Genomic DNA, 43,567 nt, shown 5'->3' with positions numbered 1-43,567 from the left:
GGCGCCGCCGCCCCGTCCGCCCCGTCCGCCCCGCCGCCCACCGCTGGCGCGGCGCCGCCGCCCCGCCGCCGCCGCGCCGATCAAGGCCAAACGCACGTGGTTTGATCTCTTTTCCACGTGCGTTTGCCCTTGATCGATGGAGATCTCCTTGATCGCCGCGTGGGCCTGGCTGCGGGGTGGGGCCTGGGCCGCAACGCTCCGGCATGCATCGGCGGCCATGCCGCCGCCACTTTCTCCCGTACCAGGCCAAGCCGCGCAACCGGCCGTACGCTCCCCGGGCCGAGTGCAACCGCGGCGCGCTGCCCCGCCGGGCGCCGTGCGGCGGGTGGGTGGCGGGCCGTGCTTGCAGCGCGGGCGTGTGGGGTGTGTGGGAAGGCGCGGAGCCGCGCTTGTTGGGCGGGTGTGGGCCGTGGCGCGGAGCCACGCTTGTGGCGCCGCGTGTGCGGCGGGTGTGGGTGGCGCGGAGCCGCACCTGTGGCGCGGGCGTGTGGGGCGGGTATGGGTGGCGCGAGGCCGCGCTTGTGGTGCGGGCGTGTGGGGCGGGTACGGGTGGCGCGAGGCCGCGCTTGTGGTGCGGGCGTGCGGGGCGGGTATGGGTGGCGCGAGGCCGCGCTTGTGGTGCGGGCGTGCGGGGCGGGTATGGGTGGCGCGAGGCCGCGCTTGTGGTGCGGGCGTGCGGGGCGGGTATGGGTGGCGCGAGGCCGCGCTTGTGGTGCGTGTGTGCGGGCGGGGTGGGTGGGGTTATGGGCCGGCGGCTAGGGCGGCGGCCAGGAGGAGGATCAGGGCGATCGGCAGGTACGCGACGGGTGGGCGTAGCCAGACCTGGGCGCCGCCGCCGGCCTCGGGGGCGAGGCGGGTGGCGCCCGTCGCCAGGGCATACAGGCCTAGTGCGAACAGCGGCAGGCCGATGACCAGGAACAGTCCGGAGACCAGCGCGGCCGCGGACACTGGGCCTCCGATCGCGGCGTCGAGGAAGAGCCGGAGAGCGGGCACCTCGAAGATCACCGTGAGTGCCAGCAGCGCGAGGCCCACGGCGGGGCGCCGGGTCCGGTAGACGCCGTCGCCCACGGGGGCGATGGGTGCGGACGGGCGGCGCAGCGAGGCGCGGTCGATGGGTTCGGCGTGGAAGCGCACCGGCTCCGGCTGCGGAGGTGCTGCCTGCGGCGGCATCGGCGGGGCCACCGGCGGCGCCTGGAGACCATGTTCCTGCACCGCTGGTCCGGGCGGCGCGCTCGGCCCGCCCTGCCCTCCACCAAAGGAACTCCCGCCGGTCGCGGCGGGCGCGCCGACCAGCGACGGCCCGGGCGCTGCCATGGAAGGGTTGGCCACCGTCAGGCCGAGTTCGACGGCGTAGCCGCCTTGACCGGACGCGCCGGCACCGGATGACGGGAACGCTGTCGTGTCGGCCGGGCGGGGCGAGACCGGCGCCACCGCACCGGTCGGCTCCTCCAGCAGCGGCCAGACCGATTCTCTCGACGCCGCAGCCGCGAGCGGGTTGCCGGAATCGTTCGAGCCGTATGGGAGGGCGGCGGTCAGCGGATCGGCCTCGAAGCCGTCGCGCTGCCCGCGAGGACCGGGAATCCGGTAGCCGTCCCACTCCTGCGGAGCGCCGTTCCAGCGTTCACCTTCCACCGCGGCACCGTATGCGACCAGCGGCGATCCGCGCTACCCGCCTCCTGTGACGGTGGTCGCTGCGGCCAGCCCGCACGGGCGACAGGATCAGATGATGACGTCGGCGGAGTCCCGCGCGCTGAGCCGAATGTTCCGGCATTTCGCCCTAAGAGAGTTCCACGGGCATTCCACGCGTTACGAGTATCTTTCCGGCGTCGTCGCCGACCGCCCGGACCTCGCTGAGCCACTGCTCGCCGCCCCGCCGGACCAGCGCCGCGCGATCCTGTACTTCGCCGCCGTCCAGTACCTCTTGCGTACCATCGCTCGCGATCATCCACTGTCGGCGTACCTGCCCGTCCTCGGAGGATCGCGCGGCGTGGACGGTGAGCTGCCCGCGGCGCTGACGAGCTTCGTGTCCAAACACCGCGACGCGCTCACCGCGTTGTGCGCGACCAGGACGACCCAGACGAACGAGGCGCGCCGCGCGGCGCTGCTGCGACCCGGCTTCGGCCGGGCCGCTGCGCTCGCCGGTGGGCGCCCGCTCAGCCTGGTCGAGCTCGGCACCAGCGCCGGCTTGCTGCTGATGAGCGACCGGTACGCCTGCCGCTACGAGCATGGCGCCCGCGCCACCACCTACGGGCCAGCCGGCGGGCTCGCGCTGACCTGTGAGGTACGCGGCGATCGGTGGCCCGAGCCCGCAGCCGGGCCACTGCCGGTCGCGGGACGCGTCGGCATCGACCTCGCGCCGATCGACGCCGCAGACACCGCCGCCACCGACTGGCTGCGCGCGTGCGTCTGGCCGGAGCAGACCGACCGCCTCGCGCGGCTCGACGCGGCGCTCGCGGAGGTGGCGCGGGCGAGACCGGCGATGCTGGCAGGCGACATGGTCGAGACCCTGCCGGTTGCGCTGTCCACTGTGGATGACGATGCGGTGCCGTGCGTCTTCTCCTCCAACGCCGTCACGTACCTGCCCGACGCCGACCGCCGGCGACTCGTCGCGACGCTCGCCGAGGTTGGCGCGCGGCGCGACCTCACGGTGCTGTTCAACGAGGCGGCGCCCTTCGGCGCCGAGATGTTCATCGGCCGTCGCCCGGCCGAGGCCGGGCCGCGCGGCGTCCTCGCCGTCGGAGTGCTCACCCTGGTCGCGTGGCGCGATGGCCAGGCCACTGTGGAGGTCCTGGCCCGGACCGGCCCGCACGGCCAGTGGTTGGAATGGACTCCGAGGGTGTACAGGTACGCGCCGCGCCTCTAGGGCCTGTGTCGAAGAGGATGACCGGGCTGCGGGAACCCAGACTTCGACACAGGCCTAGCACGCCGGCGGCTTGATTGTCCGGGTATCCACAGCGTGGCTGGTTGTCCACACCTCGACTGAGTTGGCATTCGTGGGAGGCGGATGGGCTGACACCGTCACCGCCATGACGAGGGAGAGGCAGGCGGTCGGCGCGTACGGCGAACGCCGCGCGGTGGAGCACCTCACCGAGGCGGGCCTGCGCGTCGTCGCCCGCAACTGGCGGTGCGCCGACGGCGAGATCGACATCATCGCGTGGGACGGCCAGGATCTCGTGTTCTGCGAGGTCAAGACCCGGCGCACGGTGGAGTTCGGCTTGCCGATCGAGGCAATCGTCGGTGCCAAGGCGGCGCGGCTGCGGCGGCTGGCGGTCCTGTGGCTGGCGGCCCACCGCGTTCAGGCTCACGACATCCGCTTCGACGTCGTGTCGGTGCTGGCCCGCAAGCGTGGCCCGTGGCGCGTCGAGCACCTGCGGGGAGCATTCTGAATGAGCTACGCCAAGGTGCTCTCGGTCGGGCTCGTCGGGGTCACCGGCCACCTGATCGAGGTGGAGGCCGACCTGGCCGCGGGACTGCCTGCGATGGTGCTGTCGGGCCTGCCCGACACCGCCCTGCACGAGGCGCGCGACCGCGTCCGAGCCGCGATCATCAACTCCGGCCAGGAGTGGCCGTCCCGCCGCATCACCGTCAACCTGCTGCCAGCGACGCTGCCCAAGCGCGGCTCTGTCTTCGATGTCGCCATCGCGGTCGCGGTCCTCGCTGGGGCCGGTGAGCTGCCGCTGGCGGCGTTCGACCGGGTCGTCATCCTCGGCGAGTTGGGGCTCGACGGCACCGTGCGCCCGGTCCGCGGTGTGTTGCCGATGGTGGCCGCCGCCCTCCGTGCGGGGATCACGCGGGTGGTCGTGCCGCTCGGAAACGCACAGGAGGCGGCCATCGTGCCCGGCGTGCTGGTAAAAGCGATCGACACACTGCATCGGCTGATCGCGTTCGTCCGTGACGGCGAGCCGATGCTCGACCCGTCCGATCAGGCCGTTCCCGGGCACGACGCTCCCGGTCCCGACCTCGCCGACGTGGCTGGCCAGCCGCTCGGGCGGCGCGCCATCGAGGTGGCGGCCGCGGGCGGGCACCACGTCGCGCTGTTCGGTCCGCCCGGCGCGGGAAAGACTATGCTCGCCGAGCGCCTGCCGTCGATCCTGCCCGAACTCGACGACGAGGCCGCGCTGGAGGTAACCGCACTGCACTCGGTCGCCGGGGCGCTGCCGCCGGGCGGCCGTCTCCTGCGCCGGCCGCCGTTCCAGGCGCCGCACCACACCGCGACGGTGCAGTCGCTGGTCGGCGGGGGCAGCGGGCTCGCCAAGCCGGGCGCGATCTCGCTGGCTCATCGGGGCGTCCTGTTTCTCGACGAGGCGCCCGAGTTCAGCGGCCGGGCGCTGGATGCGTTGCGGCAGCCCCTCGAGTCCGGCCGCGTGCTGCTGCGGCGGGTCTCCGGTGCCACTGACTTCCCGGCTCGCGTGCAGCTCTGCCTCGCCGCCAACCCGTGCCCGTGCGCGCGTCCCGCCGGCGACATGTACTGCGAGTGCAGCCCCCGAGTCCGCCGGCACTACTTGAGCCGGCTGTCCGGCCCGCTGCTCGACCGCGTCGACGTCCAGGTGACGCTGCCGCCGGTGACAGCCGCCGACCTGCTGTGCGCCGGCCCACCCGGTGAGCCGTCCGCCGCCGTGGCCGACCGGGTCGCCAAGGCCCGCGCCGCGGCCGCCGCGCGCTGGTCGGCGAAGGCCTGGCGCACCAACGCGGAAGTGCCGGGGCCGGCCCTGCGCGGTGACGAGTGGCGCCTGCCGGCGCGCAGCACGGCGGGCCTGCTGCGGCTGCTCGACACCGGGGGCCTGTCCGCACGCGGCTTCGACCGGGTCATACGGATGGCGTGGACCATCGCAGACCTCGACGGGCGGCACCGGCCCGGGCCCGACGACGTTGCCGAAGCGATTCAACTCAGGATGGGTGTGCTCAGATGAGAGAGGCACTGCGCATCGCCCGGGTGGCACTGCACTGGCTCGTCGAGCCCGGCAACGCCGCCGTGCACCGGATGGTCCACCGGTACGGGCCGGTGCGGACGCTCGACAAGCTTCTCGACGGCGACATTCCCGAGCAGGAGCTGCGAGGCTCGATTACGGCACGGCTCAAGGTGGGCGACCCGTACGAGGTGGCCACCGTCGCGATCGAGCGCGCAGACGAGTTGGGTGCCCGCATCGTGACCCCGGAAGACGCGGAGTGGCCGCATCAGGTCGGCGACCTGAAGCACCTCCTCGACCTCCCCTCAGACAACCGGATCGACCGTGACACAGCACCACCCCTGTGCCTCTGGGTGCGTGGGCCGCTGCCGCTGGCCGAGACGCTCGACCGGTCGGTGGCGGTGGTCGGCGCCCGCGCCGCCACCTCCTACGGGGAGCATGTGGCGACCAGCATGGCGTTCGGGCTTGCGGAGCGGGGCTGGACCGTGGTGTCCGGCGGGGCGTACGGCATCGACTCCACGGCACACCGGGGCGCCCTCACCGCCGGCGGGGCGACCGTCGCGGTGCTCGCGTGCGGCGTCGACCGGCCGTACCCGGTGGGAAACACCTCGCTTTTCGACCGCATCGCCGAGACGGGCCTGCTGATCAGCGAGTGGCCGCCGGGCGCCGACCCGGTGCGGCACCGCTTCCTGATCCGCAACAGGGTGATTGCGGCCGCCACCCGCGGCACCGTGGTCGTCGAGGCGTCCGCGCGCAGCGGGGCCAGCCAGACTCTGCGGCGGGCCCGGGCGCTGGGCCGCCGCCCCATGGTCGTGCCGGGCCCCGTGACCTCCGCGATGTCGGTGGGCTGCCATCACCTGCTTCGCGAGCATCCGCAGATCCGCCTGGTCACCGGCCTGCCCCACGTGCTCGAAGAGGTGGGCAGCATCGGCAACGACCTGGCACCAACGCCACGTGGTCCGGATCGGCCGCATGACGTGCTCGATCCGGAAGCCACCGTGGTCTTCGACTCGATGCCGCGCCGCCGGCCCGCCGGCCCCGACGCGCTGGCCGCCCAGGCGGGCCTCGACGTGCGCACCGTGCTGCGCAAGCTGTCGCTGCTGGAGCAGCTCGGGTTTGTTGTGCGCCGCGACGGCGGCTACGTGCTGGCGCCCAAAAAACGCGAGGGCGGCGCGCCGGCTTGACGCAACGCCGCTCGGCGCTCCACGGTCAAGCGGTGAAGCGCAAGAGCCGCAGCATCCAGGCCATCCACGAGGGCTTGCCTGCGCCGATGCGCGACGCGGTCGACGAGTTCGCGCGGCACCTCGCCGCGGTGGAAAGCCGTTCGGTGCACACCGTGCGGGCGTACGTCGGCGACGTGGTCTCGTTGCTGGACCACGCGGCGCTCATGGGATGCGGCACGCCCGGCGAGGTCGACATCGCGGTGCTGCGGAGCTGGCTGGCGAAGCTGCGCACGCTTGGAGCGGCTCGGGCATCGCTGGCCCGGCGGGCGGCGTCGGCGCGCACGTTCAGCTCCTGGGCGCACCGGGCCGGACTGCTCGCCACCGATGTGGGCGCCCAACTCGCCAACCCCAAGGCTCACCGTGAGCTGCCAGCCGTGCTGCGCGCGGATCAGGCCAAGACGCTGATGACCGCCCCCGGCGACGACGCGGAGCCGACAGTGCTTCGCGACCGTGCCCTCCTGGAGCTGCTCTACGCGACCGGCATCCGAGTCAGCGAGGTGTGCGGGCTGGACATCGCCGACGTCGACCGGGGGCGGCGGGTCGTGCGGGTGCTGGGCAAGGGCAACAAGGAGCGGTCGGTGCCATACGGTGTGCCGGCCGAGAAGGCGCTCGACGCCTGGCTGCGCCGCGGCCGTGGCGCGCTGGCTGGCCCCAAGAGTGGTGACGCCCTGCTGCTCGGCGCGCGGGGTGGCCGGCTCCAGGCCACCGTCGCCCGCCGGATCGTAGGCGCGTACGCCCAGGCGGCCGGGTTGCCGCGTACGAGCCCGCACGGCCTGCGCCATTCCGCGGCGACTCACCTGCTCGAAGGGGGCGCCGACCTCCGGGCGGTGCAGGAGCTGCTCGGCCACTCCTCCCTGTCGAGCACGCAGATCTACACCCACGTGACGGTCGAGCGGCTGCGTGCCGCGTACCGCCAGGCCCATCCGCGCGCCTGACCGGCGCCCGCGCATACGCTGGATCAGTGACGGTCGTCGAAGGTGTCCCGGTGAGCTGGGAACGCATCCGGGAATGCTTTTCGCTGGACCCCTCGATCGCGTATCTCAACCATGGCGGCCGCGGCGTGGTGCCGGTGAGCGCCCAGCGCGCCCAGCGGCGGCTGCGCGAGGAGGCCGAGTCGAACCCGATCCTCTTCTTTCGCGACCTGCCGCAGCGGATCGCACACACCCGCCGGCACCTCGCCACCTTTCTCGGCGCCGACCCGGAGGGCTCCGCACTCGTCGGCAACACCACGATGGGCACCGCGGTCGTGCTGCAGTCTCTGGGCCTGCGTGCCGGAGACGAGGTGCTGCTGACCGACCACAGGTACGGCGCCGTGGCCTTTACGGTGGACCGGGAGTGCCGGCGCAGCGGGGCCGTCGCGCGCACGGTGCGGGTGCCGCTCGAAAGCACCGACGACCAGATCATCGCGACGCTCGGCGACGCGCTGCGCCCAGGGCGGACCAAGCTGCTGGTCGTTGACCAGATCAGCTCGGCGACAGCCCGCCGCTTTCCGGTCGAGAAGATCACGGCGGTGGCCCGCGAGCAGGGCGTGCCGGTGGTCGTCGACGCCGCCCACGTGCCCGGGATGCTGCCGGTGGCGGTGGACGAGATCGGTGCCGATTTCTGGGTGGGCAACCTGCACAAGTGGGCGTACGCACCACGCGGCACCGCGCTGCTCTGCGTAGCGCCACGCTGGCGGGAGCGGGTCGACCCGCTCGCTGTCTCGTGGATGCAGGACAGCGGTTTTCCGGACCGGGTGGAGTGGCAGGGCACGCTGGACTACACGCCCTGGCTGGCCGCGCCGACGGGCCTCTTCACGCTGCGCACGCTCGGCCTCGACCGGGTGCGTGAGCACAATGCCGCGCTGGCGGCATATGGGCAGAAGGTGGTGGGCGGCGCACTCGGCCTCGGCTCGGGCGACCTGCCCGACCCGGGTGCACCGGAGGTCGCGATGCGGATCGTGCCGCTGCCCGGCGACCGGGCCGCGACGCCCGACGACGCGATGGCACTGGAGGCCCGGATCGCCGACGAGTTGGCCACCGTGGTGGCGGTCTTCTCCTGGAATGGCCGCGGGTGGCTGCGCCTGGCCGGGCAGGTCTACAACGTGCGTGACCAGTACGACCGGCTGGCCGAGGGCCTGCCCCGCATCCTGCGCGGCTGAGCTGGCCAGCGGCAGCAGCCGGACGCGGCCGAGACCGAGCAGGGCGAGCGGGTCGAGGTATTCACCGGCTCGGCGCAGACCCCAGTGCAGGCAGGCCGCCTCGACGCAGCCGGGGTGGCCGCCGAGCAGCGCGCCGACTGGATCTCCGGGACGCACCCGGTCGCCGGCCCGCACCGCCGGGACGACCGGCTCGTAGGTGGTGCGCAGCCCGCCCGGGTGCGCCACGCTGACCACGCCTCGGCCGGCGACGTATCCGGCGAAGTGAACGACCCCCGCACCGGCCGCGCGGACGGTGGTGCCCGGTGTCGCGGCCAGATCGATGCCGCGGTGGCCGGCCAGCCACGGCTGGGGTGGCGGGTCGAAGTCGCGCGTCACGCGCGGCTGCCCGTCGAGCGGCCAGCGCCAGTCCAGCCCGGCGGGAGCGAGGGTCAGCAGAGCGGCAAGGAGGAGGTTCATGCGGGCAGCCTGCGCCCGAGTCCTCAGCCCGGCAACCGCCGATCACCCGCCCTGTGGACAGCGGTGGTCCTGTGGAAAACTCCTGCGGAGCGAGCTGATCTGTTAAAGGTCAGCCACCGAAACCGGTCTCGGTCGGCAACGAGATGTCGGGTTTTTCCAGCTCCTCGACGTTGACGTCCTTGAAGGTCATGACCCGGACGTTCTTGACGAACCGCGCCGGCCGGTACATGTCCCAGACCCAGGCATCCTGCATCTCGACCTCGAAGTAGACCTCGCCGTCCGAGTTGCGAACGTGCAGGTCAACCTGGTTGGCGAGGTAAAAGCGACGCTCCGTCTCGACCACGTAGGAAAATTGGCGGACGATGTCGCGGTACTCCCGGTAGAGCTGCAGCTCCATCTCGGTCTCGTACTTTTCGAGATCTTCTGCGCTCATCACACTCCGCCTTCCATGGCCACATCTTCCCCCACCAGCGCTGGTGGCCGTGCCTGCTCGTCCAACGCCACGCCGACGGTACTCCCTGGGAGGCCGGGGTGCGCTATTGGACGCCGAGCGCGGGGCGGACGGGAGTCGCGACCGGACGCGGCCGCCACATTGACGTACGAGAAGCGATGCTCCAGACACGGGCCGTGACGCTCCAGCGCGGCGCGATGCTCCGGGGTGACGTACCCCTTGTGCTCGTCGAAGCCGTAGACCGGGAAAGTGGTGTGCAGGTCCACCATGATCCGGTCTCGGGTGACCTTGGCGAGCACGCTGGCCGCCGCGACGCAGGCCGCGACCTGATCGCCCTTCCAGACGGCGAGGCCGGGCACGCCCAGGCCATCGACGCCGAAGCCGTCGGTCAGCACGTACTCCGGGCGGGTGGTGAGCGCGGCCAGCGCCCGGCGCATCGCGAGCAGGTTGCAGACGTGCAGGCCGCGGGCGTCGACCTCGGCCGCCGGGATCACCACGACCGCGTACGCCAGCGCCCGCTTGACCACCTCGGCGTACACCCGTTCGCGCGCGGCGGGGGTGAGGAGCTTGGAGTCGGCCAGCTCTTCGATCTCGCCACGCCGGCCCTCCGGCAGTATCGCGGCCGCGGCCACCAACGGACCGGCGCAGGCGCCACGGCCCGCCTCGTCGGCGCCGGCGACGACCCGGAACCCGCGCCGCTGGAGCGCCCGCTCCAGCGCGTAGATCCCGCCCTCCCGGCGGACCACGGTGCGCGGCGGCGTCAGCACGGCACCCATCCAAGCGTCAGCACGGCACAGCACCACCATCCGAATGCGCCAACACCCGCCGCAACAGCGCGGCCAGGTCGTCGGGGTACACCACCTCGGTGGTCGCCTCCAGATCGGCCATGCCCCACCACCGGTGCCCGTCGATCGAACCCTGCTCCACCTCGTCGAACCCCGTCGTGTCGACTTCCCAATGCGGCACCCGGACCAGAAAGAACTCCTGCCGCTGCCGGTACCAGACACCGTCGAACGGATACTCCGTGACCTCACTCCAGACCGGCTCGCCGAGGTGCTCCAGCGGCACCCGCAGGCCGGTCTCCTCGGCCAGCTCCCGGGCGGCGCCAACCGCCGACGGCTCTTCGGCGGCGAGGCCCCCACCCGGCGTGAACCAGTACCGGTGGTGTGGCCTGGCCGGATCGAAGCCCCGGAACATCAGGACCCGCCCGGCCTCGTCGACGAGCAGCACGCGTGCGGCCCGGCGCGGTGTGAAGTCCACCGCCCCAGCCTAAGGCTTGTCTCGAAGTGGGGACCGCTAGCCCGTGGGCGCGGGGATCGAGTCGAAGCTATCGGGGATCGACAGCCACTTGGCGCGGCCGACGGGCCAGAACACGGTGAACGCCCGCCCGATGACGGCGTCTTCCGGGATCGTGGCGGAGTTGATGTCGCGGGTCCGCTCCCAGTGCTCGAGCGAGTCGCCAGACGCCGACCGGTGGTCGCCCATCATCCACAGCCGGTCTTTGGGCACGGTGATGTCGAACGGTTCGTCGGCCGGCAGATCGGTGGTGCCGCCCTCGGAGTACAGGTATGGCTCGTCGAGGGGCTGGCCGTTGATCGTGATGCGCTGCTGGGCGTCACAGCAGACGATGTGGTCGCCCTCGACGCCGATGACCCGCTTGATGAAGTCTTCGCCGTCTGGATTGCTGCGCCAGTCGGCGGGCGCCTCGAACACGATGATCTCGCCGCGCTTCGGTGACCGGAAGTCGTAGACCAGCTTGTTGACGAGCACCCGGTCGAAGATGTCGAGCGTGTGCTCCATCGACGGCGACGGGATGTAGAACGTCTGGAGGACGAAGGCCCGCACCAGCACGGCGACCAGGATGGCTACGCCCAGCAGGATGGGGAGCTCGCGCCAGAAGGAATTCTTCTTCTTGCCGGTCTGCTCGTCAATCACGGACGGAGCCTACGACGGCGACCCGGCAACCAACGTCGGGCACGCGCGGAGAAGAGCAAAGAGCCCAGGATCGGCAGGACAACCGCGACACCTCCGGAATTCGGCTGGCTCACCGGCGGCGCCATCGCCGCGACCTGGGGTACACCGTCGAACGTGGACGGTATGGAGAGCCCGTTCCACCGATCGTACGGCCAGACGATGACGAAGGCGCGTCCGATGACATTGTCGATCGGCACCTGCCCCTGGCATCGCGAGTCCTGCGAGACAAGCCGGTGGTCGCCCATCACGAAGAGGTTGCCCGGCTGCACGGTGATCTCGTCGAACCGCCGCGACCGGCACTCTTGCGGATTTGGCGGCAGGTTTGGATCGGAGTTCTCGAGCACGTACGGCTCGTCGATCGCCTCGCCGTTGACCTGAACCCGACCCTGGTCGTCGCAGCACTTCACGCGGTCGCCGGGCACGCCGATGACGCGCTTGATGAAGTCCTTCTCGCCGGGACGGCTGACGCCGACGAGGTCGCCCACCGTGCGGCCCAGCTTGGCACCGAAGCCGAGCTCGGGCTCCTGGAACTCGGGCGTCCAGTTGGGCGGGCCGCGGAACACCACGACCTCGCCACGCTGCGGGTCGCGCACGTCGTAGACGACCTTGTTGACGAGCACCCGGTCGCCGACGAGCAGCGTGTCTTCCATGGACCCGGACGGGATGAAGAACGCCTGGAGCAGGAAGGTGCGGATCAGCACAGCGAGGCAGAACGCGACGATCAGCAGCAGCGGCAGCTCCTGCCAGAGCGGCATCTGCTTGCGGCGCTCGCGATCGTCTCCTCGCCGCTGGCCGCCGAGCCCCGCTGGCCGACGCCACGGATCATCGTCGTCGGGCTCCACCGCGCGCATCCCCCGTACCCGAGATACAGCACTACCGCCCGCGCTACTTCCTCCTCGGAAGCTCGGCGAGCGGTAGTCCGGAGGTATCGCGCCGCCCGCGCGACCGCCGCGGACGTAGCGTTCTTCGTACGTCACCGCGGCTAGCGTAACCGGACGGCGCACCAAGCGGCCAACGTCAGGCCGAACGAAAAACCGGCCTGACGCCAAGCGCCGCATTGGAAAAGGCTCAGCTGGCCTGCTTCTCGCGGCGCTCCTTGATCTTCGCGGCCTTACCGCGCAGCTCACGGAGGTAGTAGAGCTTGGCGCGGCGGACGGCACCGCGGGTCACGACCTCGATGCGGTCGATCGCCGGGCTGTTGACCGGGTAGGTCCGCTCGACGCCAACGCCGAAGCTGACCTTTCGGACCGTGAACGTCTCGCGCAGGCCCCCGCCCTGGCGGCGAATCACGACGCCCTGGAAGACCTGGACCCGGGAACGGTTGCCCTCGACGACTCGGGCGTGCACCTTGACAGTGTCACCGGCGCGGAAGTCGGGGATGTCGGTCCGCTGCGACTGGGCGTCCAGTGCATCGAGCGTGTTCATCGCTGTGGTTTCCTCGTGGCTCGTCGGGGCGATCATCACCCGGCTGGGACCGGGCACGAGCGGGCACGCCTCAGCAGCGCCCGGTCGTGGCAACCCCACTACTTTGCCACATCAGGCCCCGGTACCTGAAATCCGGCCCCGGTGAGGGCCGCGACATCGCGCTTGTCCAGGCCGCTGGGGTCCAGGTGCGCGAGCAGGTCCGGCCGCCGCTGCGCGGTGCGCAACAGCGCCTGGTCGCGGCGCCACCGTGCGATCCGGCCGTGGTCACCGGAGCGGAGGATCTCCGGTACGTCGTGCCCGCGCCACTGCGGCGGCTTGGTGTACACGGGCGCTTCCAGCAGGCCGTGCGCGTGCGACTCTTCGGCGAGTGACTCGGCGTTGCCGAGTACACCCGGCAGCAACCGGACGATCGCCTCGCACATGGCCAGTACCGCCACTTCGCCCCCGAACAGGACGTAGTCCCCCAGCGACACCTCCGACACCGGCATCCGGGTGGCGGCATGGTCCAGGACCCGCTGATCGATCCCCTCGTACCGGCCACAGGCGAAGATCAGGTGCGGCTCGGCGGCGAGCTCGTGCGCCATAGCCTGGGTGAACGGGGCGCCAGCGGGAGTCGGCACGACCAGCCGCGCCCGCACGTCGGCCGCTGGTGCGAGCGCGTCCAGCGCCTCGCCCCACGGCTCGGGCCGCATCACCATGCCTGGGCCCCCGCCGTATGGACTGTCGTCGACGGTGCGGTGCACGTCGTGCGTCCAGGTGCGCAGGTCGTGGACGGCGACGTCGAGCAGGCCGGACGCGCGTGCCTTGCCGATCAGCGACAGGTCGAGCGGCCCGAAATACTCGGGAAAGATCGTCACGACATCCAGCCGCATTAGTTTTTGACCTCCGCATGGTGGCGGATGTATCCCGTCTCACACAGGCGCATCGTCTTACTCATGAACGGATCACCCGAGCAGGCACTCTACGTGCTGGGCCAGGCGGCCGAGGTGCGAGCCCGGGCCGACGCCACATGGCGCTCGGCGATCAAGCACGCCCTCGCGAGCAACGTGCCGGTCGAGCAGATCGCGAGCCGCGCACACACGTCCATCGACATCGTCCTCGCCATCGTCAACAGTCCTCAGCGACGTGGCGGATGTTTCTACCGCAACGCCGGGGCATGGTGAGAGCCATGTCACCCACCAACGTGACGGCCACCCGCTGCGAGGCGCTCTTCGTATCCGCGCTCCAGGACTCCGACCATCCGAGTCCCGAGCAGGTACGAGCGGCCGTCCTCCGCGCGATCCGGGATTACGGCGTCCGGAGCTGTGTGGCGCGGGTGGCACAGGAGTTCGGCGACCACCCCGACGTCGCGGTAGCCCGGATGCGCTGGGCCCGCTACGAGATTCAACGCGCGTATCCCCCTCCTGCCAAACGAAACCCCTCCCGGACCAGAGGATGGTCGACCCGAACGGCCCCTCCTCTGATGGCCGCCTCCGCCCTGCCTCCGGCCAAGGCGGCCTGAGCAGCCGGCCAATCCCCCCGGCCGGCCAGCCCCGGGTGGCGGAAATGTAATCGCCTCCCCGCCACCCGGGGCATCTCATCTAACGCTTCGCAGCGATACGCTCACGGCATGTCCCCGCCTGTGTTCGTGGGACGGCAAGCCGAGATCCAGCGCGTATCCGAGCTGGCCCGACAGGCCGCCTCGGGGCATGGCGCCGTCGCACTGGTCGAGGGCGAGCCCGGCATCGGAAAGACCACCCTCCTCGACGCGTTCGCGGTGACGTGCGGCCGGCTCGGGATGCGGGTGCTGCGGGGCGCCGCCGAAGATCTGGAACAACGCCTGCCGTTCGCCACGATCGGCACGTGCCTGGGACTGCGAGTCAGCCCGCACAACAGCGCGGGCGACGACGGGGCGCACGTGGCCCGGCTGCTGCGCGGCGAAGACGCGTTCGGCCAGAGCGTCAGCGCCGCCAACCACGAGTTCGCCGCCACCGAGGCGATCCTGGAGCTCATGGACCAGTGGTCCGCCGCCGGTCCCGTCGCGCTGATCGTCGACGACGTGCAGTGGGCAGACCCGCCCAGCGTCCTGGTGCTCCACCGTCTCGCCCAGGGCGTGCGGCAGCAGCCGCTCCTGCTCGTCGTCGCCGCCCGGAGCGCCGCGGAGGGCGAGGCGGTCGCCGGGCTGGTCCGCGGCCTCACGACGCGGGGAGCCGACGTCCTGCGGCTCGAACCCTTGCCGGAGGCCGCGGTTACGGCGCTGGTCGAGAAGCTCCTGGAGATGCCCGCCGGTCCCGGCCTCGCCGGGCTGGTGGCCCGTGCCGGCGGCAACCCGATGTACGTGACCGAGCTCGTCGACGCCCTGTACCGAGAGTCGATCATCGCCGTGGAGGACGGCGTCGCGGAGGTCAGCGGCCACACCGAAGCGCCGCTGCCGGGATCGCTCGTCGAGACGATCATGCGCCGGCTGGACTTCCTGCCCCGCCGGGCGCGCGACATCCTGGAGATGGCCGCGGTGCTGGGGCCGGCCATCGACGCCGGCGAGCTGTCGGCGGTACTGGGCAGCCCGCTGGTCACCGTCTCGCAGACGCTGGTCCGTGCGATCGATGCGGGGCTGCTCGTCGACACCGGTGACCAGCTCGTCTTCCGGCACGACCTGATCCGGGAGGCGCTGGCCGAGCACCTGCCGGAGACCGTGCGCACCGCGCTCCGGCTGCGCGCCGGGCAGGTGCTGGCCGCCGCGGGTGCCCCGGTCGAGCGGGTCGCCGGGCACCTGCTCGCCGGCACGACGCTCGACCCGGACACCGTCGGTTGGCTGGTACAGCAGGCAGACGCCCTCATCGTGCGGGCGCCGCAGCTGGCGGTGCCGCTGCTTCGCAGAGCCCTTGCCGCGCTGGACGGCGCCGACCCGGCGGCGGCCGCGCTGCGACTGCATCTGGTGCGCGCGCTGCTCTGGGACGGCGACCCTGCCGCGGCCGAGCAGGCCGCGCGCACCGCGCTGTTCACGGACGGCGGCCCGGCGCTGCGCTGGCTGCTCATGCAGGCGTGCTTCCGGCAGGGACGGCTCGACGAGGCGGTGGTCGTGTCCGAAGACGCGCTCCGCCTGCCGGAGCTGTCGGCGGGCGAGGCCGGCCGGTTCCAGGGGTTCGCGGCGTTCTGCCTCTTCTACCTGGAGCGGTTCGACGCCGGTGAGCTGGCGGCGCGGCTCGCGGTCGAGGAGGGCGAGGCCGAGCAGGATGCCCAGGCTGTCGGGCTCGGCTACCTGGGGATGTCCGCGCTGCGGTTCGCGGAGGGCGACATGGTCAAGGCGTACGCGCTCGCCGACCGGGCCCTGCTCGCGTTCCACGGTGGCATCCGGCCCGACCTCCAGGCCGACCCGTACGCGATGCGCGGGTACTGCCTGCTGGAGCTGGACCGGTTCGACGAGGCGGACGAGGCGCTCGCCACCGCCGTGCGCCACAACCAGGCCACGGGCGGCGTGTACCTGGCTCTCACCTACGCCCTGCGGGCCCGGATGCGCTTCCTCGACGGGCGGTGGGACGACGCGCTCGCCGAGATCGAGGCCGGGCTGGACGGTCCGGACCCGCTCGGGCAGGCGCCAGGGCTGAAGGCCATGGCGGCGCTGGTCGCCATCCGGCGCGGCACCTACCAGGCGGAGCGGGAGGAGTTGCCGGAGCCGGACGACGGCGTCGGCGGCCGCAAGTACGGATACCTGACCCGATGGGCGCAGGCGCTGCTGGAGGAGTCCCGCTCCGATCCGCTCCACGCGCTCGACCTGCTGTATCCGGTCTGGGAGCGGGCGTGGGGGCTCGACCAGCGGCGGGTGATCTACCGGATCTGCGCCGACCTGGCTCGGCTCGCCGTCGTCGTCGGCGACCACAAGCGCGCACTCGACCTGGCCACCACCACCGAAGCGCTCGCCGGCAAGCAGCCGACACGCAGCCTGACGGCGACGGCGCTGCTGTGCCGTGCCCTCGCGGCCCCAGGGCCGGCGGCGCCTGGACTGAGCGACGCGCCGACGAAGTCGGTACCCGGTGCGAGGGAAGGCGCTGCCTTTCAGGCCCTGGGGCCCGCGCGAGCGGAGCGAGCGCCAGCCAGCACGGCGGACGCGGATGGACTCGTAGCTGCCGCACGGGCATTCGAGCTGGCGGCGTGGCCGCTCTACACGGCGCTGGCGTATGAGGAGGCGGCAGCCGCCCTGGCGCAGGCGAGCCGGGAAGCCGAGGCGCGGGACGCGCTGGGCACGGCGCTGGGTGGATTCGCCGCGCTGGAGGCGAGCTGGGACGCCGCGCGCGCCGAGTCCCGGCTGCGGCAGCTCGGCGTCCGGCGCGGACGGATCGGCCGGCGCAAGCGCCCCAAGCACGGCTGGGAGGCGCTGACCGACACGGAGAGCCGGGTGGCGCGGATGGTGGCGGAGGGCAGGTCGAACCCGGACATCGCGTCCCGGATGTTTCTGTCGCGCCGCACCGTGCAGACGCACGTGTCGAGCATCCTCGCGAAGCTCGACCTCAGCTCGCGGGTGGAACTGGCGATCAGCGTCTCGAAGCGGGTTTCAGGGGTCTAAGAGGCTTCAGAGGTCCAGCAGACCTTCCGGCGGGTCGACGACGACCCGACCACCGGCAAGGTCGACCTCGGGCACGATCGCCTTGACGAACGGCACCAGCGAGGTGCGCCCCTCCGGCCGGCGCAGCACCAGCATGTCGGAGGCCGGCGCGTGGTCGACCCGAGCCACCTCGCCCAGCGTCTCGCCCGACGTGGTGACCGCGGTCAGCCCCACCAACTGGTGGTCGTTGAACTCGTCCGGGTCGGTGGGGTCGGCGATCTCGGCGCTGTCGACCGACAGCAGCACGCCGCGCAGCGCCTCGGCGACATTCCGGTCGTACACGCCCTCGAACACCACGATCAGCCGGCCCTGGTGCGCGCGGGCGGCCTCGACGGTGAGCCGGTCGGGCACCTTGTAGGCGGCAGGGTCAGACGGTGACGCCCCCGGCTCGGTGATCAAAACCTTGCCAGGGGCGAACCGCTCGTCTGGATCGTCGGTGCGCACCTCCACCAGGACCTCACCGCGAATGCCGTGAGGGCGGCCGATGCGTCCGACGGTCCGAAGATCCATCGCGGATCAGTAGGAATCGACGATGTCGACCCGGACGCCGCGCCCACCGATCGACCCGATGACCTGGCGCAGGGCCTTGGCGGTGCGACCGCCGCGACCGATGACCGTGCCGAGGTCTTCGGGGTGCACACGCACCTCCAGGCGCTTGCCGCGCCTGGAGTCGACCATCCGGACCCGGACGTCGTCGGGGTGATCGACGATGCCCTTGACCAGGTGCTCCAGCGCGGGCCGGAGCGCCACCTCAGCCCTGCTCGCCGGAGGCGGCACCGGCCTGCTCCTCGGTCTTCTCAGCGGGCTTCTCGGCCGGCTTCTCAGCGGGCTTCTCAGCCGGCGCCTCGGCCGCGGCCTTCGCCGCCTTGGTCGCCTTCTTCGCGGGCTTCGCGGCGGGGGTCTCCGCCACGCCGGCAGCAGCCTTGGCCTCGGCCTCGTACGCCGCCTTGCGGTCGGCCCGCGGGGCCGCCACCAGCAGCGGCGGGGGAGCCGGCAGGCCCTTGAACTTCTGCCAGTCGCCGGTCTTCTCCAGGATGCGCTGCACGGCCTCGCTGGGCTGCGCGCCCACCGAGAGCCAGTACTGCACCCGCTCCGACTTGACTTCGATCACCGAAGGGTCTTCCTTCGGCTGGTAGATGCCCACGTACTCGATCGCCCGGCCGTCGCGCTTGGTGCGCGAATCGGCGATGACGATGCGGTACTGCGGGTTGCGGATCTTGCCCATCCGCAGGAGCCGGATCTTAACGGCCACGGTTGCTTTCGCTCCTGTGCGATTCGGGTGAGCAGACGGACGCCACGTGGGGTTGTGACGCCGGAGGCTCGTGGACTGGCGACGCGTCCGGGTTAGAGGGCGCGGACGCACGCCGATACCAGCGACCTATTGTGCCAGACCGGCCAGAGGTGGTCGGTCCCACCCCACCGGTAAGTCGTGTGGCGGCTGCCACGCGGCGTCGGGAACGAAGTCGGTCCAGGAGCCGTCGAACGGGAACTCACCCGCCTCGGCGACCTTGATCACCCGCTCGCCCTCGGCGCGCACCGCCGCCTCGTCGGCCACCCAGTAGTGCTCCGGGAAGGCGAGCCGCTCGACGAACTCCTCCTCGTCCTTCCACTCCCAGCGGTGGTCGGGCCAGACAACCACGTCGAGATCCTGGTCGACGATGTCGACCCCCGCCGTGCCGTCATCGGCCCAGCGCACGGCCGGTTCTTCCAGATTGACGTACCAGTTCTTGAACCGGCCTTCGTCATCACGGAACCACCACACGGAGTGGCTGGCACCGGCAGGCAGGAGCTTGAGCACCGGCGGACCAGCCCAGACGCCATGCGCCAGCCGATACGACGTGCTGATCCACTCAGTGAACGGCATCGCCCGCATGCCCCGCCCGTCGGCGGCCACCTCGTTGACAACCGTTGTGCCGGAAGCGATCCACAGCAACAGGCCGCGCTCGTCGTCGCTGACCACCCGGCCAGGGCGTACCCACCCGATCCGGCCACGCCGGACGTTGCGGTGCAGGATCATCTGCCCCGGCGTGAACCGCATCAGTACGCGCGCGCCAGGACCGCCACCAGGTCGGGCTCGTCCTCGGAATCCGGTACGGAACCGTCTGCGCGCACCAGGCACCGCACAGTCACGCCCTTGCCGTTGGCCTCGGCCTCGCCCGCCGGGCCCACTTGCGACCACGGCACCCGCGCCCAACCGGTGCTCGACGCCTCGATCGCGTCGGCCAGCGAAGAGACCTCGACGGTGCGCGACTCGCGCAGCGCCAGCGCCTCGTCGTGCAGGGTCTGCTGGTCGGCCTCCAGCGCGGCGAGCACGCGCGACACCACGTCGGGCACCGCCACCGGCGTCTTAGAGCCGTCGGTGCGGCGCACCACGACCGCGTTACCCGCCGCGAGGTCGCGGGGGCCCACCTCGACGCGTACCGGATAGCCCTTGAGTTCGGCATCGACGGCGCGGCGGCCGAACGGCGTGTCGACCCGGTCGTCGAACCCGACCCGGACCCCGGCGTCGCGCAGGGCGTCTCGAAGTTTCGACGCCGCCCCTGCCACGCTCCCGAGGGCACCGCCGTCGCTATCCTTGACGATCATCACGTACGCCTGCACGGGCGCCAGCCTCGGCGGCACGCGCAACCCGTTGTCGTCGCCGTGGCACATGATCAGACCACCCAGCATGCGGGTCGACGTGCCCCAGCTCGTGGTCCAGGCGTGCTCCTGGCCGCCGGTCGCCGACGAGTAGGTGATGTCGAAGGCGCGGGCGAAGTTCTGCCCCAGCTCGTGCGACGTGCCCAGCTGCAGCGCCTTGCCGTCGCCCATCATGCCTTCGAGCGTGTAGGTGTTGGTGGCGCCCGCGAACCGCTCGCCGGCCGTCTTGCGCCCCACCAGCACGGGGATGCCGAGCACTCCGACCATGAAGTCCTCGTACACCTCGTGCAGGATCTTGCGGGCGTAGGCGCGCGCGTCGGCCTCGGTGGCGTGCGCCGTGTGCCCCTCCTGCCAGAGGAACTCGCTGGTGCGCAGGAAGATCCGCGGCCGCAGCTCCCACCGCACCACGTTGGCCCACTGGTTGAGCAGCAGCGGCAGATCCCGGTACGAGTCGATCCACTTGGCCATGAACTCGCCGATCACGGTCTCACTGGTGGGGCGCACCACGACCGGCTCGGCAAGCTGCTTGCCGCCACCGTGCGTGACCACCGCCAGCTCGGGCGAGAAGCCCTCGACGTGCTCGGCCTCCCGGCGCAGGTAACTCTCCGGGATGAAGAGCGGGAAGTACGCGTTTTCCGCGCCTGCCACCTTGATCCGGTCATCCATCTCGGCCTGCATGCGCTCCCAGATGGCGTAGCCGGTCGGGCGGATCACCATCGTGCCGCGCACCGGGCCGTTGTCAGCCAGCTGCGCTTTCGCGATGACGTCCTGATACCAGCGGGGGAAGTCCTCCGCACGGGGAGTGAGCACGCGTGCCATGAGGCAGCATCCTATCCACCCCTGGCGCAACCCGATCCGGCACCGGCCCGTGTCCTTCTCAGAGACACGACTTAGAGGCGGTGGGGATGGCGGAGGCCGACGGGTTCGACGCGTTCTACCGGGACACATCCAGACGCCTGCTGCGCTATGCGTACGGGCTGACCGGCGACCCGGCAGAGGCCCAGGATCTATTGCAGGAGGCGTACGCACGCGCGTGGCAGCGCTGGCGGCGGGTGAGCCGGTACGACGACACCGAGGCGTGGCTGCGGCTGGTGGTAACCCGCCTGGCCACCGACCGCTGGCGACACCTGGGCGTACGCCGGGCCCGCGCCGCCGCGTCCCGGCCACCGGCGCCCGCCGCGCCGCCCTCGGAAGACACGGTGCTGCTCGTGAAAGCCATGCGCACGCTGCCGGCGGCGCACCGCCGGGCGCTCGCGCTGCACTACCTGCTGGACCGCTCGGTCGCCGAGATCGCGGCCGAGACCGGCGCGACCGCCGGCACGGTCAAGTCCTGGCTCTCCCGGGGGCGAGCCGGCCTCGCCGCTGCCCTCGGCGACTTGGTGCCACAGCCGGTACGAGGAGGTTCCGCGGATGTCGACTGATCTGGAACGCATGTTCACCGCGCTCGGCCGTGACGCCGACGGGATCCCGCTGGGCGATCCGTCGACCGCCCGCCATCGGGGCGAGCGCCGCCGGCGCACCCAGCTGGTCGCGGCCGGCCTCGCGACGGCTGGCGCGCTCGCCGCCGGCCTGACCGGAGGATCGTGGCTGGCGCGCGACGCGGCTGGCCCCGAACCGGTGGCCCCACCGCCGGACGGGCCGGTCCAGCTCGGCCCGGCGCGCCCGCTCGGCAAGGAGATCCGGTACGGCGACCAGCAGGTCCGCTTCGGGCTGACCGCGATCGCCGGGAACCGCGCGTACGCCGGCTGGCAGGAGGAGGACGGCACGCTGCGGGTGGCCGCCGCCGACCTGGAGACCGGGAAGGCCGCCTGGCCGGCACGCACGCTCGGCGAGTTCGACGACTCGAACGGCATCATCGCGGTGCCCCAGGCCCTGCTGGCGATCGGGGAGCACAACGACGGCACGGTCCCGGACCAGCTGCTGTACGTGGTCGACCCGGACACCGGCCGGGTGCGTTGGGAGCTTCCATTCGACATGAACGGCGACGACCTGCTCTTCTACGACTCCGCCCTTGTGCACGTGACCGAGGCCGGCGCCATCTCGGCACGCGACTGGAGCACCGGCCGGGTCGTGTGGGACGAGGCGCCCCCGGCCGATCCTCCGGTGGCGAGCCTGGGCATGTACGGCCCGGCCGACCCCCTGCCGGGCAGTTCGAACGGCGCGTTCCCCGCGCACCTGAGCGACCCCCGGATGCTGCAGATCACCGCCGGTGGAGCACTCGTGGTGCGGGATTCGGCCACCGGCGCGGTGCGGTCCACCCGCCCGGGGGTCGGCATCGGCGCCGACGCGCACTACCTGGCCTATGACGGGCGGCTGTTCGGCGCGCATCGCGGGACGGGCCCGAACAGGGTGGTGGTAGCAGAGGTGGACGGCGGCGGGGCGGCACGTGAGCTGCACAAAGCCGCATCCGGGCGCAGCTACTACGACTTGGCCCCGTGCGGCAGCGACCGGATCTGCCTGCTGGATGGGGGCGCGACGGAGGCGCCCGCGGAGATCGCCGCCGTGGATGTCGCCAGCGGCCTGGAAATCTGGCGCAAGCAGGCGCCGGCCGGGGCGCAACGGCTGCTGCCCAGCGGCGCGCGGGTGCTCGTGACCGGCTCGGGAGCGCAGCCAGACGAGATGTCGAGCGCGCTGTTCGATCACGACGGCACGCAGCTGCTCGGCGAGGAGGACCGGCGGGCGTCGCTGGCCTGGGTCTCCACCGGCACGCTGCTGTCCTTCGGCGGTGGCAAGCTCGCCGGCGTCACCGCGGCCGACGGTTCGCGCCAGGAGCTGGGTGACAGCCCGCTCGAAGGTCTTATGACTCCTCGGTTCTGCTCCTGGACCGAGCGCAGGCTGGCGTGCCCGGGCAGCACCGGCTTCCGGGTATGGGACATCGCCTCGCGCTGAGACCGGCCTATCCGACGACGCGGCCGCGCAGCACGATCCGGAGCGGCGCGCGCACCACCCGCAGGTCCTGGCGGGGGTCGGCCTCGTAGACCACCAGGTCGGCGAGGCCGCCCTCGACCAGGCCCGGGAAGCCGAGCCATTCGCGGGCACCCCAGGAGGCGGCCCGCAGTACGTCGATCGCGCTCATTCCGGCGAAGTGCAGGCTCAGCATCTCGTCGGCCACCCGGCCGTGCGCGATGCCACCGCCCGCGTCGGTGCCTACGTAGATCGGCACGCCGGCCTCGTACGCCGCCCGCACCACCGCCGGGAACCCATCGCCGAGGGCGCGCATGTGGCCCGCGTACACGGGGAATTTCTCCTCCGCCCGCGCCGCGATGTCGCCGAAGGTCGCGATATTGATCATGGTAGGCACCAGTGCGGTGCCTCGCCGCGCCATCTCGTCGACCAGGTCGAGCGAGAGCCCCGTGCCGTGCTCGACGCAGTCGATGCCGGCACGCACCAGGACCGCGACCGCCTCCTCGGAGAAGGTGTGCGCGGTGATCCGCGCACCCGCGCCCTGCGCGGCGCGCACCGCCGCCGCCAGCGTCTCGGCGTCCCACGCCGGCGCGAGGTCGCCTACCGACCGGTCGATCCAGTCGCCCACGAGCTTGACCCACCCGTTGCCCGCGCGCGCCTGCGCGGCCACCGCCGCGGGCACGTCCGGGGCGCCGACCTCGACGCCGATGTCGCGCAGGTAGCGCTTCGGCGGCGCGACATGCCGGCCCGCACGCGCCAGTCGCGGCACGTCGGGGTCGTCGTCGAGTTGGGGGTACGGGTACGGCGAACCGGCGTCTCGAATGGCGAGCACCCCGGCATCGCGGTCCTTGGCGGCCAGCTCCTTCGCCTGGGCGATATCGCCGATCGGGGCGCCGCCCGGCGCGATGCCGATGTGGCAGTGCGCGTCGACCAGCCCCGGCACGATGTATCCGCCGTCGGCGATCGTGGTCGCGCCCGGAACCGGCTCGAACGTGACCCGGTCGTCGACGAACCAGAGGTCGCGCTCCTCGTCGTCAGGCAGCAGGACGCCCCGGAGGTGGCCAATCATGTCTCGTCGGAGTCGGGCTTCTTCTTGCCGAGCTTGCCGAAGTCGAGCTTCGGGAGCTTGAAGCCGGGTGGCATGCCAGCGCCGCCGCCTAGCGCGCTCGGGTCGAACCCCGGCGGGAGCTGTGGCATCCCGCCTGGCATGCCGCCCGGCATGGCGCCGCTGGTACGGGGCCGGTTGCCGCCCTTGCTGCCCTTGCGCTTGTTCTTCGGCGACTTGGTCGCCTTGCGCCGGGCGCCGGGCAGGCCCATCATCCCGCCCATCTGCTTCATCATCTTTTGCGCCTCGGTGAAGCGGTTGAGCAGCTGGTTGACGTCCATCACGGTGACGCCGGATCCGTTCGCGATGCGGGCGCGGCGGGAGCCGTTGATGATCTTCGGGTTGGTGCGCTCGCTCGGTGTCATCGAACGGATGATCGCGGTGACGCGGTCGAAGTGCTTGTCGTCGAGCTCCGCCAGCTGGTCCTTCATCTGGCCCATGCCCGGCATCATGGCCAGCACGTTCGCGATCGGGCCCATCCGGCGCACCGCGATCAGCTGATCGAGGAAGTCTTCCAAGGTGAAGGTCTCGCCGCCCATGAGCTTGGCGGCCATCTTCTCCTTCTGATCGGAGTCGAACGCCTGCTCCGCCTGCTCGATCAGGGTGAGCATGTCGCCCATGCCGAGGATGCGGCTCGCCATCCGGTCCGGGTGGAAGACGTCGAAGTCCTCCAACTTCTCACCGGTCGACGCGAAGAGGATCGGCTGGCCCGTCACGTGCCGCACCGACAGCGCGGCACCACCCCGGGCGTCACCGTCGAGCTTGGACAGCACGACACCGGTGATGCCGACCCCGTCGCGGAAGGCCTCGGCCGTGGTGACCGCGTCCTGGCCGACCATCGCGTCGATGACGAACACGACCTCGTCCGGGTCGACCGCGTCACGGATCGCGGCCGCCTGCGCCATCATCTCGGCGTCGATGCCCAGCCGGCCGGCGGTGTCGACGATGACGATGTCACGGGCCTGGCGGCGCGCGTGCTCGATCGAGGCCTTCGCCACCTGCACCGGGTCGCCGACCCCGTTGCCCGGCTCCGGCGCGTACACCTCGACACCCGCGCGGCCACCGAGAACCTGGAGCTGACCGACCGCGTTGGGGCGCTGGAGGTCGGCGGCGACCAGCAGCGGCTGGTGGCCCTGCGCCTTGAGCCAGCGGGCCAGCTTGCCCGCGAGCGTCGTCTTACCCGAACCCTGAAGGCCCGCCAGCATGATCACGGTGGGCGGCTGCTTGGCGAACTGGAGCCGCCGCGCCTCACCACCGAGGACACCGACCAGCTCCTCGTGCACGATCTTGATGACCTGCTGGGCCGGGTTGAGCGCCTGCGACACCTCCGCACCGCGCGCCCGCTCCTTGAGCGCCGTGATGAACGCCCTGACCACCGGCAGCGCGACATCGGCCTCCAGCAGCGCGAGGCGGATCTCGCGGGCGGTCGCGTCGATGTCGGCGTCGGTGAGCCGGCCCTTGCCACGGAGCTTGGTGAAGATCCCGGAGAGCCGGTCGCTCAAGGTGTCAAACACGGCGCAACATCCCGTTTGTCGTTTGTTAGCGGGTACGGCGACGCTGGGCACTAGGACGCCCAGCCAGAGCCAGGGTACCCGCCGCCCGCGTGGGCCGCCCCGCGCCGCCACCCCGCCCGCCTCGGCGGCCGGTGCGGTCGCCGGAGACGGCCGGGGACGGCGCCGGAATGCTGGCAGTCTCGCCGATCAAGGAGAGGTCCGTCGATCAAGGGCAAATGCACGCGGAAAAGAGATCGAACCGCGTGCGTTTGCCCTTGATCGACGGAAAAGCGGCGGCGGGGCGGAAGGGCGGGCTAGAGGGGGACCAGGCCGGACTGGTACGCGAAGACGACCAGCTGGGCGCGGTCGCGGGCACCTAGCTTGATCATGGCGCGACTGACGTGGGTGCGGGCGGTCGCGGGGCTCACCACCAATCGCTCGGCGATCTCGTCGTTGCTCAGCCCTTCGCCGACCAGCCCGACGATCTCCCGCTCCCGCTCGGTGAGCATGCCCAGCTGCGGGTGGGGCTTGGAGGCCCGACTCGGGCGGGTCGCGAACTCGCGTACCACCCGCCGGGTGACCGACGGCGACAGCAGCGCCTCGCCCTCGGCGACCAGCCTGACGGCACGCAGCAGCTCGGCCGGCTTGGTGTCCTTGATCAGGAAGCCGCTGGCGCCGTACCGGAGCGCGTCGAACACGTACTCGTCCAGCTCGAACGTCGTCAACACGATCACGCGGGTCTCCGCCAGCGACGCGTCGGCCCCGATGCGGCGGGTCGCCTCGATGCCGTCGATGCCGGGCATCCGCACATCCATGAGGATCACGTCGGGGCGCTCGCGCCGCGCCATCTCGACCGCCGCGAGGCCGTCGGCCGCCTCGCCGGCCACCGCCATGTCGTCTTCGCTCTCCAAAAGGGTGCGCAGCCCGAGGCGCACCAGGTCCTGGTCGTCGGCGATCAGTACCCGGATCATGAGAGCGGCAGCCTCGCGTACACGCGGAAGCCGCCGCCCGGCATCGGCCCGGCGTCGAACTCGCCACCCAGCGCGTCGACGCGTTCCCGCATGCCGGCCAGGCCGTGCCCGCCGCCCGACGGTGCGGCGGCGGTGCGCCCGGTATCCGTGACCTCCACGGTGATCTCCTCCGTCTTGTACGCCAACCGCACCGTAGCGGTGGCCGCCCCGGCGTGCCGGAGCACGTTGGTCAACGACTCCTGGACCACCCGGTACGCGGCCAGGTCGATCACCACCGGCAGGTCGCGCCGCTCGCCGGTGACCTCCACCGTCACCGCCACGCCGGTCTCGGACATCCGGGCCACCAGTGCGTCGAGGCGTGCCAGTCCAGCGATGGCGGCGCGGGTCTCGTCGCCTCGCGGCCGGCGTACCAGCGCCAGCGTGACCCGCAGCTCGTCGAGCGCCTCGCGGCTGGTGCGGCTGATCGCGTTCAGCGCGGCCTCGGCCTGCTCGGGGCGTTTGGGCAGCAGGTGCAGCGCGATCTCGGCCTGCATGTTGATCGCCGAAAGCCCGTGGCCAACCACGTCGTGCACCTCCTGGGCGACCCGCAGCCGTTCCTCGTCGGCGTACTGGCGGGCCAGCTCGGCTCGGTTTCGGGCGGCGGCCTCCCTGCTGAGCCGGACGGTGACGCCCACCGCGAACGGCACCACCGCCCACGCCGACGCCGGGATCACGTCGCCGATCTCCCCGTCGACCAGGATGTGCGCCATCAGGATCGCCAGGGCCGCCCCCGTCCAGATCGCCGCCTCGCGGGTCGGGCGGTGCCGCGCGACCGTGTAGACGGCGATCAGGAACGAGATCAGGATCGGCCCCAACGGACCGCCACCCACCAGGTACGCCGAGGCCACGACCGCCACCACCGCGACCGTGCCCAGCGGGTTCAGGCGCCGCACCACCAGGGTCAGCGCGGCGATCACGACCAGCGCGTACATCCACCAGGTGACCCGGATGTCCTGGAGCCCTCCGGCGCCCGTGGTGCCGACCAGCCCGATCCCGACCAGCACCGCAGCGAGGATGCCGTCCTGCGCCAGCTGCCGCCTCACGAGGTTCATCTTGCAGAGTCTCATGCCCTCGCCTTCGCTCGGGTCGCTCGCGCGCTTGGAAACTAGAGGATGTCGCGGCGTCGCAGCAGCAGGCCGCCCAGCACGCCGAACACCACCAGGTACGCCGCCACCACAGCCGCCGCCTGGCCGGATCCGACCAGCTCCGCCACGCCGGGCGTCTGCGGCGACGAGCCGAGCGCCGCCACGAGCGAGCCCGCGTTGGGGCCGGGCAGGCCCTTCTGCGCCTCGGCCACCCAATCGAGCAGCGGCGCCGCGACCGAGGTCAGCAGGTTCTGCACCGCCATCAGCCACACCAGGCCCAGCCCGATCGGCATCGCCACGCCGCGCAGCCCGACCGCCAGCACGACGCCGAGCATCGCCCACATCATCGCGATCAGCCACCCGGCGCCGACCCCGCCTGCGAGGTCGCCGACGGAGGGCCAGTTCATCGCCGCGCCTTCGGCGGTGGCGATCGCCGTGCTGGTCACCGCGCCCGCGGCGAAGAGCGTCAGAACCATGACGAGGACGGCCAGGCCGATCGCCGCCAGCTTTCCCGTGTACACCGACAGCCTCGACGGCCCCTGCGCGAGCACCGTCTTCCAGGTGCCCCATCCGTACTCGCCACCGGCGGCGAGCACGCCGAGGATCAGCGCGATCGCGCCGGCGAAGACCGGCCAGCCGCCTATCGAGTTGCCGACCAGATGGTTGGGGAACGTCGACGCGACGCCCCGGTCGGCGGTCGGCCCGTCCGCGCCGGCGTACGGCACCAGGTAGGTGAAGGTCAGGCTTAGCGCGAGCGCGACGGCGAGCAGGAGCCAGTTCGCCGGGCGCCGCACCAGCTTGGTCAGTTCGGCATGAGTGCTAGCCCACATGGGTCATCTCCAGGAAGACGTCTTCGAGTTCGCGTTCGCGAATGCCTAGCTCGCTGACCGCGATGCCGGCGTCGACCAGTTCGGCGTTGATCCACGCCGCCCGGTCGTGCGGGATGTCCAGGTCCATTCCGGCGCCGTCGACGCGTACCCGGTCACCGCCCAGCAGGGCGCGGGCCCGCGCGGCGGCCGCGTCGATCGGGTCGGCGACCACCCGCAGCCGTGCGCCGCCCCGCAGGTCGGCGACCGTGCTCTCGGTGATCAGCCGGCCCTGCGAGATCACGCCGACCCGGTCGCAGATCTGCTGCACCTCGCCCAGCAGGTGGCTGGAGATCACGACTGTGCTACCGGCCGCGCCGAGCCGCCGGATCAGCGCCCGCATGTCGGCCATGCCGGCCGGGTCGAGGCCGTTGGTGGGCTCGTCGAGGATCAGCAGGCGCGGGTCCTTGAGGAGCGCGGCCGCCACACCGAGGCGCTGCTTCATGCCGAGCGAGTAGGTGCTGTAGCGGTCCTTGCCGCGCCCGGCGAGGTCGACCAACTCCAGCGCGATCTCGACCCGCCGGGCGGGAACGCCCGCGTACCGGGCGAGGACGCGCAGGTTCTCCCGCCCGGACAGGTATGGATAGAAGGCGGGACCCTCGATCAGCGCGCCGATCTGGGCGAGCTGCCCCGGCGCCTGCCCGAGCATGCGCACCCTGCCGGACGTCGGCCGGACCAGCCCGAGCAGCATCCGGAGCGTGGTGGTCTTCCCGGCACCGTTCGGGCCGAGGAAGCCGTAGATCTCACCGCTCTTCACGGTGAGGCTCACGCGGTCGACGGCGAGGTGCTCGCCGTACCGCTTGGTGAGTTCGTGTGTCTCTACCGGAAACATGCCTCCAGGCTCCCGTTGCTGGAGCCTGAAGGCGTCCGCCGCGAAACGACACACGCCGTACGCAGCCCGACGTACACGCCGGGCTGTGCGCTACGTGAGGCGGCGGACCAGCACGAGCCGTGGGCGGGTCAGCAGGGCGGTCAGGAGCACCGCAAGTGCCGGGGCCACCAGGATCGTCACGACCAAGGGGAGCCAGGGGACGTGCCACTCAAGGTCGCGGCGGAACGCCACCATCCCGGCCGCGGGAGCGATGCCTCCCGCCACGCCCAGCACCGCCCCTAGGCCCACGATCAGCCCGGCCTGTGCCGCCGCGATCCGGCGCCGCAGCCGCGGCCCGGCACCCACGGCGGCCAATGTGGACAGATCATTGCGCATCTCGGACGTGGCTAGGCCGACCGCCACCCCGCTCGCGGCGAGCGTCACCGCCGCGCTGACCGCCGCCAGCACGAGGAACATGGCGCTGTAGTCGCGTCCGTCGTCGAACGGCTTGGCGCCTACCGCCACCTCGGCCGGATTCCCCGTAGCGCCGGCGGCGAGTTGGGCGGCCAGCACGTGGGAGTTCGCGGCGATGACCTCGGCCGCGGTGGGCGGCCGCGTCACGTCGACGATCGCACCGCCGGGCACGGTCTTGATCCCGTGCCGGGCCGCCGTCGCGGAGGAGATTACCGCGCCGGGTAGGTCCGTGTAGTAGTCGGGCGCGGGCACCAGTACGGCTGGCATGCGTCCCCGGTCAAACATGGTCAACTGCCCGTCGGGCATCAGCTCGCGGTAGAAGGCCACCGCGCCGCCCTCCTCCAGCGTGCGCAGCGCCGCCTCCGTCGGCTCCGCGCCGGTCACGGCCGGATGACCTCGGCGCCGCCGACGGCCATCAGCTGCGACGGGGACACCGACGTCCCGGTGTTCTCGTCCGACGGCCCTTCGAAGACGGCCACCTGGTCGACCGCCACCGTCAACGGCACCACGGCCCGCACCGGCAGTGCCCGCTCGATCGCGCGCGACAGCTCCGGCGTCACCGTTGCCGCGGCCGGCACCAGCACCTGGCCGGTATGCGCGTTGGGCTGGGTCAACGAGCCCTCCGTGGACTCCGCCGCGTTGAACAGCATCAGCGCCATGCTTCCGGCGACCGTGGTGCACACCGCGGCCGCCGAGGCAGCGGTGCGCAGCCGGTGGCGTGCGGCGTGCCGAGCGGCGAGCCGCAGCGCCAGCGGGAACCGCCCGGCCAACCGGCCCAGCGCCGCCACGGGAACCGGCGTGAACGCGGTCACGCCCAGCAGTATCGCCACTGTGCCGACGGTCACGGTGACGATGCTTCCGCCCGGACCGGCCGTGGCCATCGCCGCCGCCGCCCCGCCGGCTGCCAGGAGCAGGCCGCCGACCAGCCAGCGAACGTTGCTGCCCTTCGACACCGGCTCCCGGTCGGCCATCGCCGACCGCATGCTCTGGCGGGCCGCCGCGCGCGCCGGTCCCAGCGCCGCGAGGAGGCCGACCGCGACCGCGAAGAGGGCGATCCCGGTGAGCCACAGCACGGGTGCCGCTCCGTCGCCGGTCGGATGGTTGGCGATCTGCTCCACCCGGTCGCGGTTCGACCAGTAGGTCAGCGCACCCAACGCCACCCCGATGATCCCGGCGAGAGCCCAGCTCGCGAAGCGCGCCTCGTGGGTGACGAGCACGCCCGCCGCGCCCGCGTCGACCCGCGACCGGATGAGGTCGAGCACCGCCTGTCCCGTGGCCGAGTCGAGCGCGCCGGTGGGCTCGTCGGCGAGCAGCAGCCTGCGCTGCCCGATCACGGCCCGCGCCACGGCCACGCGCTGTTGCTGGCCGCCGGAGAGCTGGTCGGGAACCCGGTCCGCCACCCCGTCCAGGCCGACCTCGCCGAGCGCCGCGACCGCCTCCGCCCGGGCGGCACGCGCCGACACACCGGCCAGTTCACGGGGCAGGGCCACGTTTTCGGCGGCGGTCAGCCCGCTGACCAGGTTGAAGTCCTGGAAAACGTATCCGATGTGGTCACGCCGCAGGCGCGCCAGCGCGGCGGGGCGCAGGCCGCCGAGGGGGTGCCCTCCACTCGCACCTCGCCGGACGTCGGGGTGTCGAGCCCGCCGCCGATCGCGAGCAGCGTCGACTTGCCCGAGCCTGACGGCCCCATGATGGCGACCAGTTCGCCGGCTCCAACCTCCAGGGTCAGGTCGTCGAGCGCGCGCACCGTCGTCTCGCCGGACCGGTACTCCCGGCTGACGCCGGCGAAGCTGAGAACCGCGCTCATCGGGCACCTCGCGAGGTCGCGGCGGGCCGGCCCGCCTTACGGGGCCGTGCGACGGCCACCAGCCGGCCGCCCCGGCGCAGCACCGTCGACTCGACGTGATCGAGCCAGCGCACCTCGCCCTCCAGGGCGAACACGAGGCTGTCGATCAGCAGCACGCCCGCCATGTCGTCGGCCTGTTCGGCGTCGCGGCGCAGCGTGTTGTAGTCGCGCATGAGGCGCAGCGACTCGGTGCGCTGCCTCTGTACGACCGCGGCGACGTCGACACCGGGGGTGGTGGCTGCCATCAGCAGCTTGATGGCCAGCTCGTTGCGCGGCCGGTCGGCGTCCGCGACGGGGGTGGTGAACCACCCGTCGAGCGCCGCGCGGCCGGTTTCGGTGATGGCGTACATCGTGCGGCCGTCGGCGTTGGTGCCCTCCGCAGCGACAAGGTCGTCGCGCTCCAGCCGCTCCAGCGTCGTGTACACCTGCCCGACGTTGACCGGCCACGTGCCTCCGGTCCGCGCCTCGAACTCGGTGCGCAGCTGGTACCCGTACTTGGGCCCATCAGCGAACAGCGCGAGCAACCCAAACTTCACACTCATGCAGGAGAGCTTACTCGGTAACTAGTTACCGAGTAAGCTCCCTATGTGACGACGGCCAGGACGGCAGCCTCCACCTTTTCCCGTTCCGTCTCGTCGGACCATGCGCCGACGAGGTAAAACGCGTCGACCACGTCGCCGCCCAGCGTGGAAATCCGAGCGGCTCGCACATGGGCGCCGGCCTCGTCGAGGGCCGACGTGACCCGATACAGCAGCCCCGGCGCGTCGGCGGCGCGTAGCTCCATGACGACCGCGTCGGTCGCCGCCTCGCGGTGCCAGACGATCTTGGGTGCGGCACCGCCGCCCCGGCTGGAGAGGCCTCGCCCGCGCAGTCTCTGGGTGACCGACACGTCGCCGGACACCGCCCGCCGCAGGTCGCTGGAGAGCGCCAGCGCGTCCGGCGGCATGCCGTACCGCGGCTGCACCCGGAACTCCACCAGTGCCCGCCCGTCCACCGTGGACGCGTCGGCGGTGAGCACCTCCAGCCGGTGCAGCGCCAGGCAGCCGGCCACCGCGGCGAGCAGTCCGCGCCGGTCGGCGGCGGCCACCGCGACCCGGTCGCCCTCCAGGTGCACGACCGGCAGCGGCCCCGCAACCAGCGTGGGATCGGGCTTCGGCGGCGCCGGCAGTACGCCCGTGTCGAGGGCGATGTGCACGCGGCGCACGAGCTCCGCGATCAGCCGGCCCTTCCAGTCGGACCAGGCGGCCGGCCCGGTGGCCTGCGCGTCGGCGCGCGCCAGCCCGTGCAGCAGGCCCAGCGTGGTGGTGTCGCCGACGGCGTCGGCGACCGCCTTGATCGTCACCGGGTCGGAGAGGTCGCGGCGGGTGGCGACCTCGGGCAGCAGCAGATGCAGCCGGACCAGATTCTCGATCACCCGCACGTCGGCGGGCGGCAGCCCGATCCGGGCCGCGATGCCGCTCGCCACGGGTATTCCGGTGGTGCTGTGGTCGCCCGGCAGGCCCTTGCCCACGTCGTGCAGAAACGCGCCCAGCAGCAGCAGGTCGGGCCGGTCCACCTCGCGGGTGTACGCGGTCGCCTCGTACGCCGCCTGCACCAGGTGCCGGTCGAGTGTGAACTGGTGCACCGGGTTGTGCTGCGGCAGGCTGCGTATCCGGGTCCACTCCGGCAGCCAGCCGTCGACCAGCCCGTACCGGTCACAGGTCTCCCACGTGGGCACGAGACCCAGCCCGGCGCCGAGCAGTGTGACCAGGGCCGAGCGGGCCGCCTCCGGCCACGGCGCCGGCAGCGGTGGACTGTACGCGGCAAGCCACTCGCACGTGGCCCGCGCGATCGGCAGTTGGGTGACCGCCGCGGCGGCCGCGACCCGCAGCGACAGGCTGGGATCCGGCCGGGCGCCGATCGCGGTGCGCGCCAGCACCAGTTCGCCGTCCTGCTCGACCACGTCGCGGGCGACGGGCCGGCGCAGCGGCTTGCCGTCGGCGCCGCGCTTGCGGCCGCCGGTGCGCAACCGGTCGGCGGAGCGCCACGCGTCATCGAGCGCGTGCGTGATCGTGCGCGCGTCGCTCGCGACGCGGCGCAGCAGCGCGTCGCCGTCTTCGAGGCCGACCATCCGCGCCACGGAGGCCCGCTCCTGGGCGACCAGCCGGTCGACCCGCCGCCCGACGCTGGTGTGCAGCGCGTCGCGGATGTCGAGCAGGCGTAGGTGCGCGGCGCGCACCTGCGGCCGCAGGGCGTCGGAGAGGCCGGCCTGCGCGATGGCGCGCAGGATGCCGACGTCGCGCAGCCCGCCAGCGGCCTCCTTCAGGTCGCCCTCCAGCAGGAACGCCAGCTCGCCGTGCACCTTCCAGCGGGTCAGCGTGATCTCGCGCAGCTTGGCCAGCTGCCGTACGGCGATCCGCCGCCACTGGTCCGCCGCCGTCTCGATGAGCCCCATGGTGAGCTGGCGGTCGCCGGCGACGTGGCGGGCGTCGAGCAGGCTGAGCGAGACCTTGACGTCGTCGTGCGCCACCGACAGCGCCTCGGGGAGGGTGCGCACCGAGTGGTCCAGCCCGATGCGGGTGTCCCAGACCGGATACCAGAGCGAGGTGGCGAGCTCCTCCACGCCCGGCACCCCGGTGTGCAGCAGGATCAGGTCGAGGTCGCTGTGTGGCGCGCACTGTAGCCGGCCCAGCCCGCCGAACGCGACCAGCGCGACCCCCTCCGGCCACGATGGCAGGAGCGAGCTGAGCCAAATGTCAAGCGCCGCCGCGCGCTTGACGCGCGCGGCGGCACCGACTTCCTGCGTGATCTCTATCAGAGCGCGTCCAGGCCGCGCTCGCCGGTGCGGACGCGGACGACGTCTTCGACAGCCGTCACCCACACCTTGCCGTCACCGATCTTGCCGGTGCGCGAAGCCGTGACGACGGCGTCGACGACCTTGTCGACATCGATCTCGTCGGTCAGCACTTCGACCCGGATCTTCGGAAGGAACTCCACTGTGTACTCGGCACCCCGGTACACCTCGGTGTGGCCCTTCTGGCGCCCGTACCCCTGTACTTCGCTCACGGTCATGCCGGCCACGCCAAGGGCGTGCAGGGCCTCCTTGACCGCGTCGAGCTGGTACGGCTTGATGACCGCAGTCACCAGCTTCATGCTCAATCCCTCCATCGGTCCGAGGTTAACCGGCGACCTTCTCGCTGACTGGCTTCTGTTGTGCGGCGTTGGCCGGCGGGGCGATGCCCGCCTGCGCGAACGCGCCGCCCGTGGTCGGCGAGAGATCGTAACCGCTCTCCGCGTGCTCCGCGACGTCGATGCCGTCGACCTCGGCCTCGCTGGTGGCCCGCAGGCCGATGGTCACCTTGATGATGAACGCCAGGGCCACGGCGATGGCGAACGAGTAGACCGTGACGATCGCGCTACCGGCGAACTGCCGGCCGATCTGGGTCACGCCGCCACCGTAGAAGAGACCCTCGTTGGCACCGAGGACCTCCTCGATCGCGCCGTTGACCTGAAGCGTGGCGAACAGGCCGATCCACAACGAGCCGATCCAGCCAGCGACGAAGTGCACGCCGACGACGTCGAGCGAGTCGTCGTAGCCGAGCTTGTACTTCAGGCTGACCGCCATGGCGCAGACCGCACCGGCGATGATGCCCAGGATGACCGCGGGAAGCGGAGCGATGAAGCCACATGCCGGGGTGATCGCGACCAAGCCGGCGACGGCGCCGGACGAGGCACCGACCAGGGTCGGCTTGCCGTCGCGGAGCCACTCCACGATGATCCAGCCGAGCACACCGGCCGCGGTGGCCACCTGGGTGTTGAGGAAGGCCGCGCCAGTCGTGCTGTCGACGGTCAGCTCCGACCCGGCGTTGAAGCCGAACCAGCCGAACCACAGCAGCCCCGCGCCGAGCATCACGAACGGCACGTTGTGCGGCTTGAAGCTCTCCTTCGGCCAGCCGATGCGCTTGCCGAGGACGAGCACCAGGCCGAGCGCGGCGGCACCTGCGTTGATGTGCACCGCGGTGCCACCGGCGAAGTCCAGCGCCTTGATCTTCGCGCCGATGAAGCCGCCACCCCACACCCAGTGCGCTACGGGGACGTACACGAGGGTGAACCAGCCGAACGCGAAGAGCAGCCAGCCGGAGAACTTGAGCCGGTCGGAGGCCGCACCACTGATCAGCGCGACGGTGATGATGGCGAACATCATCTGGAACGCGAGGAAGACGTAGACCGGAATCCCGGTCTCGCCCCAGATGTCGCCGATGAAGTCGGTCTCGGTGCCGAGGTACTGGGTGAAGCTGCCGATCACGTTGTTCAGGCTGGCGTTGTCGTTGGCGCCGAACGCCAACGAGAAGCCGTAGATGACCCAAAGTACGGAGATGAGCCCGATGGCGCTGAAGCTCATCATCATCATGTTGAGTACGCCCTTGGACCGGTTGAGGCCTCCGTAGAACAGGGCCAGACCCGGCGTCATGAGCAGCACGAGTGCAGACGACAGGAGCAACCAGGCGGTATTCCCGGTGTCGATCTCCACGCTGCCTCCTCTCGGTTTGGTTGCCTCCCTCCGGCAAGAAACTGGGGCAGCGTTGCCCGAGCGCCGGTTGTGCGGAAGCTTTCAGGCAGGCTGTTTCACGGACAGTGCCCGGACGGTTTCCACAACATCACGGCTTGTTTCGTACGTGTGAAGAAACCCTCAACATCCCTGGAACGGCCAGGGGCACCTCAACCGAACGGCGTGTTCTCAGCGCAGAGCGTATTCAAGCGTGTGACGCTCGTAGTCCAGGAGGCGCAAGTCCCGCATTGGTCGCCTTAGGTGCCCTTTGTGCACAATACGCACAAATGCCGGATCTCCGGCCGCCGCCATCCGGCGGATGCCCTCGACGTGGTCGACGATCCGCTTCCGGATCGTGCGCACCAGCCGGTGCCGGTCGCGCGGGATCAGCCCATACGCGTCGGCGAAGAGTCGCAGCCGGCGCGGCCTGTTCGGCCGCTTCCAGCCGAGCGTGTACGAGTCTCGGTCGGAGAACAGCGGCACCCACGTCCACGCCGCGTACGCCACGTCGTAGATCCGCGCGCCCGGCGACGCCAGGTCGAAGTCGATCAGGGCCAGCGTGCCGTCCGGCCGCCAGATCACGTTGTGCGGCGCCGCGTCGTGATGGCAGACCACCTCGGTGTCGGGCGGCGGTGGCCCGAACGAGCGCCACACCGCGCCGGGCGGCGGCTGGAAGCCGTACTGCGCGTCGTGGAACATTCGCAGCATCGTCGCGACCGTGACCAGCGCCTCGTCGGTCACCCAGTGCGGCGCGAGCGGGTACTCACCGCACTCGCCCTCAAGGTAGGACAGCACCTCGCGGTTACGGTCGTCCATGCCGAGGGCGCGCGGCGAGCCGGTGAACCCGACGTACTCCAGGTGGCGCAGCAGCGCGTGCACCGATGGCGTCCACGGGCCGGCGTTGCGCCGCACCGTGTCGCCGACGCGCACGACGGTGCTCACGTTCCCGCCGCGGAGCGGGATCTCTTGCGAAGTCACGTACGGTCTCCCGAGGCGCGGCGCCTGATCGCGGTAAGTCACCCGAGGTTACGCGTCCGTGCCAAGGAGCGCGTCGACGAATGCGGCCGGATCGAACGGCGCAAGGTCATCGGGCCCCTCCCCCAGACCGACAAGCTTCACTGGTATCCCCAGCTTGCGCTGTACGGCGATGACAATGCCACCTTTAGCCGTGCCGTCGAGCTTCGTCAGCACCACGCCGGTCACGTCGACCACCTCGGTGAACACCCGGGCCTGCTCGAGGCCGTTCTGCCCCGTGGTGGCGTCGAGCACCAGCAGGGTCTCGTCGACCGGCCCGTGCTTTTCCACCACTCGCTTGACCTTGCCCAGCTCGTCCATCAGGCCGACCTTGTTCTGCAAACGGCCAGCCGTGTCGATCAGCACCGTGTCGACGCCGCTCTCGACGCCACGCTTCACCGCGTCGTACGCCACGCTCGCCGGGTCGGCGGCCTCCGGACCGCGCACCACCTCGGCGCCAACCCGCCCCGCCCAGGTGGCGAGCTGGTCGGCCGCCGCGGCCCGGAACGTGTCGGCAGCGCCAAGCACGACCGTGTGCCCGTCGGCGACCAGGACCCGCGCGATCTTGCCGCAGGTGGTGGTCTTGCCAGCGCCATTGACACCCACGACGAGCATGACGGTCGGCTTGCCCTTGAAGGTCAGCGACCGGTCCAGGTCGGGATCGAGCGCCGCCAGCAGCTCCTCCGCAAGCAGCGTGCGCAGGTCGGCGGCGTTCCGGGTGCCCAGGACCTTGGTGCGCTCGCGCAGCCGCTCGACGATCTCGCGGGTCGCCTCGACACCGACGTCGGCGGTGATCAGGCTGTCTTCGATCTCCTCCCAGGCGTCGTCGTCCAGCCGATCGCGGGCGAGCAGGCCGAGCAGCCCCTTGCCGAAGACGCTCTGAGAGCGGGCGAGCCGGCCGCGCAGCCGCACCAACCGCCCGGCAGTGGGCTCGGGAGCCTCGATGACCGGCGCGGCCACCGGCTCCTCGATGACCTGCTTCTCTATGACATGCGGAGCCTCCTCCTCGACCGGCGGGGCGGTCGGTGCGGGCGACGGCGGCAGCGGCTGGCGACGCAGCCGCGGCACCACGAGCCCCACGCCGGCGAGCACCAGCACACCGAGCAGGACCAGAGCGAGGACGACGTACTCCATGCAGGAAATCCTGACAGATAGCCGCTCGCGCGGCGCGGCGAGGCTCAGAGCCTGATGGTTCGCTCACTCCACGGCGCCCTGAGGCGACGCCGCTGCGTTCGCTCACGGCTGGCGCACAGCGTCACCGGGTAGAGAGGATGTCTTGCGACCCTTCCCCCCGGAGGTTAAGCGTGAAGCACCCCACGAAATCGATCCGCTGCGCTCCTCGATTCCGCGTGGCCCCCGCGTGACCGCTGAACTGCTGATCGGCCCGCTCCTGCGCCGCGTGGTGGGCACGCGCGCCACCATCTGGGTGGAGACCAGCGCGCCCGCCCAGGTCCAGGTACGTGCCGGTCAGGCCGGTGGGGAATCGCACACCTTCACCGCTTTCGGGCACCACTACGCCCTGGTGGTGGTAGAGGGGCTGGCGCCGGGCTCGACCACACCGTACGAGGTGTTTCTCGACGGATCTGTCGTGTGGCCGGAGCCGGACTCCCAGTACCCCGTCAGTGTGATCCGGACCCGCGACCGCGACGATGCCGCGCAGCCGGTGCGGCTGGTCTTCGGCTCTTGTCGCGAGACGACGCAGCACGTCACGGCGCGCAAACTGCCGCCCGACGCGATGGATGCCTACGCGCGGCGGCTGATGCTGACCGACGAGCCCCTGCCCGACCTGCTCATGCTCCTCGGCGACCAGGTGTACGCGGACCTCCCGTCACCGGCGGTGAAGCGGTTCCTGCGCCGCCGCCGCAAGCACGGGCACGAGGGGCCCGCGCATGAGGTGATCAACTACGAGGAGTACACGCAGCTCTATCTGGAGTCGTGGCGCGATCCGGAGATGCGCTGGCTGTACGCCAGCGTGCCGAGTGTCATGATCTTCGACGACCACGAAATCATCGACGACTGGAACTCGTCGGCGGCGTGGCGCAACGACATCCGGCAGCAGCCGTGGTGGACCGAACGGATCGCCAGCGGCCTCGCCTCGTACTGGGTCTACCAGCACCTGGGCAACATGGATCCGGACGAGCTCGCAGCCGACCCGGTGTACCAGAAGGTGCTCGCCGCCGAAGACGCCACCGAGGTCCTGCACGAGTTCGCCATCGACGTCGACGCGAACGGCGGCTACCAGTGGAGCTACTCGCTCGACGTCGGGCGCACCAGGCTCATCGTGCTCGACAACCGGTGCAGCCGGGTGCTCGAACCGGAGAACCGGGCCATGCTGCCGCCCGCCGAGTGGCAGTGGTTCACCGACCAGGTACACGGCGACTACGACCACCTGGTGGTGGGCTCGTCGCTGCCGTGGCTGCTCCCGCCGGGCATCCACCACCTGGAGGCGTGGAACGAGCGGATCGCCACGTCACCGCGTCCTCGCGTGTCCGCGTTCGCGGAGCGGGTGCGGCGGGCGTTCGACCTGGAGCACTGGGCGGCGTTCCACCGGTCCTTCGACGCGCTGGCAGCCCTGTTCGCCCGGATCGGCGAATCTGGCGCGGCGCCTCCGTCCGACCGCGTGGGCGCGGGACCCGCGTATCCGCCGCCCGCCTCGATCAGCGTGCTCTCCGGTGACGTGCACCACTCCTACGTGGCGCGGGCGCTCTTCGGCACCCGCGTCGCCGCGCCGGTGCACCAGCTCACCTGTTCGCCAGTGCACAACCAGGTGCCGTCGTTCATGCGGCCGATGCTCCAGGTGGGCTGGTGGCGAGGCCCGGCCACGGTGGCGCGGGCGCTGGCGCGCACCGCACGGGTCGCGGCGCCCACCGTGCGGTGGCGCAAGATCGCCGGCCCATACTTCGGCAACGCCCTCGGCACGCTCGACCACGACGGGCGGTCGGCCCAGGTGACGATCGAGGGTACGACGACAGACGGTGCTCTACGCACAGTGGCGGCTGTTGACCTGGCGGGCTAGGCCCTGTCCCGTCGATCATGTCGAGCCTAGTAGCAGGCCACCTGCGGATAGACGACGGGCCCAGAGCCGACGTACCCGAAGATGTGACTCTCCCCGGGCTGGATCACCCCGCCCGACGGGTACGGCGGCGGGTAGATGCTGACCTGCGTGGCGGATGCCGTGAACACCCCGCCCCAGCCCTGGATGATGACACCCGGCGGTTGCAGGATCACGTTTGCCCGCCAGCTCACCGGCCGGGTGGTGACGTTGCGAATCGTGATATTGACCATGTATCCGTTGGTCCACTGCGTAGCGAGCGGGCTCGACACCTCGCAGAGCGGGTCGGCCGCTTTGGCTGGTGCGCCCCCGAGGAGTATGGCCAGCGCGCCCACGGCCAACGCCGCGGCGATCTTCATCCGGATGCCCATGCTTCAATATACATCCGTCGATGTGTTCGAGTGTGCCCATGAGCTGGACCGCACCGCCCGTAGACCGCAAGCCAGAACCCCTTCTAGGTGACGAGCGCACCATGCTGGAAGGCTGGCTCGACTACCACCGCGAAACGCTGCTGATGAAGTGCGTCGGCCTCACCGCGGAGCAGCTCAAGCTGCGCAGCGTGGAGCCCTCGTCACTCAGCCTGCTCGGCCTCGTGCGACACATGGCCGACGTGGAGCGGAGCTGGTTCACCCGCCGATTCCTCGGCGAGGACATCCCCTTCCTCTACTCGACCGACGCGAGCCCCGACGGCGAGTTCGATGATGTCGACGAGGCGGACGCTGAGGCCGATTTCGCCATTTTCCACGCAGAGGTGGAGCGGGCCCGCCGGGCAGCGACCGGGCACTCCCTCGACGAGACGTTCATCCATTCGCGGACGCGCGAAAGATGAGCCTGCGGTGGATCTACATCCACATGATCGAGGAGTACGCCCGCCACAACGGGCACGCGGATCTCATCAGGGAACGGATAGACGGAACCACCGGAGACTGACAAGCTCGCATGAGGTTTTCCCGCGTTAGCGGTGCCGGCTTGATAATGTGTCCGCTGTTGTCGATCAGCCGGTCGGGAAGTGCTGGCAGGGGGCGATAGCCATGGAGCGATCGGCCCCGCCGGGGGACGGCGTTGGGCCATGGGCGCCTGCCGCGATCTTTGCTGCCGCCGGCATCGCGATCACGATCCTCTACGCGCTCACTGACTCCACCACCGTCGCCGCCGGTGCGTTCACCGTCATCGCGCTGGCCACCGTGGTCGCGCTCGTGGTCGGCCCCCGAAGGCACGGCGCACAGCCGCGCCGGCCCTGGCAGTTGCTCGCCGCCGCGGGGATGCTCTTCCTGATCGGTGCGCTGATCCGGCCGTGGGCCGCCGAGCAGACTGGTGCCGCGGCGCTGCTCGGCGACGCGTTCACCCTGCCGGGGTACCTGTTCATGTTCCTGTCACTCGGCAGGCTGCTCCGCAGCCGTGGCAGCCTCCAGCGGCACGCGGTGATCGACGGGTTGATCGTATGCGTGGGCGCCGGTCTCGCCTCCACGCTGCTGCTCGCCATGCCGGCGGCCGCGATCGAGGGACGGCCGCGGGCGGTGTCCGTCCTCGCCGGGCTGTACCCGCTGCTCGACGTCGTACTGGTCCTGCTGCTCGCCAGCCTCGCGTTCACCACGCACGGCCGCCGCCCCAGCTACGTGCTGCTCCTGGGCGGACTGCTGCTGCTGTTGGCCGGCGACATCGGGTACGCGATCATGGGAGTCAACGGCAACCTCGCCGGGTCGGCGCTGGCCGACCTGCCGTTCCTGCTGACGTTCACGCTGATCGGCGCGGCGGCCCTGCACCCCTCCATCGCAGACGTGAGCCGCCTCACCGTCCTACGGGTACAGGCCTGGTCGTGGCGCCGCCTGCTGCTGATCGGCCCCGCCCTGGTCGTGCCATACGCGCTCACCGCCGTGGTCGCCGACGAGGCGATGGCCGCCCGGGTGGTGCTCGCGGCCGGCGGCACCGTGATGGTGTCGTTGCTGCTCGCACGGGCGGTCTCCGCGGTGCAGGACTACGCCGCAGCTCAGGTCAGGTCCGAGTACCAGGCCACCCACGACCCGCTGACCGACCTGCCCAACCGCCTGATGCTCACCGCGGAGATCAGCCGCCGGCTCGCCACCGCGCCACAGAACGGCGACACCACCGTCTGGGTGCTCTTCCTCGACCTCGACGGCTTCAAGCTGGTCAACGACTCGTGGGGGCACGAAGCCGGTGACCAGCTCCTCATCGAGGTGGCCGCCCGGCTGCGCGATACGGTGCCGGAGCCGGCGATGGTGGCCCGGGTCGGCGGCGACGAGTTCGTGGTGGCGTGCACCAGCACCCGCCCCGAGACACTCAAGCTGGTCGACCGGATCATGGATCGACTCAGCGCCCCGCTCAACGTCGGCAGCGCCGAGGTCGTGATCACGCCGTCGATCGGCGTGGTCGGCGCACCAGCTGGCATGGCACCCGTCGCCGCGGTCGCCGCCGTGACCGCCGAAGCGCTCATGCGCGACGCCGACACCGCGATGTACCGCGCCAAGTCCGACGGGCGCGGCCGCTGGACCGAGTTCGATGCCTCCATGCACGAGCGGGTACGCGACCGGGTCGAGATCGAGCTCGCTCTGCGCCACGCACTGACAAGCGGCCAGCTGAGACTGGCGTACCAGCCGATCGTCGAGCTGAGCACCGGACGGCTCGTGGGCGCCGAGGCGCTGATCCGCTGGACGCACCCGACCCGCGGCCCGATCTCGCCGACGACGTTCATCCCCATCGCCGAAGACAGCGGCCTGATCTCCGCCATCGGCCGGTGGGCGCTCGACCAGACCCTGCGGCAGCTGTCGATCTGGCGGCGCGACAAGCTCGTCGCCGACGACTTCTGGATCTCCGTCAACGTCTCGCCCCGCCAGCTCCGCGACGCCGGACTGCCCGGCATCCTCGCCGACACGCTGACCAAGTGGGGCGTACCGAACACCGGCGTCGTCCTGGAGATCACCGAGTCCGTGATGATCGACGCGTCCAGCGTCACCGACCAGGTGCTCTTCGACCTGCGGCGGCTCGGGGTGAAGATCGTGGTCGACGACTTCGGCACCGGCTTCTCCGCCCTCGGATACCTGCGGCGACACCCCGTCACGGGCGTGAAGATCGACCGGTCGTTCGTGGACGGCCTGGGCACGGACGCCGAAGACGAAGAGATCGTCCGGGCTGTGGTGGCGATGAGTGCGGCGCTCAAGCTGACCGTGGTCGCCGAGGGCGTCGAGACACCGACCCAGCAAAACGTGCTGGCCGCCCTGGGGGTGGTGGTCGGCCAGGGCCACCTGTGGAGCGCCCCGGTCACGCCACAGGAGTTCACCGAGCGCTGGCTGACCCTCGAAGAGTCCATCCCCGACCCCGCCACGGAAGCCCAAGACGGCACCGCGTAGCGCCTGCGCTATGGCCCGCGCGGGCTGGTCCGCCGTGCGCCGACGTCCCACGACGCCCTGCCTCGCGCCGACCCACGGCCTCCCAGCCCACGGCCCGGCCCCACCCCTCCCAGCCCACGGCCTCCCAGCCCACGGCCCGCCGTGGGCGATCAAGGTGATCTCCATCGATCAAGGGCAAATGCACGCGGAAAAGAGATCCAACCACGTGCATTTGCCCTT

General features: G+C 71.5%; 40 protein-coding genes and 3 pseudogenes. 14 read left to right on the top strand and 29 right to left on the bottom strand.

Going from position 1 to position 43,567, the window contains the following annotated elements:
• Positions 1-741: 741 nt before the first annotated feature.
• The gene (locus tag V6V89_RS32190; protein ID WP_334623306.1) at positions 742-1,632 is read right to left on the bottom strand and encodes a hypothetical protein; all 891 of its coding nucleotides are present in this window, start codon (positions 1,630-1,632) and stop codon (positions 742-744) included.
• Positions 1,633-1,726: 94 nt separating this feature from the next.
• Between V6V89_RS32190 and V6V89_RS32185 the strand changes: the two genes are divergently transcribed.
• The 6 genes from V6V89_RS32185 (at position 1,727) to V6V89_RS32160 (ending at position 8,270) form a co-directional block, all read left to right on the top strand.
• Positions 1,727-2,863, top strand: a complete 1,137-nt coding sequence (locus V6V89_RS32185) for a DUF2332 domain-containing protein (RefSeq protein WP_334623305.1) — start codon at positions 1,727-1,729, stop codon at positions 2,861-2,863.
• Between the two features lie 163 nt (positions 2,864-3,026).
• Positions 3,027-3,386: a YraN family protein gene (locus V6V89_RS32180; RefSeq protein ID WP_334623304.1), complete on the top strand. Its 360-nt coding sequence runs from the start codon at positions 3,027-3,029 to the stop codon at positions 3,384-3,386.
• Positions 3,387-4,910: a YifB family Mg chelatase-like AAA ATPase gene (locus V6V89_RS32175; RefSeq protein ID WP_334623303.1), complete on the top strand. Its 1,524-nt coding sequence runs from the start codon at positions 3,387-3,389 to the stop codon at positions 4,908-4,910.
• Entirely contained in the window at positions 4,907-6,091 is a 1,185-nt protein-coding gene (gene dprA, locus V6V89_RS32170; protein WP_334623302.1) for a DNA-processing protein DprA, read from the top strand. Before V6V89_RS32175 ends, dprA begins: the two co-directional genes overlap by 4 nt.
• An 86-nt stretch (positions 6,092-6,177) precedes the next feature.
• Positions 6,178-7,065, top strand: coding sequence for a tyrosine recombinase XerC (locus tag V6V89_RS32165; RefSeq protein ID WP_334623308.1), 888 nt, complete (start codon positions 6,178-6,180; stop codon positions 7,063-7,065).
• Positions 7,066-7,091: 26 nt separating this feature from the next.
• Positions 7,092-8,270, top strand: coding sequence for an aminotransferase class V-fold PLP-dependent enzyme (locus tag V6V89_RS32160; protein ID WP_334623301.1), 1,179 nt, complete (start codon positions 7,092-7,094; stop codon positions 8,268-8,270).
• Positions 8,271-8,276: 6 nt separating this feature from the next.
• Here the strand turns inward: V6V89_RS32160 and V6V89_RS32155 are convergent.
• The 8 genes and pseudogenes from V6V89_RS32155 to trmD all read right to left on the bottom strand — a co-directional run.
• Positions 8,277-8,684, bottom strand: a pseudogene (locus tag V6V89_RS32155) (M23 family metallopeptidase); the annotation flags it as partial.
• 151 nt (positions 8,685-8,835) lie between these two features.
• The gene (locus tag V6V89_RS32150; RefSeq protein ID WP_265252411.1) at positions 8,836-9,159 is read right to left on the bottom strand and encodes a DUF2469 domain-containing protein; all 324 of its coding nucleotides are present in this window, start codon (positions 9,157-9,159) and stop codon (positions 8,836-8,838) included.
• Positions 9,159-9,944 carry a ribonuclease HII gene (locus tag V6V89_RS32145; RefSeq protein WP_334623300.1) on the bottom strand — a complete coding sequence of 262 codons (786 nt, stop codon included), beginning with the start codon at positions 9,942-9,944 and terminating at the stop codon, positions 9,159-9,161. The genes V6V89_RS32150 and V6V89_RS32145 overlap by 1 nt, the downstream gene beginning before the upstream one ends.
• 16 nt (positions 9,945-9,960) lie before the next feature.
• Positions 9,961-10,437, bottom strand: a complete 477-nt coding sequence (locus tag V6V89_RS32140) for an NUDIX hydrolase (RefSeq protein WP_334623299.1) — start codon at positions 10,435-10,437, stop codon at positions 9,961-9,963.
• A 36-nt stretch (positions 10,438-10,473) separates the two neighbouring features.
• Positions 10,474-11,112 carry a signal peptidase I gene (gene lepB, locus V6V89_RS32135; protein WP_334623298.1) on the bottom strand — a complete coding sequence of 213 codons (639 nt, stop codon included), beginning with the start codon at positions 11,110-11,112 and terminating at the stop codon, positions 10,474-10,476.
• Entirely contained in the window at positions 11,109-12,002 is an 894-nt protein-coding gene (gene lepB / locus V6V89_RS32130; protein WP_334623297.1) for a signal peptidase I, read from the bottom strand. Before lepB (V6V89_RS32130) ends, lepB (V6V89_RS32135) begins: the two co-directional genes overlap by 4 nt.
• Positions 12,003-12,219: 217 nt before the next feature.
• On the bottom strand, positions 12,220-12,576 hold the full coding sequence (gene rplS, locus V6V89_RS32125) for a 50S ribosomal protein L19 (RefSeq protein WP_265252416.1): 357 nt from the start codon (positions 12,574-12,576) through the stop codon (positions 12,220-12,222).
• A 98-nt stretch (positions 12,577-12,674) separates the two neighbouring features.
• Positions 12,675-13,448: a tRNA (guanosine(37)-N1)-methyltransferase TrmD gene (gene trmD, locus V6V89_RS32120; RefSeq protein ID WP_334623296.1), complete on the bottom strand. Its 774-nt coding sequence runs from the start codon at positions 13,446-13,448 to the stop codon at positions 12,675-12,677.
• A 63-nt stretch (positions 13,449-13,511) separates the two neighbouring features.
• On the opposite strand from trmD, the gene V6V89_RS32115 reads away from it, so the two are divergent.
• The 3 genes from V6V89_RS32115 (at position 13,512) to V6V89_RS32105 (ending at position 17,116) form a co-directional block, all read left to right on the top strand.
• Positions 13,512-13,739, top strand: a complete 228-nt coding sequence (locus V6V89_RS32115; RefSeq protein ID WP_265252418.1) for a hypothetical protein — start codon at positions 13,512-13,514, stop codon at positions 13,737-13,739.
• A gap of 5 nt (positions 13,740-13,744) precedes the next feature.
• Positions 13,745-14,077 (top strand): hypothetical protein, encoded by a 333-nt coding sequence (locus V6V89_RS32110; protein WP_334623295.1) that lies wholly within the window; start codon positions 13,745-13,747, stop codon positions 14,075-14,077.
• Positions 14,078-14,185: 108 nt separating this feature from the next.
• Complete coding sequence (locus tag V6V89_RS32105; protein ID WP_334623294.1) at positions 14,186-17,116, top strand: helix-turn-helix transcriptional regulator; 2,931 nt, start codon at positions 14,186-14,188, stop codon at positions 17,114-17,116.
• 6 nt (positions 17,117-17,122) lie between these two features.
• Here V6V89_RS32105 and rimM read toward each other — a convergent pair whose 3' ends face one another.
• The 5 genes from rimM to proS all read right to left on the bottom strand — a co-directional run bounded on the left by rimM (position 17,123) and on the right by proS (position 20,614).
• Positions 17,123-17,665 (bottom strand): ribosome maturation factor RimM, encoded by a 543-nt coding sequence (gene rimM, locus V6V89_RS32100; RefSeq protein WP_334623293.1) that lies wholly within the window; start codon positions 17,663-17,665, stop codon positions 17,123-17,125.
• 6 nt (positions 17,666-17,671) lie between these two features.
• Complete coding sequence (locus V6V89_RS32095) at positions 17,672-17,932, bottom strand: RNA-binding protein (protein WP_281893326.1); 261 nt, start codon at positions 17,930-17,932, stop codon at positions 17,672-17,674.
• Positions 17,907-18,407, bottom strand: coding sequence for a 30S ribosomal protein S16 (gene rpsP, locus V6V89_RS32090; protein WP_334623292.1), 501 nt, complete (start codon positions 18,405-18,407; stop codon positions 17,907-17,909). Before rpsP ends, V6V89_RS32095 begins: the two co-directional genes overlap by 26 nt.
• Before the next feature lie 126 nt (positions 18,408-18,533).
• Positions 18,534-19,193, bottom strand: a complete 660-nt coding sequence (locus V6V89_RS32085) for a DUF402 domain-containing protein (RefSeq protein ID WP_334623291.1) — start codon at positions 19,191-19,193, stop codon at positions 18,534-18,536.
• The gene (gene proS / locus V6V89_RS32080) at positions 19,193-20,614 is read right to left on the bottom strand and encodes a proline--tRNA ligase (RefSeq protein ID WP_334623290.1); all 1,422 of its coding nucleotides are present in this window, start codon (positions 20,612-20,614) and stop codon (positions 19,193-19,195) included. The genes V6V89_RS32085 and proS overlap by 1 nt, the downstream gene beginning before the upstream one ends.
• 86 nt (positions 20,615-20,700) lie before the next feature.
• Here proS and V6V89_RS32075 point away from each other — a divergent pair, with 86 nt between their 5' ends.
• Together V6V89_RS32075 and V6V89_RS32070 are read left to right on the top strand one after the other, a co-directional pair.
• On the top strand, positions 20,701-21,216 hold the full coding sequence (locus tag V6V89_RS32075; RefSeq protein WP_334623289.1) for a SigE family RNA polymerase sigma factor: 516 nt from the start codon (positions 20,701-20,703) through the stop codon (positions 21,214-21,216).
• A complete protein-coding gene (locus V6V89_RS32070) occupies positions 21,206-22,684 on the top strand; it encodes an outer membrane protein assembly factor BamB family protein (RefSeq protein ID WP_334623288.1) in 1,479 nt (492 codons plus the stop codon). Before V6V89_RS32075 ends, V6V89_RS32070 begins: the two co-directional genes overlap by 11 nt.
• A gap of 7 nt (positions 22,685-22,691) precedes the next feature.
• On the opposite strand, the gene V6V89_RS32065 is transcribed toward V6V89_RS32070, so the two are convergent.
• The 14 genes and pseudogenes from V6V89_RS32065 to ftsY all read right to left on the bottom strand — a co-directional run bounded on the left by V6V89_RS32065 (position 22,692) and on the right by ftsY (position 38,065).
• The gene (locus tag V6V89_RS32065; RefSeq protein ID WP_334623287.1) at positions 22,692-23,768 is read right to left on the bottom strand and encodes an amidohydrolase family protein; all 1,077 of its coding nucleotides are present in this window, start codon (positions 23,766-23,768) and stop codon (positions 22,692-22,694) included.
• The gene (gene ffh / locus V6V89_RS32060; protein ID WP_334623286.1) at positions 23,765-25,318 is read right to left on the bottom strand and encodes a signal recognition particle protein; all 1,554 of its coding nucleotides are present in this window, start codon (positions 25,316-25,318) and stop codon (positions 23,765-23,767) included. Before ffh ends, V6V89_RS32065 begins: the two co-directional genes overlap by 4 nt.
• 293 nt (positions 25,319-25,611) lie before the next feature.
• Positions 25,612-26,268, bottom strand: a complete 657-nt coding sequence (locus V6V89_RS32055; RefSeq protein WP_334623285.1) for a response regulator transcription factor — start codon at positions 26,266-26,268, stop codon at positions 25,612-25,614.
• Positions 26,265-27,359, bottom strand: coding sequence for a sensor histidine kinase (locus V6V89_RS32050; protein WP_334623284.1), 1,095 nt, complete (start codon positions 27,357-27,359; stop codon positions 26,265-26,267). The genes V6V89_RS32055 and V6V89_RS32050 overlap by 4 nt, the downstream gene beginning before the upstream one ends.
• 53 nt (positions 27,360-27,412) lie before the next feature.
• Positions 27,413-28,222, bottom strand: a complete 810-nt coding sequence (locus V6V89_RS32045) for an ABC transporter permease (protein WP_334623283.1) — start codon at positions 28,220-28,222, stop codon at positions 27,413-27,415.
• Entirely contained in the window at positions 28,212-29,090 is an 879-nt protein-coding gene (locus V6V89_RS32040; protein ID WP_334623282.1) for an ABC transporter ATP-binding protein, read from the bottom strand. The genes V6V89_RS32045 and V6V89_RS32040 overlap by 11 nt, the downstream gene beginning before the upstream one ends.
• A 90-nt stretch (positions 29,091-29,180) precedes the next feature.
• On the bottom strand, positions 29,181-29,927 hold the full coding sequence (locus V6V89_RS32035; RefSeq protein WP_334623281.1) for an FtsX-like permease family protein: 747 nt from the start codon (positions 29,925-29,927) through the stop codon (positions 29,181-29,183).
• A 794-nt stretch (positions 29,928-30,721) separates the two neighbouring features.
• Positions 30,722-31,350 (bottom strand): annotated as a pseudogene (locus V6V89_RS32030) (ABC transporter ATP-binding protein); the annotation flags it as partial.
• Positions 31,347-31,931 carry a PadR family transcriptional regulator gene (locus V6V89_RS32025; RefSeq protein WP_334623280.1) on the bottom strand — a complete coding sequence of 195 codons (585 nt, stop codon included), beginning with the start codon at positions 31,929-31,931 and terminating at the stop codon, positions 31,347-31,349. The gene V6V89_RS32025 and the pseudogene V6V89_RS32030, both read right to left, overlap by 4 nt.
• A gap of 41 nt (positions 31,932-31,972) precedes the next feature.
• Positions 31,973-34,186 (bottom strand): [protein-PII] uridylyltransferase, encoded by a 2,214-nt coding sequence (locus tag V6V89_RS32020; protein ID WP_334623307.1) that lies wholly within the window; start codon positions 34,184-34,186, stop codon positions 31,973-31,975.
• Positions 34,183-34,521 (bottom strand): P-II family nitrogen regulator, encoded by a 339-nt coding sequence (locus tag V6V89_RS32015; RefSeq protein ID WP_281893310.1) that lies wholly within the window; start codon positions 34,519-34,521, stop codon positions 34,183-34,185. Before V6V89_RS32015 ends, V6V89_RS32020 begins: the two co-directional genes overlap by 4 nt.
• Positions 34,522-34,546: 25 nt before the next feature.
• Positions 34,547-35,899 carry an ammonium transporter gene (locus tag V6V89_RS32010; protein WP_334623279.1) on the bottom strand — a complete coding sequence of 451 codons (1,353 nt, stop codon included), beginning with the start codon at positions 35,897-35,899 and terminating at the stop codon, positions 34,547-34,549.
• A gap of 207 nt (positions 35,900-36,106) precedes the next feature.
• Positions 36,107-36,937, bottom strand: coding sequence for an aminoglycoside phosphotransferase family protein (locus V6V89_RS32005; RefSeq protein WP_265253405.1), 831 nt, complete (start codon positions 36,935-36,937; stop codon positions 36,107-36,109).
• Between the two features lie 6 nt (positions 36,938-36,943).
• Positions 36,944-38,065: a signal recognition particle-docking protein FtsY gene (gene ftsY, locus V6V89_RS32000; protein WP_334623278.1), complete on the bottom strand. Its 1,122-nt coding sequence runs from the start codon at positions 38,063-38,065 to the stop codon at positions 36,944-36,946.
• Between the two features lie 226 nt (positions 38,066-38,291).
• On the opposite strand from ftsY, the gene V6V89_RS31995 reads away from it, so the two are divergent.
• Positions 38,292-39,947: an alkaline phosphatase D family protein gene (locus tag V6V89_RS31995; RefSeq protein ID WP_334623277.1), complete on the top strand. Its 1,656-nt coding sequence runs from the start codon at positions 38,292-38,294 to the stop codon at positions 39,945-39,947.
• A 26-nt stretch (positions 39,948-39,973) separates the two neighbouring features.
• On the opposite strand, the gene V6V89_RS31990 is transcribed toward V6V89_RS31995, so the two are convergent.
• Positions 39,974-40,354: a cellulose binding domain-containing protein gene (locus V6V89_RS31990; RefSeq protein WP_334623276.1), complete on the bottom strand. Its 381-nt coding sequence runs from the start codon at positions 40,352-40,354 to the stop codon at positions 39,974-39,976.
• Between the two features lie 38 nt (positions 40,355-40,392).
• Between V6V89_RS31990 and V6V89_RS31985 the strand changes: the two are divergent.
• Together V6V89_RS31985 and V6V89_RS31980 are read left to right on the top strand one after the other, a co-directional pair.
• A pseudogene (locus tag V6V89_RS31985) lies at positions 40,393-40,913 on the top strand (DinB family protein).
• A 101-nt stretch (positions 40,914-41,014) separates the two neighbouring features.
• Positions 41,015-43,348, top strand: a complete 2,334-nt coding sequence (locus V6V89_RS31980; RefSeq protein ID WP_334623275.1) for a putative bifunctional diguanylate cyclase/phosphodiesterase — start codon at positions 41,015-41,017, stop codon at positions 43,346-43,348.
• The last annotated feature ends 219 nt before the right edge of the window (positions 43,349-43,567 follow it).

It is taken from the genome of Micromonospora sp. CPCC 206061, assembly GCF_036906915.1.
Taxonomy (GTDB): domain Bacteria; phylum Actinomycetota; class Actinomycetes; order Mycobacteriales; family Micromonosporaceae; genus Phytohabitans.
The sequence above is the reverse complement of the archived record's forward strand: the minus strand, read 5'-3'. Positions and strand labels throughout refer to the sequence as shown.

Coding starts and splice junctions, on each gene's coding strand:
- V6V89_RS32180 (WP_334623304.1), top strand. CDS start 3,027: ATGACGAGGGAGAGGCAGGCGGTCGGCGCGTACGGCGAACGCCGCGCG.
- proS (WP_334623290.1), bottom strand. CDS start 20,614: ATGGCACGCGTGCTCACTCCCCGTGCGGAGGACTTCCCCCGCTGGTAT.
- V6V89_RS32045 (WP_334623283.1), bottom strand. CDS start 28,222: ATGTGGGCTAGCACTCATGCCGAACTGACCAAGCTGGTGCGGCGCCCG.
- lepB (WP_334623297.1), bottom strand. CDS start 12,002: ATGCGCGCGGTGGAGCCCGACGACGATGATCCGTGGCGTCGGCCAGCG.
- V6V89_RS32065 (WP_334623287.1), bottom strand. CDS start 23,768: ATGATTGGCCACCTCCGGGGCGTCCTGCTGCCTGACGACGAGGAGCGC.
- V6V89_RS32070 (WP_334623288.1), top strand. CDS start 21,206: ATGTCGACTGATCTGGAACGCATGTTCACCGCGCTCGGCCGTGACGCC.
- V6V89_RS32040 (WP_334623282.1), bottom strand. CDS start 29,090: ATGTTTCCGGTAGAGACACACGAACTCACCAAGCGGTACGGCGAGCAC.
- V6V89_RS32075 (WP_334623289.1), top strand. CDS start 20,701: ATGGCGGAGGCCGACGGGTTCGACGCGTTCTACCGGGACACATCCAGA.
- V6V89_RS32085 (WP_334623291.1), bottom strand. CDS start 19,193: ATGCGGTTCACGCCGGGGCAGATGATCCTGCACCGCAACGTCCGGCGT.
- dprA (WP_334623302.1), top strand. CDS start 4,907: ATGAGAGAGGCACTGCGCATCGCCCGGGTGGCACTGCACTGGCTCGTC.
- V6V89_RS32165 (WP_334623308.1), top strand. CDS start 6,178: ATGCGCGACGCGGTCGACGAGTTCGCGCGGCACCTCGCCGCGGTGGAA.
- V6V89_RS31990 (WP_334623276.1), bottom strand. CDS start 40,354: ATGGGCATCCGGATGAAGATCGCCGCGGCGTTGGCCGTGGGCGCGCTG.
- V6V89_RS32110 (WP_334623295.1), top strand. CDS start 13,745: ATGTCACCCACCAACGTGACGGCCACCCGCTGCGAGGCGCTCTTCGTA.
- V6V89_RS32025 (WP_334623280.1), bottom strand. CDS start 31,931: ATGAGTGTGAAGTTTGGGTTGCTCGCGCTGTTCGCTGATGGGCCCAAG.
- ftsY (WP_334623278.1), bottom strand. CDS start 38,065: ATGGAGTACGTCGTCCTCGCTCTGGTCCTGCTCGGTGTGCTGGTGCTC.
- trmD (WP_334623296.1), bottom strand. CDS start 13,448: ATGCGGCTGGATGTCGTGACGATCTTTCCCGAGTATTTCGGGCCGCTC.
- V6V89_RS32150 (WP_265252411.1), bottom strand. CDS start 9,159: ATGAGCGCAGAAGATCTCGAAAAGTACGAGACCGAGATGGAGCTGCAG.
- rimM (WP_334623293.1), bottom strand. CDS start 17,665: ATGGATCTTCGGACCGTCGGACGCATCGGCCGCCCTCACGGCATTCGC.
- V6V89_RS32105 (WP_334623294.1), top strand. CDS start 14,186: ATGTCCCCGCCTGTGTTCGTGGGACGGCAAGCCGAGATCCAGCGCGTA.
- V6V89_RS32185 (WP_334623305.1), top strand. CDS start 1,727: ATGACGTCGGCGGAGTCCCGCGCGCTGAGCCGAATGTTCCGGCATTTC.
- V6V89_RS32015 (WP_281893310.1), bottom strand. CDS start 34,521: ATGAAGCTGGTGACTGCGGTCATCAAGCCGTACCAGCTCGACGCGGTC.
- rplS (WP_265252416.1), bottom strand. CDS start 12,576: ATGAACACGCTCGATGCACTGGACGCCCAGTCGCAGCGGACCGACATC.
- V6V89_RS32050 (WP_334623284.1), bottom strand. CDS start 27,359: ATGAACCTCGTGAGGCGGCAGCTGGCGCAGGACGGCATCCTCGCTGCG.
- V6V89_RS32115 (WP_265252418.1), top strand. CDS start 13,512: ATGAACGGATCACCCGAGCAGGCACTCTACGTGCTGGGCCAGGCGGCC.
- V6V89_RS32055 (WP_334623285.1), bottom strand. CDS start 26,268: ATGATCCGGGTACTGATCGCCGACGACCAGGACCTGGTGCGCCTCGGG.
- V6V89_RS31980 (WP_334623275.1), top strand. CDS start 41,015: ATGGAGCGATCGGCCCCGCCGGGGGACGGCGTTGGGCCATGGGCGCCT.
- V6V89_RS32175 (WP_334623303.1), top strand. CDS start 3,387: ATGAGCTACGCCAAGGTGCTCTCGGTCGGGCTCGTCGGGGTCACCGGC.